The following is a 57671-nucleotide window of genomic DNA, read 5'->3' as shown; positions in this document are numbered from 1 at the left end:
ATCGATTGTGTAAGCGCCGCAACCTGTTTTGATTTCAGATCGTAGCTTTTCTGCAGGTTGCTGATTTTCGACATCTGGTTGGCTACTTCAATATAACCATTTAGAATAGCTTTTTCATAGTCAAAAACGGCCTGTAATTGTTTTGCATTTGCAGAAGAGTATTCCGCCTTAATGGCATTTCTATTAATCAGCGGTCCGGCAAGATCTCCCGCCAGAGAGTAGATTAGCGATTCTGGTGTTCTCAATAAATAAGAAGGATTAAATGCCTGGTAACCAATTGCAGCAGAAATTCCTAATGACGGGTAAAACTGTGCCTTGGCAACTTTAACATCTAATTTAGCGGCTGCAAGCTCGTATTCTGCCTGTTTAATATCCGGACGATTAGCCAACAATTGGGCTGGTAACCCTGTGTGTACAGTTGCGGGTACCAGATCGGTAAAGCTAGATTTATCTCTGATAATAGGCTGAGGGAAACGGCCTAGCAGAAAATTAATTTTATTCTCGTTTTCAACAATATCCTGCTGAATATCGAATTCCAAACTTTTTGAGCTTAATACCTCTGCTTCAAATTTACGTACGGCGAGTTCGTTAACCCTTGTAGCCTGTTTCTGGATTTTCATTAACTCCAGCGCATTGCTTTGGAGTTCGATGTTTTTTTTCACTGTTTCCAGCTGGTTATCAGATGCCAATAACTCATAATATGAATTTGCGACTTCAGCAATTAAATTAGTGATTACAAAATTCTTACCTTCTACCGTTGACAGGTAGTGGTTAATGGCTGCTTTTTTAGAATTGCGCAGTTTATGCCAGATATCTGCTTCCCAATTGGCCTGTAGACCAAAATGATAATCAGGCAATACTTCAGGAACACCTTTGCCCGGTGTAATTTCTGTAGAAGCATCACCTGCACCTGAACTGGTATAACGGCCAACTTTATCTAACCCTGCCCCAATGCCATAGGTTACATTAGGCAAAAGATCACCTTTTCTGGCCTTTATTTCGTTTTTTGCTATTTCAATATCCTGAAGCGTGATATTCAGTTCCTGGTTATTCTTCAGCGCGGTATCGATCAGGTTGATCAGGTTAGGATCGGTAAAAAAGCTGCGCCACTGTATACTGGCAGAACTTACCGTATCCTGCGAGCCATTAAAGCTCACAGGTGTATTTTTATTTTCGGCTCGTTGGGCTACTTCTGGCAGCTTACAGGCAGTATATGTTGCGCATATAAGCACTAAACCAAGGCCTTTATAAATATTATTCTTAAACATTATCTTCTACTTCTTCAGTTAATGGATGTTCTTCTTCAATTTTGATCAGCTTGTGTTTTGCTGCTATTGATCCGAATATGTAATACAATCCAGGGATTACAACTACTCCGAAAATGGTTCCGAAAAGCATGCCGCCTGCAGCTGCAGATCCGATGGTGCGGTTACCGATTTTACCTGGTCCACTTGCAATCATTAATGGGATCAAACCTGCAATAAAGGCAAAAGAGGTCATTAAAATCGGACGGAAACGTACACTTGCACCTTCCATTGCCGCTTTTAGTACCGTTGCCCCCTGAGCCTGCCGTTGTGCGGCAAATTCCACAATCAGCACCGCATTTTTACCCAATAACCCGATCAACATTACCATGGCCACCTGTGCATAAATGTTGTTTTCCAGTCCCAATAATTTGAGGAAGAGGAATGCACCAAAAATACCTGCCGGTAAAGAGAGGATTACCGAAAGTGGTAAAATGAAACTTTCATATTGTGCTGCTAAAACAAGGTACACGAAACCTAAACAGATCAGGAAAATGTAAATGGCCTCGTTGCCTCTTGATACTTCATCTTTAGAAATACCCGCCCAATCGATACCAAATCCCCTTGGCAAAGTTTTCTTAGCTACTTCGGTAATGGCTTTAATGGCCTCACCTGAACTATAACCTGGAGCAGATTGTCCACTGATCTCTGAAGCATTATACATGTTGTGTCTGGTAATTTCAGATAAACCATACACTTTACGCATTTTAATGAAGGCTGAGAAAGGCACCATCTCATCGCGGTCGTTTTTAACCGACAGTTTTAAGATATCTTCCGGCAAAGCCCTGTATTGAGGCAATGCCTGCACGATTACTTTATACTGGTGGTCATATTTAATAAAACTGGTTTCGTAATTACTACCTACAAAGGTGGATAGTGTGTTCATCGCATTATCAATGCTCACGCCTTTTTGTTGCGCAATATCATTGTCAACATCTAACATATATTGAGGGAAACTCGCACTGTAAAAAGTAAATACTGATGAAAGTTCTTTACGTTTATTCAGCTCTTTTACAAAATCGTTGGCAACGGTTTCCATTTTTTTGTAATCGCCGCTACCCGCTTTATCCAGTAAACGAAGCTCGAAACCTCCCGCAGCACCATAACCGGGGACAGCTGGCGGCTGGAAAAATTCGATAGTTGCACCTGGAATAGATTTCGATTTCTCTTCAAGTTCTTCAATAATTTCTACTGCCGAATGTTTGCGATCGCTCCAATCTTTCAGGTTAATTAAGCAGGTACCCGAGTTCGATCCTGTACCTTCAGTAAGAATCTCATATCCTGCCAAGGATGAAACTGACTTTACGCCATCAATATCTTCGCACATTTTCTGCAGTTTCTCTGCGATCTGGTCGGTACGTTCTAATGTAGATCCCGGCGGCGTTTGGATAATGGCATACACCATCCCCTGATCTTCATTCGGGATAAAACCTGATGGTACACTTCCACTTAATCCCCAGATACCTAAACAAAACACCACCAGAATACCAAAGGTTAATATTCTGCGACTTACTACCTTGGTTAATACCAATTCGTATTTACCAGAAAGTTTGGCAAAACCATTGTTGAAACCATCCAGAAAACGGTCTATTATTGTTTTCTTTTTGGTTGAGCCGTGATTGTTCTTCAACATAATGGCGCACAACGCTGGCGTAAGTGTTAAGGCCACAATACCCGAAAGGATAATTGCCGTTGCCATGGTAATGGAGAACTGACGGTAGAAAATACCTACTGGCCCCGACATAAAAGCTACCGGAATAAATACCGATGCCATTAAAAAGGTAATGGCAATGATAGCGCCTCCAATCTCTTTCATGGCCTGCTGTGTAGCTTTGAGTACCGAAAGGTGCCTGTCGTGCTCCATCTTGGCATGCACCGCCTCAATTACCACAATGGCATCATCTACTACCACACCAATGGCGAGTACCAGTGCAAATAAGGTAATTAAGTTGAGCGTAATGCCGAAGAACTGCATAAACACAAAGGTTCCGATTAAGGATACGGGTACAGCAATAGCTGGAATAAGTGTTGAGCGCCAGTCGCCAAGAAACAGGAATACCACTAGACCTACCAAAATAAAAGCTTCGACAAGGGTGTGGATTACTTTTTCAATTGAAGCATCAAGGAATTTCGAAACATCGTAACTTACTTCATAATCTAATCCTTTAGGAAATGAAGCCGATTTGATCTCAGCCATTTTAGCCTTAACATCTTTGATAACCTGACTGGCGTTACTGCCGTAAGATTGTTTTAAAACGATCGCAGCAGATGCTTTACCATTTAAGGTAGAGTATAAATTGTAAGCAGAAGCACTAAAATCTACATCGGCGATATCTTTTAATCGAAGCAATTCTCCGTTTGGAGTTGCCCTTACCACGATATTTTCGTAGCCTTCTTTGGTACTAAAACGACCTGAATATTTTAACACATATTCAAAAGCCTGCGAACGCCTACCCGAACTCTCTCCTGTTTTACCTGGAGAGGCTTCCAAACTCTGTTCATCAAGCGACTTCATGACGTCATCTACAGAAATTTTATAAGCCTGCATACGGTCTGGTTTTAACCAGATCCGCATGGCATAATCCCTATCTCCCAAAATATCGGCAAAACCTACACCATCAACCCTTTTTAACTCCGAAAGCAAGTTGATATCGGCATAGTTGTACAGGAAGTTTTGATTCATTTTAGGGTCTTTACTGTACAAGTTGATATACATCAACATGTTCGACTCTTCACGTGTAATTTTAACCCCTTCGCGAACCACTAAAGGCGGAAGTTTATTGGTAACGGCCGCTACACGGTTCTGTACGTTAAGCGAGGCCTGATTGGGATCGGTACCCAGGTTAAATACTACCTGGATTGATGCTTCACCATCGTTACCTGCATCAGAAGCAATATATTTCATTCCCGGTACACCGTTAAGTGCACGCTCTAGCGGAATAACCACCGATTTAATCAACAATTCGTTGTTTGCCCCGGGATACTCTGCCGTAATATTTACTTTAGGAGGTGAAATAGACGGAAACTGTGTAACAGGTAAATAGCTAATGGCTAACACCCCCAAAAACACAATAACCAGCGATATTACGATAGAAAGGACTGGCCTTTGTATGAATTTACTAAACATAAATTAAGTATAGAGGGGTTTAGATTATTCTGTTTTCAATCTCAATTGTTTCAACACTTCCTGAGGTTGCTGGAATTTAAAGGCAATTTTATCATCATCCTTAACTTTCTGCACGCCTTCAAGCAAAATCTTATCATCAACAGAAATGCCATCACCCACGATGTATAAATCAGGAAGATCACCAGCAATGGTAATTACTCTCGAGTGGACTTTATTATTTTTATCAACCACAAAGACATAGGTTTTGTCTTGTATATCGTATGTGGCCTTTTGCGGAATAATGATGGCATTTTTTAAAGGAACAACCATATGTACCTTACCTGTTTCACCGTTTCGAAGTAAGTTATCGCTATTATTAAATCTTGCCCTGAAAGCGATGTTTCCGGTTTCGTTATCAAACTCACTTTCGATAACTTCTACTTTACCTTTTGCCTTTAGAAATTCGCCATTCGCTAGTAATAAGCTTACTTCCTGCTGGCTTTTTGCTTTGGCAGCACTCTGATAGTTTAAATATTCAGGTTCTGATACATTAAAATAAGCAAAGACCTGACTGTTATCTGAAAGACTGGTTAATAAAGCACCTTCATCAACCAAACTTCCTAATTTTAAAGGAATACGATCGATGGTACCATCAAAAGGTGCCCTGATTTCGGTGTTAGAAAGGTGGAATTTAGCCAAAGAGGTTTCGGCATTTGCCGATTGCAGTTTAGCTTTGGCCATAGCCAGTTCATTTTTAGAAACAATATTTTTATCTGAAAGTAATTTGGTGTTTTCCAATTCAATTTGAGCAGATTTGGTTTCGGCCTGTGCCTTTAACAATTCAGATTGTGCCGCTTTAGGCATAATCTTAAACAAAAGCTGTCCTGCTTTTACGTGTTGACCTTCATCTACGTAAATATTTTGGAGATAACCCTTTTCCTGGGCCCTAACTTCAATGTTGCGGACAGATTTAATCTGCGAAACATATTCTTTGGTAAAGGAAGTGTCCATTTTTAACGGTGTGGTTACCGCATAAGTAGCTACTTCTTCTTTTTCTTCTTTCTTCGAGGTGCAACCTGTTACGTAAAGGAAAGTACACAAGCCTAAGCATATGAGAACTCTTTTCATTTTTTTTGGAATGGTTTTAATCTGATTTATTTTTTTCTCTAATTAGTTTCCTTCGGTAGCCAAATTTATAATGAAAAGTGATCTACAACCGGTTTATAGATACTTGTTGATTTCAATAAATTATGGTTACACAATGATTTAATTCGAAAGCGAAATAAATACAGTTTTATGAAGTTATAATGAAGTTGAACTTCAGGTTTCCATTCTGAAAATCATGATTCACTACGTAAAGAGGTGATTTATAATTACTAATAACATATTTAGAAAACTTTTTTTACTAGGAAAGCATTTAATGATTCGTTTTAGATGAAGAAATCAGCATTTTTCCTATAAAAACGCTAGTGTTTGTTGTAATTGAATATTTCCGGTATATTGAAGAAAAAGGTTTTATGATTGTTAAGCTACAGATCGGATTTATGATGAGTTTATTTTGGCTTACACGCTGGCTTGAAAACCAGCGCGTAAGCGGAGAACTTTTGTGGAGCCGGGCCTATAAAACCTCATCATGTTCCATTAAAAAATCTCCTGTTTTAATTCCGCTTTATAGCATTTCTGCCTTTAACAAGCCAGTGTTGGCAAATTTGAAAAATTGTAGTTAAAACATTACGGCCAGCATATCTTGAAAAATAATCACTTCATAATAAAACACTTATCAATAAACATTGTATTATTTTAAACTATAATTATACTGCACCATAGTCAAGCATTAACTTTGCAAAAAACAACATAATGAACAGTAACCAATCAAAAGCGCTAGAACTTGTTGTAGGCATCATAAAAGATACCATTGGCGATATTAAAATTGAAAAAACTTCTGCAAACACCGTTATCCTAAAAGACGGTAATGCCACTATACAGTTAACACAAGAGGAAGGTGAAAGTGCAGATAAGGAAACGGTTGTAATCCTGGACCCGAAAGACATTATTTACAGCGAAGACCTTCTTCCGGAGCTAAATGACCTTACTTCGGTTACGGTAATTATAAACGGTTTAGATATAGAAACACAACTTGTTTTTCAAACGGTAAGAGATTATTTTGATCAGATCAGCAACAGTTACGAATTTTTGAAAATCTTTGAAAAAGACGTGATCAGAATAAAAAGCGGATTTAAATTTGGAAGTCATGCTTTTGTACTCAATGTACTGAATGAAAAAGACCAGATTTCTATCAGTGCAGAATTTGCCGCATCATTTGATGCAGGGGTTAGAAAAACAGTTGAAACAGATATTATCAAAGTCCAAAAAGCCATTAATAAAATGGTTAAAGAAGACGGAGCAATTTAATTGTCCGCTTTTTTTAAATAAAATTAAAGAATTTCGATAGCCCTGTGCCAAAAAGCATGGGGCTATGTAAACCCGGTTGTTTTATATGTCCATCAGGATAGGCGTGTTTGTCGATAAATAGCGGGCGAGGTCTTTTTTAAGGGTATCGAAAAGCGGCAAAATAGTGCTGTAAAATTACTTAACCGTTCTGTCCGAGCGCAATGTGAATATTCGTTTCCTGTGCATAAGCGTGGGCTTGTAGCTGTGTGGGGTTTGAAGAGGTGTAATGCACCTTTACATTATCCGATCGAATTGCCTGATAGCTTTTAGCCATTTTAACCTAAACACTAACAGATATTATCCCTATAACAGGATTTTGACTGCTGATGTAATATGCAACCAATTTGCTTCCGTTTTCATATTTACCAATCCTGTCTTTTGCTTTTTGAGCAATTTCATAGTGTTTTGGCGCTTGACCTTTTAATACTAATTTGTCTAATTCTGTTGGTGTGTATGGCCATGGATTTAGCGGGTTTTTTATTTCGATATGAAGCTGCCATCCATTTACTTTCTTATTAGGAAATACATTTTTATTGTATATACGCTTGTCCAGCTGTTCACTTCCTTTTTTCACATGGCTATCAACGCTTCCTTGTGCTGCAGAATCTACATGTTTTACTTCAAGAGCTGTTGTGTCATTAATCATTGCATCTGGTTCTACATCTGTATCTCGACCCATTAAAATTGAAGCACCATCATGTCCTGATGTTATAGCAGACATATGGGCTGCTTTTAATTCGGTATAAATTCTTTCGGCAGAAACAATTGCGGTATCCGCCCAGTGATTTAAACGTGTTGATCTTAAGAGTGCATCCGTTTCAGACATTGAACCTTTACTTTTATCTCTATCGTTTTTCGTTTTAAAATGCTGGCTTGAATCTGCCTGATTTGGTTTGTATTTGTTATAGATATCACTAGAAACAGCATCTCTCAGCCAATTGATATTATTGGTTTCTTCTTTAAAATCATCAAACTTTTTTTCTGCATCATGAAGTTGTGCCTTAACTCCTTTTCGTTGGATCGTTTTTTTTGGAGCAAATGTATTTTTTGGTTTTTGAGAATTACCTGCAATTTTCATTTTCAAAGCCCTGCTTCCCATTACATCCGCCTCATGTTCTAATCCTTTGTCATCATTTACGTTTACTTCGCCTTTTAGCTGCAAGGTAGGCTTTACCCTCCCCTGTTTTTGCTGTACCACGTGCCAGGCTTCGTGTGGCAGGTGTTTTTCCTGTCCGGGCGCAATGTAAATATTCGTTCCCTGTGCATAAGCGTGCGCCTGTAGCTGTGCAGGCTGATTTGAATTATAGTGTACATTTACATCGTCCATTGATAAACCAGAAAGATTTTCGATACCGTTTTTCAGGTCATCGGGTAACTTGCCACCAGTACCTTTTTTCTGAACAGGATGTGCCTGCTGCTGAACATAGTCATCAGCTCCATTTTGCAGTTTCCGTTGTGCAACTGACTGAGGCCGTTTATCTTCGAATTTAAAAATAGCTTTATTAGGGCTTTTTTTGGGTAAATTAGAGGGAATAGATTCGTTTTTATGCTCCCGGGCATTATCGTTATAGATATTCATCATCTAAATTTTATTTGTAATGAACACGGTTTTATTTTCCTTTTTAAATTCCCGCTTAATCCCGGCTAGCAGCTCTTGCTGGTTTACCCGGGTATCATTTCTACTAATGGCCGATAAGGCACAATGGCGCAATACGTTGATAATTGCCCCACCTGCCAATTGATACTCTTCTGCAATAGTTTCCAGGTTGATACTTTCATCAAGTTTGCAAACACCCGAAAAAGCTTTTTGCCAAAGTTGATAACGTTCATGAACAGCGGGCATGGTAAAGTGAATAGCAGATTGAAACCTACGCGAAAAAGCTTCATCCATATTGGCCTTGAGGTTGGTAGCCAGAATTACTACGCCCGGAAAATCTTCGATTCGTTGTAAAAGGTAGGCCGTTTGTTGATTGGCATGCCTGTCGTTAGCCGAATCAGCCTGGGTACGCTTTCCGAACAGGGCATCAGCTTCATCAAAAAACAGGATCCAATTTTGGTGCTGTGCTACATCAAATATTTTCGATAGGTTCTTTTCTGTTTCTCCGATAAATTTGGAAACGATCATGGACAGATCGATTTTATACACATCACGTCCGGTTGTTTTACCGATTAAAGTAGCCATTAAGGTTTTGCCTGTACCTGGAGGTCCATAAAATAGGGCCCTGTAACCTGGTTTCAGTTTTTTGGATAATCCCCAATCTTCCATCAGCGTGTGGCCATGCGCTAACCAGGCGGTAATTTCATTAATCTGTTTAAACACCAAATGATCGAGCACCACATCTTCCCACTCCATTGTTGTACTTATTTTTTGAGCGGGAAATGAAGGACTATTTTCGGCCATCAGTTTCTCTCCTGTAAGGAAATAATTAAACCAGCTTCTGCTTAAACTTAATTGTCCGCTTAACCGTGGCAAATGACTTTCTGTTTCGGCAAGGGTGAGCACATCTTCCTTATAAAGAATATGTTCTTTGCCGAGCAGCTCCATGAGCTGATAGCGCAATTCCGGGTGCTTAACGGTAACTAAAAAACAAAGTGTTTCACCGGTAGGTAAAAAACCATTATAATCTTTAGTGATTAATCCTCCGAATTCGGTAAAACCTCGGTCGTGCATTTGGTTCTTAGTAAAAAACACATCCAGCATTTCCGGACGCAGGTGTGGTGCCATGCTAAGTGCGATCGCAAGTCTTGCATAGATATCCAGTTTCCATTTTTCAATCATATCCGCATAAGGGCTGTCATTAAGTGACAGATCGGGCAAAGGAATTTCCATCCAGTCTTTTTCGTGCTCCTCTTGCAAAAAATAAGTGGCCATACATTGGGCAATAACTGCCTCTAACCAATCAAGTTCTTGCCTAAGTGCCGTTAAAGCATTGCTATTCTCCATATTGGTTAAATAGTTTTTCTACATCATCAAGGTTTGCATCCGCCCATTTAAAATAAAGCAGAGCGGTATTTGGGTTCAGTTCGTTTGGAGCAAGGAGATCGAGTATATTACCCTGTGAGTAGGCACCCTGATCATTAACATAGTGATGATCATAATGAAAATCGTATTCGTAAAAGCCCAATGCCCAATCATTGTACCCACGCCATTGGGCAATGAGCTCTGACACTAAAGTTTCGACCTTTTCTTCTCTTACTACCAGTTTTTTAGCTTTATAAAAAGATGGTTTCCGTTTTTCTTCGCGGTGATAAAACTCAATATCTTTAGATTGAATGGTCTTTGACGAATGATGACCAAAGAGATCAACCAAACCAAAATTTTCTTCATCTGTTGCAATTTCTAGTTCGGCTAAATTGCCACCTGAAACAGCCAGTGTCCAATCGGCGGTTGTGGCAACATCGGTAACTACATAAACTTCCCTGAACGAATAATAAGTTTGTGTAAGCCTGATAATTAAAGCTTGCTGGATTTCATTCCAATTGAGCATCCGTGTTGATTCGGGCTCACTTGCCTTAAAAATGAAACTGCCTTTTTCAGCAAATGCAAGAATCTGTTTACTGAATTCAAATTCACCAGCTAAAGGGGCACGACCACTTCCACGACCAGAATAGGGTTTTGTTACACCATCGCTAAAGCTCCATCCTGAGGGATTTAGCTTATTATTATAGCCAATTTCTATATCCTGGACTTCGATAACGTTATTTCGAAAAATGTTCCCCAATACGATCATTTGTCCATTTCTGATCTGAAAAAAATCTCCGGGTAAAACTGCCTGGCCTAATAGCGCCACAGGGATAAAACCGCTGCTACGCCTATAAAAATTCTGGTAAAAATTCCTGTACACATTTTCCATATCGAATTAACGGATATAACCCACCGTTTCGGGAAAAAAAACGGGGGATTAGCATTTAAATTTAATACATTAAGATGATAAAGCTGCTGCATTGGCTGCCGCCAAACCAGATTGAAGCGATTTAAGTTTCACTTGTGCGGTATTGAGGGTCGCTTTTGCCGTATTTAATTGTTTAGCAGTGGTAAAATTAGCTTTTTCTGCTAAAGCATAATTCGTTTTGGCATCGGTATAGGCCTGGTAAAAAAGTTGCTGAAGAGAAGCTGGTCCATCCGCGATAGCGTATCCGGTAAGCATTTCGGTAAAGCCTATAGATTGCGTGTACTCCAGCCCCATTGTTGTTTCGGCCTCCATTTCGATAGCATGCGCCACAAAGGCACTCTGTAAAGCCACCAGTGTTAAGGCTACAGCATTGTTGGCATCTGTACCTGCAATAGTAATCATGCTCACCAACTCATCAGAAATTAATGGATTTAGTGCTTTCTTTCTTATAATAAGATTGGCCAGTTTATTGATTACTTCCGCACTGTAAATCAGTTTCCCAATCACCGTATTAATTTTTGTGGTCAGAAATTTGGTCATGACATTAGCCTCAATCATTTCATTAAAAGCAATTTTAGAGTTGCTTTCGAGGTCGGTAGCACTCTGCACCAGCTCATCAATCAGGATTTTATTATTATAGGCCTGTGTTTTATTGTTAGTGGCAGTAGCTAAAAAACCTTGTAAATCATTAGATTTTGTGGTTAATGCATTAACAATAGACTGATATTGTGCAACATTACCCTGTGCATCTAATATCTGAATGTTCAACGCATCGAGTTCGTTTTTTTTACGTTCGGTAACCCCATATTTTCTATATCGTTCTAGAATAGGGGCAGTTATATTTTTTGCTAATGTTGGCGTTTTCATAATGTTAATAATTTATTGATCCGTTAATACTTAAAATATGCTGTTTTGTCCATTTCAGACAGGGCATTTACAAAATCGCCGGCATTTTCTGCTGATGCTGTTGAACAAGCAAGCACTACAGGCAGGTACTCATCGCCCCCGATTAATCTGTTACCAAAATTATCAGTGGCATCAGGACCAATAAAAGCAATCCAGGCCGTTGTATCTTCAGTTGTTTTATCCTGGTCTTTTCTTGCTACGATATAACTATCTGCAAATACCTGTTCGGCTATAGGTAAATTAAACAGGAAGCCCGATTTGGCAACTCCTTCTTCTGCTATAGAATGTGTCATTTCATCTTTCCGTGCTGTTAGTTCATGGAATTTTCTAACATTTTCACCATGGCTTTTTTGCAGTTCCTTTAACTGTGAAGTAAGCGTTTTTTGGTTTGTAGTTAACAATTTTTGTTTTTCTACATCTTCATCACTAACAATTGCATCTTTTTTAGTGGTAGCTGTAAGTTGTTCATTCAGCTCGCTCAGTTCGGTTTCCAGTAAGCCAATTTTAAGTTGGTTCGTATAATTTTCTTCTTCCAAACTGGCAATTACCGGATCGAGTGCAATGGTAATATCTTCCAGCAGCGGAAGTTCACTTTTAACCAAAAAGTTAAGCGATTCGACGGTGAGCAGACGATCGGAGGCATTTGTACTCGCTGGTAGAAACATACAACGGTATTCTAACTGCAGATTTGAATTTTCATCCGTTTCGAAAGTCATTACATGTGTAAAATCTACAGTAGCATTATCATCTGTTCTGCCAATTGAGTTTTTAAGCTGGTCGTTCTTAGCCGATAATGCAAGACGACGTTCGTTATCAGTCAGTTTTTTATCATCATAAGCCACAACCTTAATTGTTTTGCCGGCAACAGGCTGCAATGCGGTTGTTAGGGTAAATACCTGAGATGGTGCCGACAAATAATCGTCATAACAATTTGTTTTTCTTTTGTAATCATCAGTAAAAATGGCCATTACAAATACCACATAATTTTCGCCTAGTTCAATTGGTTTATGATCTGAATCCGTTACAGTCGGTTTATCCCCATCCTTAATGTTATAGTACACATCAACCGTTTGACTTACGGGCGAAGTGCTTACTGGTTCTACATTGATAATTTCACTATTGCCCAATAACAGGATATTTTCTGCATTGGAAATAGAAAAAGTTTGTTTTTTATCATCCTTAACCACTATGATGTAATACTTTTCTACCGGATACATCGGGTTTTCACCTGTCTTACCGCTTGGAAACGGGCTTTCAATCAGGTCAAAATTTACCGTAAAACTAAGCGGGTTATCTGTACTGGTTTTTACATGAAGGTTCAGGTTTAATTCCTTGTTGGTAAGCGCATAGGCAGATTTGGTAGCGTTGTAGGAAATGTTGATCATTTCTAATGCGCCTTCATCCAGTTTTTCGGTCGACCTTACCGCAGCCACGTTGGTGCTATCTGTTACGATATTCTGGGTAGCAGTATTAAAATCGGCGGTTGTAATTTTCAGTACCGAGCTCATCAGGCCGCTAGTGGCTTTGGCCATATCAAGTACAGTTGATGCAGAAACTTCGGCTGTAAGTGTAGAAGCTTCCATGGCCGTTTGAGAAGTTACTTCTGCATCATAAGCCGTTTCGTTTATTAGCTTACTCGCCTCTTTTGCCAGCATATAAATACTGCTGTCAAAATCTGCGGCATTTAAAATGCTGTAGATACTCCCCATATCACCAGCCAGGCGAACAATAGCATTGGTTGCAATCTGTACATTGGATGCAGCCACTGCAATATTGGTTGTAGATTGCTTAACAAACTGACCGGCCTGGGTAGCTGTACCTAAAAGATTTACCAGAACATTATTATCTTTAATGGCCTGGTTTTGTGTGGCCGTTTTAGATTTGTATGCATCTGTTGCTGCAGCGAGATTCTGTTCTGCAGCAATGGTAGCGCCCTCTGCATGGTAAAGGGTAAACATCGCAGCATTTACCTGCGAATTAAGGTCTTGTTCTTCAATATCCAGACTCTGCAGAGAGTTTACGATAGCTGAATGTAAGTTTTCATTGTAAGAATTCATAATTTCTATCTTAGTTCGTTAAATTGATTTAATGTTGATGTAGGTTCGAAATCATTAGCATTAGCTACTATCCAGTTGGTAAACCAGTTGATTTACGTTTATTTTTTTCATATTAGTAAGCCCAGTTTACGTGCAACGGTTTATCCATCCATGGATGTTTAATGATCGAAAATGAAAACGGCGACTTGTGAATTAAAAGATCGTACGGCCGTTTCTCTACGATTAGCTCCCAGCGGTCTTCTCTTTCGGTAAGTAATCCATCCCTTACCAACCAATTGCCTCTAAAACCATCTATTGAAGAGCTACCAATGGCTGGCCAATGACTAATTACAGCACTTATTAATCCTTCTATGAGTTGTTTATTTTCTGTTGAGATAGTGATTCCCTCCATTACCGGTTGTGTTAACGGTATGCCACATAAGATTTTATTGAGCGGCAAAAATGATTCTTCAGTATGTTCTTGTCCGGTTACCATATATTGCAGGTAATGTGCAGCCTGTAGCTGGCTTTCAGCAGTAATAAATTTACGATCGTTTATAAGGCCCAGCCTTTCGAAAAGTATGGCGATGTAACTGTTAATGATTACCAATCCGGCGTTTCTGACACTTATCCCTCCTTTCAGGTTGTCGGTTTTTTCTTTCATCATTATGGGTTTTACAAGTTTTATTTTAGGATTTTCATTATTGGATGCTGTGGTAGAACGATCCTGGGCAATCAGCGACTCGAATGTCAATTGTAATAGTGGTGGTAGTGCGCGCTTGTGTGTATTCATATGGCTTATAAATACTGCTTTAGGAATCGCCCTCTTGCCACACAACTCCCAGATCAGTTCGTTCCAGATGCTTTCGGCAGCAATTAATTTCCAGTTGCCTGAAATCCAGGCTTTTGTTACTTTCTTAAACAAGAGGAACTGCAACCCGCTGCCAGTTACACCGCTAAATGAAATGGTGCCTGATACGCGATAAAACTGACTTAAAACATCAAATGAAGGTTGGCGGTTAGGATGTAAACAGCCTATGATGAGCAGTAATTCATCAAAACTGACTGCTTTTTGAAGCCAAAGCCACTGGTGATCTGTTATGATCTCTTTTCTTACAAATTCAAGTAATTTCTTAGGCTCCTGTTGCATTTCAGCTAACCAGATTTCGTTTTGTCCTAATTGGTTAAACCGGGGCATTTCCTGCAAAGTATTCCAGCTTACCTCCAGAGGTAGCATGAATGAGGTTAGGCTTTTACCACTTATTGATGCTGGAAATATTGCTGCTAAAATTTCTGCATCGGGCATAGCCATCAGCGCTTCTTTGAGGGCTTTTGGATATAGCCTAATATAATTATGAAGTATATTTTTTAAGGTTTCAAAGCTTTTCCGGTCTTTAATCCCTTCCTTTACCTGCAAATGGCATAGGTATACGAGTTGTTCGAGGTGTTTTTTAAATTGCAGCACCGGCATCCGCGAAACTTCTTTCTTAAAAACAGCTGTTAATAGATGGTAAAGCGAAGTATGGCGCAATGTTTTTAACGTAGCAGGCACCTCTGCTACCAATAACTGATCTAACAGTGCCATGGAAGATAACTGTTTATTCTTTGCCAAAACCGTAATTAAAACCTCAAGGAAGGCCGTTTCAGTGAAGGATGTATTCTCCTGACGGAGGATAAACATTAAACCTTCATACCATAACTGATTGCGTTCAGTTTGCTGCTTTACGCTGCCCATTAACCGGTTTAGGAAAATGATGCTTTCTGTTAAAATTACCGGTTTACTATATTTGAAAGCCGTAAAAACGACTTTTAGGCTGTGGCTGGATAAATCGTTAATTAAAGGCAGCCAAAAATCACTTTTACTCCCGAAAGAACTGATGAGTGTTTTAAAACGCACAGCATCTTCTTTGGCTAAAGCACTAACCAGATCATTAAATGTTGCGGCTTTTCCGGATGTATGCCTTAAATTTTGGTCAAGAAAAAGGGTTTCTAATAAGTACCAATGGTCGACATCTTCAATTACCTGCCTGGTTTTGTTTTTTTGCTGGTCTCTATTTTCCTTCGACAGCAGTTGCAGGGTAAGGATAAAATCAGACTGCAGACTTAAACTCCTGGTTAACTTTGCCACGGCCAACTCTATCAGTTCGAACAGCTGATCGTACTGCATGTTATAATGCGCAGCCATTTGCACAATGCTGCTTTTCATAAATTGGATCCGGTTAAATACTGTTCCGCGTTCGGTTAAGAGGTAGTTAAGCACCCAAAACCATACATTTTTCTTAAAATCTGTCGTGCTGGCAGCCTGAACTACCGTTTCTTTCTGCTGAATTTTAGTCAGTTCGTTCGAAAACAGAATGATCTGCCCACCAACATTGGGTTCTATGGCTTCAATGATTTTGATCATATTCTGCTCATTAAACTGCCAGGCCATCCTCCGCCTTACCTGCTCCGAGCTAAAGCCCGATTCTTTTAACATATCCAACAGCTCATCCCTATTCTGTTGCAGCTGCTGTGTTAACATCTGATTTACAGAACCATCAGCAGCATGGTGATTCCATGGTAGCGCCCCATTCCATAAAAAATACCAGATCAGTTGTATGTGTGAGCTCTTTTCATCCAGAATTTCGATCTGCTTACCACGTTGATGCGAATAAAGAATCATTTCTACCAGTTTTTCATTCAGCTGCTGGCGAATTTTAATAGGAAGTTCGGTTTCTAACTGATCGAAATGGATTACGCCTAAATCGAGTTCGAGCGATTGAATTTTCCAGGTTTGTCCAGACGGGCAAAATTTATTGAAAACGGCGGCCATTTCTTGCTGCAGATGAAAACCGCCCCAATTGCTTAAACGCTCCTGCAGCGCTACTCCTTGTGCTTTGCTATCAAACATAGTATCCCATGTAAGTCTCGAAATCAGGTTATGGCTATTTTGAGGCATCTGCTTGGGTATAAATGAGGTTAATTACTTTCATCAGGCTGCTGGCATTGGCAGTTACGCTTTTATTCAAAGGATTTGCAGGATAAATCAATCCATTGTGCCAATCGGCATAAGCGATAATCAATATTTCCAGTAAAATGGTATTTAAAAAGAGGCAGCGGTAAGAAACATGAGCGGGCATGGTTTCTGTTAAAAACAAACTTAAGCGCTCCTGAAATGCTTCGGAATTCATTTGTGGAATAAACGACGGAAAGATCAAAATTACCTGATCCATGCTTGTGGGAACAGTAACATAGGGTGATAGCAATCCGGTTTCGATCAGTATTAAGCCTTTACGTTCCAAAATCATCCACATGGCCAGCTTTAGTGCTATTGCTGATGCAGTTTCTTCAGCATGATTTTCCATAAAATCACAATAAAGCGGCTTTAAACCAAAGAGGAGGCTTAACTTCAGCTCTACGGCAGAATAATGGATAAAATCAATGGTATCAAGTGCTTCCACATCATCTGTTGCGGCAGAATTAAAGATAAAATCGTTCATATAACCGCCCATCATCCTGATATTAAAATCTTTAGGAACATCAGTAAAATGATCAGCTACTTTTTTAGCGCCGATGTAGTTGTAGGCTTTTACCCTGAAATAAGTAAGTAATCCTAAATTTTGCAGGTAAAGACTTTTAAAAATTACCTGATCTTTTAAACTTTCTCCGGCGTAATAAGAACCGTCAATAATGGTATTGATCAACAATGGTGATTCGCCATGGCGGGCCAGCAAATGATCCAACATGCTATTCCTCCTCAACAGGTTGGTGGCATCATCTTCTACCATATCCATCAGCCCTTTAATATAAGGGTTGTAGGGATCTTTTTGATAAGCCAACCAGCTCGAGTACTCCATGTCCTGCTCAGTTTCTGCAGCAATGCTAAAATTATAGAGCTCATTATCTTTTAACAGTGGCCTGATATGTGGAACAGAATAAAGCGATTGATAAAAATAAGTTGGCGAAAAAACAAGATAAGGCACCGGATATTCGGATGGAATTTCATCCAAACGGTTCTTGGTATCATAAAAAAAAGCTTGGTCGGAAGGTGTTCCGCTTTGTGCATTTTTAAAGGAAAACAAGGTACCTATATTGGCCAATTGCGAAAACTGGTTAGCTAAAACCTGATCGAAAAGTGTTAAGTAGCCCTTAAGCTGCCTTGATTGGGCTACCTGAAAATCAGTAGCATGATCAACAGTAGTATCTGCGCCCACAGCATAAATTTCGGGAAAAGTATTTTGAATGGAATAATAAGAATTAATATCCCTGAAACTTCCGCCAGGCATCGTAATCCTCAGGTTTGGTCTTGCGCCAAAAACCGGCCCCGGACCGGGTGTTTGCGGGCTGCTATTAACCGCTAACATGAGCATATTTGTTGCGCTAAACAACTTCCTGCCTTTACAATAAATCTCCAGACCATTATCTAAGGAGCTAGACCAGTTAATAGCTAACAAATGATCACTTCCGGTATGGATTTCTTGTGCTAAAGGTTGCTGATCGAATGTTAGCCCACTTACACCAATTATACCTGACACACTTAGGATCAGTTGTTGCAATTCGATCAGTTGTAACTGGTCTTTCTTTTCACCAAGCGCTGCAGTAGGAATCCAACCGTGTTGCAACAGCGGTCCGTTAAAAATCTCATCAATAAGTATGTCATCCGTTTCTTTCGAATCGTAACCCAGGGGTACCACTTTTGGAAATATGGCTTGCTGTACGCATTGCTGCAATTCAGCCAATATTTTTTTAAGTTGTGTTTCATCAGCAATTTCTATTTTGCCTGCAACGGTGTGAAAATCTTCAATTAAACAAAGCGGTTGCAAAAACATTTCACCTAAGTTTCTCCATTTGTTAAGGTAAATGAAGGCTGCATGGCATAATTTTTCCTTTTCAACTGCTGTATTGGCCTGCAGATAAACCTGATAAGCATAATTGCCGCCAGGAACAGGGACAATCAAAGCGTTAGTTACCCCGCTTACGCCATCAATCAGGCATTTTCGGTAATCGGTGATGCTTACCGGTGAGGTGGTTAAAATTTCATTGGGCAGGTAAAACTGATCTTTTACTTCAAGCTTTCCATCTGCATTGGTTAAAATATCGACAACCGGAAAATCGTTGCAATAACCCAGTTCAGTAAGGGCATAACATACCTGTTCGAGAATAGTTACCCCAGGATCAACATTATTGAGATTAGTCCATTCATGTCCGCTGTGTAACTGGATGTATGCAAGCCCTTCTGCCTTAAGCGCAGCATAATCCTGATTGAGTGGCAGTGGCTGATCGATGATAAAGTTCTGCTCACTCATACCGCTAAAGGATTAAGGCTGATCTGATGAACCAGATTAGAAATAAACAAAGCCGATTTTGTTATCAGGCCAACACAGGTTTGCAAACTCGCAGTTACTGGTGTTTCGGTAAGTTCGGAATTGTACATCCAGGTTTTAAAGGCTACACTTTCTACCGCAGCTACACCATTTATGTTTTTAATAAACGACGCCACCTGTACATCGGTAATCTCCTGATAAATCTCTACCTGGTTACTGGTACTTTTAATCCATGGGGAAAGGTAAATATTCAATGCCTGGGTTAAAGTTTGCTGAACAGCCGAAAATTCACAGCCCTGCTGAATGGTAATTACGGCATAAACGGTTATGGACTGAAAATCGGGATTAGATACTTTTATCGCAGAAAAAGCCGATGTTTTTTGCTGTAAATACAGTTGTATATTTTCTTCTTCACTCACGCTTACCATCGGAAAAAACGCATGTGGCGCCATCCAGCTATCAACCGCCTGTACCACATAAATGTTGGTACACTTTAACACCGGATTATAAATCACTGCAGCGTCGTAGATGTCATTAAATTCCTGTTTAATCAATCTTACGTAATCTGATATACTTGTGGCCCTGTTTTTTGTTTTAATCCGGTTGCTCACCCTCCAGTTCATGGCTGTGGCATTTTCGGCTGCATTCCCCCCAAAAGAAGGAAATGGCTGTTGCACCGCACTGATTTTCGGTAAAGGACCTTTGGTTTTGGTAATCGTATTTGCCGCTATGGCCGGAATATTAACGGCATCGTTTGGGGCAGTATTTAAACGCTGTACACTAATGCCATTGGTGCTTAATAAAACGGTGGCGGCTACACGACTAATATCATTGGCTACAATGGCGATCCAATAACATTTTGGAAGCATGAGCACACTTGTTAACGTAATGTTTGCTGGTATGTTTAAGGTTACAATACCTGAAGAGGTAAGATTATCGGTTCCATCAGTGAGCACAATAAGCGGCGCCCAGCCTTCTGTACCCAGGTAATAATAGCTAACCGCTGTTGTAACAGGGTTTCCCATTACATATTTCCGTGCCAGTTCTACATAAATATTAAAATTGCTGGCTGGGTATAAATTATCGATAGCAAGGTATAAATAACCATCGTAGCTGTATGAAGCATATAAGGGAATACCAGAATGACTGTTTGTAGCATCTCCTAAGGTATATTTCTGGGCGGGCGGCTGATTCTGGTTATCGTACACCCCATAATTGGCAAAAGGCGTATATAAAAAAGCCTGAATAGGGTAATCCTTAATCGTTGCCGTAGTCTTGCTTTCATTGTCAAATACATATTCAACAGCGGCGGTATAAGTTGCGTTAAAGCTTTTTAATTTGGGTGTAAAAGGCAATTGTGCTGCAGCAACAAAGGACACGTTTTCATTATTGTACAATATTTGTGAATTGTAAATAGCAACGGCTGATACGACATTAGGGTAAACAGCCGGACCAAAACCATATGCTGGCCCTTTAAGTTCCATTTTGATGAAGCCGCCAGTACTGGCCTCTGTAAATTTCATGGGTTGGTTTTGCAGGTAAGGGTTGCAAGCAGAAAGTGGAATACCGGTAGATTCATAACTGCTCAAAGAATCCATTTCTCCATTATCTATCACAAAAAGCAGATTTGTAGACGCTGTAGTAATTGGCTGATCTGGCACTGGGGCAGCAGTTGAGGCCGTAACAGGCGTTACCGTGTCTATTGGCGTGTTAGTCACAGCGGGCAAGGTATTAAACGACGTTGATTTCCAATTCTTTTCTTCCAGCAACTGAAAATCCACCACAAAACATTTGTTATTATAGGGTTCACTTAGTGCTGGAAACGGCACCGGATCAGGTTGTTTCCTTCCAAATATTTTTTCCCAAAATGAAGGTTCAGGTGTTGCAACTATATGAAGCTTTTTTCCGAGGTAAAGGTTATAAGCCTGATAGTAGCATGAAAAATCTGGTGGTAACGCGGACCAGTTTAATGCTAGTTTTAAGGAATCAACCGGTTTGCTAAAAATTTCATCACTCCCCATAATAAAATTACTGCCATATGCTGGGGTTGGGCCAAACAACGGAAAAGCCACTTTGGTACTCAACGCACCGTAGTCGTTATAGAGCTGAAAGGTTTCCATACCGGTAACATTTACTTCTATTTTCAAGGTCTGCAGTTTGGGTGGTGCCACGGTTGCAGGCGTAACCTGGTTAAATACCAGCTTAAACATTGGCCAGTCACTTACAACACCATCCGGATTGATCAGGAAACGTTCAATCGCAGGGTCAGTACTTTGCAGTACAATTGTAATGATAATAGGTTGTGCAGGATTCGTTTCATCCGACGTAAAATCGGCACTTACCTCAAACCAGTCTTTTAATGTACTGAGGTAACATTTTGCGCTACGCAGCATATTCATATCTGGCGTTCCTGTGTAAGTAAAAGATAGTTTTAGCTGCCTTGTACCTTCTCTAAGCAATAACATGGGTGAAGCAAATGCTATGCCCAGTGCTTGTTGTATGCCGGGATTGGGTTGATGATTTCCTAAAGTATCCCATGATAGAACTGCACCTGCAGGATCCTTTTGCACCATACCAGGATTAGCTATTGTTTGTAACTGAAGATATGAAAGTTGGTTTTGCGCCGGTGCCCTTGATAAGGTATAAGCCATAGGGATAGCTGCCGGATTTAAAATTACATCATCGGTGCTGGCAAATACAATGGAATTCTTTTGTGCATCGGTACCAGCATCAAACAAGGTTCCTTTTGGCAGATTGACCACAGCCGTTTCGATAGCCAAACTAGCCGTCAAATAAGCCCTGTCTGCTCGTGCTTTACGCTCCGTTTGTTTTAAAATATCGCGGTAATAAAACCTTAAGTGTTTATCACTGATATGGTTAAGCTGGGTTTGTTGTACGTTTAAAAGATGAACAAAGGTACGCAGCAAAGTAGTATCAGGAAAACTGCCTTTTAACTTCGATAAGCGATCGTACTCGATATTGGCCTGCTTAACAATTACCTGCAAAAAATTAAATAGCGCATCTCCAATATAGGTTACTGCCTTAAAAATAGATACTATGGCATTATCTTTTATAACCGGTAATAAACCCATTAATTTCCAATAAGGGCCTTTAAATGTTCCTTCTCTCCATATCCGGTATTCGTAGGTATCTAATTTCCAGATAACAGATGGATCGGTAGGAACTAAACCTACCAGCATAGCGCTGCTGAATAAAGCTTGCCGCAAATCGATAATAGCCTGTAATGCATCAGCAAAAGTGGTCCTGATCTGTTCTACTACATAAGTTTTAAGCGAATATTTAGCTGGCGACTGTTGCATATAATGCGTCCAGTTTTGAATCTTGATGAAGATACTGGTCAGTTGATCGAAAAGCTGGTTAAAAGTTGCGGCTAAATCATTTTGTTGTTCTAGTTTATGGCAGGTATGCAGGTAAAGATTGTATAATTTAGTAAAATTGGTTCCGGCAATGGTGGCCATTAAAAAAACAGGGTCTTTCAGAATGAAAGGTTCCCAGTTACCATGTACTGCATTATGATGATCGTAGAAATTAATCAGCGTAGCAAATTCAGAAAGAAAGCGGAGCCAATCTTGCTCCGTCCGTCCATCAATTAATGAAGCGCCCGGTTGCAGGGCTTCAGCAACTGAATTTAAGATGCTATTCGCGTTAACTAATTTCATGCTTTAAATTAAATTGGTTCCCTCGTTAATGTAAAACGGGAAAACATAATTGTGCCGGGTATTGGTCTGGTTATACATGTAGGTAAGCAAAATCTCTACTACACCTCCCCTAATATCCCTGAACTGTACATCTACATCGGTTACCGTAATACGGGGTTCATTATACATTAAGGCATAAGTAATGGCTTCCTTTATTTCCCCTTTCAGGGTTTCGTCCATTTTTTTAAAAAGAAACTGTTGCAGACCACCGCCAAAGCCACCTTCCATACAGCGTTCACCATTTCTGGTCTGCAAGATGATATCAATTGATTCGTTAATGTTTTCTTCGTAAGCACTTAGGTTCAACTGGTGGTTACCAACCGAAAAAGTAACCGGAAAGGCCCATCCTGAACCGAGAAAATGATGGTCTACTTTGTTTGTCTCTTTTGTCATCTCATTAACCGCCTATCATTACATTAAATGCACCGAGCATAATTGTTCCGCCATGCGCGGTGGAGTCGCCCATTCTTGCTGCCGGCATTCCGCCGATCATTACCGTTGCTGAACCTTTTATAATGCTATCTGGCGGACCTACACAAACCAGCATATCGCCCACCCTGGCGGCTGGTAATTTGCCAATTAATACGGTAGGTTCGCCAGGTCCTATAACCGGTCCGCCAACATGTGGTATAGGCACAGGTGCAGGCGTTACCATTGGACATTCGTGAAAGTCAGTTAATCTGGCTGCTGGTGGCATATTTCTTCCGTTTTAAAATTAATTAATCATAATCATTGCACTTTTCAGGCTCATTTCCATCCCGCTCTTAATTTCCGTGGTCATTGATCCTTCAGCAGAAAACTGGCTGTCGGCCACCTGTTTAATGTTCAAACCACTTACCGTAACATCTCCTGTTGGGGCTTTTACAGTTACACCCTGTGCACCTGCGATATTCACTTTTTGATCTGCTTGTATATTAATATCTGTAGCACTTTTGATGGTAATTCCGTTTGCAGACATGACGATGCTATTGTTATGTTCATCCTGAATGGTTATTTTTTTATCCTGATCGCTAAAAATCATTGTGTTTTTATCCGGCGTAGCAATGGTTAACACCTTATTTTCATCATCAAACTCGATATTGATGTTAGATTTGGAAACAATTGCCTTTATGGAGTTTTTCTCGTTAGGATTAAGGCCTTTGTAAGGCTTATTTTTTGGACTACTGTACATGCTACCCAATATCACCGGACTTCGTGGATCTTCATTTAAAAAACCAAGCACCACTTCATCACCTACTTCGGGCAGAAAAAAGGCACCTGCACCATCGGTTGAATAAAAGTTGGCTAATCTTGCCCAAATGCCCTGACCACTTTGGTCGAATAAAGGCACATCAACCAGAATGCGGTACTGCGAATCTGGATCATCATACATTTTTTTAACAGTTCCATTAAATATACCCCTAACGCCAGGCAACATGCCAGAGGCTACAGGTGCCATTACATCAGGTTCTTCGATAAACCATTGAGGTGAAAGGCCTACTGAAACTTCAGTAATCCAGTTTCCGTCAGAAAGGTCATGGATAACACCGGAAATGAGATAATCGCCGTTAAACCTACCGCCAAGGCCATTCAAGGTCATAAATTTACCGGGATCAACCAGGTTAGTACCCTGAAATTTAGCTTCGCCCTGTATTTTGGCATATTCACTTTTTAACATCTGCGCTTTAGCCCAGCTATTAAGTTCTTCTGTCTCCATTGGTGCGGTGGTTTGCAGGGCATATTCAGGCAGGCCAACAACTTCAGCTAGCGTTTTGGAGGAGATATTTCCTGGTCCGGCATAGTTGTTCGGCGCTTCAGCACTGGCTACCTGCTGTTGTTTATAATCCCAGGTACTTGATTTTACACGCGCTAACTGCGTTATGGCATTCATATCTGCTCTGAATTCCATTAACCCGCTACCATAGCCAATGGTTATTACCGGATTAGGGTTTGCACCTGGTGCTTTTACGGCGACTGTACCGTTAAGTGTGGTAACAACCAAGCCGTTCATTTCTGCCAGCGAAAGCATAAAATCCCAGTCGCTTACATAAAACTGTACCTGCTCGGGCCAAACTGTAGTTGTTCCGCTCACGTCAGGCGTTAAAGCAGAATAACTGCTGATGATGGAACTGATTACATCACTATCTTTTTTTTGTGCAAAGGTGAGGCTCTTTCTGCCTACGGTCATTTTTATTGCTTCATCTTTACATTCTACTTCCAGCGCTGAACCAACAAGGTCATTAATAAGGATAGATTGGCGAGTAATAATACCTCTAAAGATCACTGTGTTTGAAGAATCGTAACCGGCTTCAATACTGATGATATTGCCGGGTACAAAAACAGAAGAAGAGCTGGCCTCGAAAGTTCCGGTATTTGCTTGTCCATCTAAAATGGTAATTATTGCGGTAGAAACGCGGTTTATTCTTTTTTCTACCCGTACCGAAAGTACATTTACTTCGCCGGGAACGGTATTGCCCGCAACTTTAACGGTATAGGTGGCTAAACTGCCACTAGGGATATTGGATGATGATGCCATTATATTTTTGGAATGATGGGTGGAAAAATCAGTTTCTCTACCCCTTTTAAGTTTCTAAATTTATTAAGTCCGTTGTAGCGGGCTACCTGAGTATAATATTTTTCATTATGCCATACTCTTTTGCACAGTTCAGGCAATGTTTCTCCTTCTACCACGGTTACCAGATGACTGATATCAGGCGATTCGTCCTGATCCTGGATTTTTACCGTTTGTGGGGCAATATACTGCCCGAAACCCAACGAAATTTTGGCCCGCAAGGGGCTTCCGTCAGGCCGGAATAACGTATAAGAAATATCAAAAGAATTTAATACCCCGTTAAAAACGAGATCTTTACCCCATTGCACCTTAACAAAATTTGGTCGGTGAATGGTTCCGTTATACGTAAAAATAATATTCTCTAAAGTGCTGATCTCTTTCGCCATATCAACCCGTTTAGGGTCAACAATTCCGGTACAGTCAATTACCACATCAAAGTTCAATTTATCGCTTGGCGTACTTTTGTAACGTTGCGATGGCGAACTGGAATCGGGCGCCTGCTGCTGGTTATATTCAATACTCCGTTGCCATTTAATTGACTCGGGATTGAGCATCATCAGGTACGGCGGACCGGGAAAACGTTTGGTAAACTGTTCATCCGTATAACCAGTAATTTTCATTGGTTCCAGACTTCCCATAACTAACGTGTATTAGTCCCTCTTTTGGTGCGTTCGCTGATCATTTTCTTGCATTCAGCAAGTAATTGTTTTTTTAATTGTTTAACATCTTCTGCACTAATTCCAGCTTGCTGGTTTGCTTCGCTGGTTGATATCTGTGTTTTAATAATAAGTTCTCTTATTTCTACAGGCATAATGATTAATCAAATAGGTTTGAAGTGTAAGTCCCGTTATCCGTAATCTCGAAATAGGTATAAGCCAGTTCAATAGATTCAATTACAAGCGCATTTTCCTGCGATTTCAAGTCAGATACCGAATATTTTATCGGATAGGCTCTATGAAAAGTCCACATTACCAGCATTTCTCCATTGGCATCTAACAGGCTAACCGAAATGTCGTTTGTCTGAATGGTAATACCAAGCCCGCCATCCATGCTGCTCACACACCAATCAACAAGGCCTGATCCTTCCGGAACAAGTGCTCTTTTAAGTACCAGGTTTTGGCTTGATGAAGTAGTGGGAAGCCGGTATTTAAACCGGTTTTCCCCGCCCGAGACTACTTCTTCAATGCCTAACTCCTTAGAAATTCCTGATACCTCCTGGAAGGCAGCGTTCTCCCCTTTTAAGGAAACCATGAAATAAAACCCTACCGGATAAGTATTACTTGCCATTCGTAATGGTTAACTGTTCGTGCGCAATCTCCAGTGTATCAATAGCAACTTCATTTCCTTCTGATTTTAAGTCGGTACTGCTGATTTTTGTCGGCCATGCATTATCCAGTTGCCATTGCATGGTTACATTACCTGCCTCATCAAGCAGTTTGATCAACACTGTACGTCTTTTAATCAGGTTCATTTTAATCTCCGCGTGCCAATCCCAGAAAACGTTATCGTTAACAAAGATTCCACGTTTCATGGTTACGTTACCGTATTTTACCAAACCTGGCATTTTCTCTGTAGAAAAAAGCGGACTGTTGCTTTTGCGGTATTCGATTACCTGATTTTCGACATCCATTCCGGATACTTCCTGAAATCCAACGCCTTTTAATTCGGTACCAAGGTCTACCTCAAACCTAAATTTTGGTAAGGGCCATGTTGCGCCTTGTGCGCTTCCATCATCTGCCATAATATTATCTTTTTAAATTAATGTATAAATCTGTTAACTAGAAACCGGCATTTCCTGTTGGAAAGTAAGCACAATAAACTCTGCAGGGCGTACCACGGCTACACGCACGGTTACGTTCATAAATCCATTCAGGATATCATCAGAAGTCATGGTAGTGCCTAAACCACAATCGACCGAAAAAGCATCTGCAGCTGTAGCGCCCATCAATCCACCCTCTTTCCAAATGGTGTTCAGGAAACTGCTGATCATCGCTTTAACAGCTTCCCAGGTATTTTTTACATTGGGTTGGAAGACGTAAGAATGTGCGGCCAGTTTACATGATTGTTCAATCATAATCATGGTTCTTCTTACCGAAATATACCTCCAGTCCTGGCTGTTACCATCTAATGTTCTGGCGCCCCATACCAAAATACCGATGCCGTTAAAAAAACGGATGGCATTGATGGATTTACCTGAAACAGGATCGATGTTGAGGCTGCCTTGCTGACTTTCTGATAAATTGATGGGTAAAGATACCACGGCGGTAATGGAAGTATTGGCGGGAGCCTGCCATACACCTTCCTGGTTATCAATAGTAGTCATTACACCTGCCATACCCGCGCTTGCCGGAAGAATATTGGCCAATGCAAGTACATTTTTAATAATTGTGGCATATACCTTACTCGCATTGATTAATGCATTATTGTATTGCGTTACCGTTAATGGTGCTCCCGGAGGGTTTTCAATATTATGAAGAATGGTTGCTGCCGTTGGGTTGGGGTTTGATGGCGGATTTAAAAGTGGTTCCAACTGTTTAACATCCCCGCCAAAAAGATTGGTGTAATTGATATCAGTACTTTGCATAATGGTGGTACCGATAAAAGGATAATAAGCAGCACCATAGCTTAAGCCTTGTTCTCCGGTATGCTCCCTGAAGGTATCAATATCAGCAGAATAGGTTATCGGATCCGGGTTTCGGCCGCCAATAATATCGAAAACAGATACCGCGGTTTGCATATCCTGGCTTTGCGCCAGCATACTTTCCATCAGGGTACCATTATCATCTACCGACAATAAAGTGGCCTCCGGACAGATATACATAGTAGGTTCCTGCTCGTTAAGCAAAAGTTGAAGACCACTTTGAAGCTGTGATAAAGAAACATTAGGATTAATAATCTGCTGCCCTACACCCATCGGCTTTGCAGATGCAGGTCCATAAGTACCTACCGATACGATATACGCTTCTCCACCACCATTTTGATAAAACAGCTCAATACTGTTGTACATGTAATAAATGGTATTGGGATCGGGCAAAATGGAATAGTATGCGCCATTAATGATCATGTAATCACGATCAGTAGGCTCACTTTTTTGTTGTACCAAATAATATTCAGGACTATATTGTACCGCGGGACTTGCTGGTGGTGCCGGGTTAGGATAACAATAGATAGACTGGAACTCGGCAAATGACGTAATTTTATACGGCACATTGGTATACGATTTGCCATTGTATTCGGCCTGGGGCGTATAGCCGATAAATGCCGGAACCGCAGTAGCCACCGTGACTACGCTATTGGGAAAGGCATTTTGCTCATTGATGTAAACACCGGGAGACTTAATGTTTGATGCAATCATAACTTATTTTTAGCGGTTATTGGTTTATATATAAACATACATGGGTGAAGAAAGCTGTTCAGCCGCGTTACGGGTCACCTTACCTATCCACTGGGGTATGGGTGTTGGCAGGCCCCTAATAATTATTTGCGGCTGCACCGGCTTATTATCGGTTAATGCCGGACGGTTAATCAGGTCGAATTTGTATACAGGTACCTCGCTTAATGGAATGAGCTTGCTGCCCGAAGAGAACAACAAAGCGTTTTGACCGCTTTCCATCACTACACTTTCCGGTCCTTCAAAATCAACAGATTCTTTTCCTGAAATGGCAAGATTATACAGCTGCAACGTATTTCTATTGATGATAAAATATTGCCATTGCGTTGCCCTTGCCATCAATTTAATATCAAAACTCACTGTTCCCATGTCCTTATTAAATTTTAAAATATCAGCAAAACGCAAGGTTGCCTTTCCTAAACAGTTCGTACCAGGATTGCCGGAGAGCTGCTGATTAAGCTGTACATTCTGATCAGTTATAGTGGTATTACTGCTATCGTATAGGAGTTGCCCTACCCAATTGGATGGTAGTTCGGTAAAAAAATTAAAGTCGGGGTTATTTGTTCTCATTTCAAAACAAAAAGCATCCTGCCCGGTAGCTTGTTCTATATAAGTTAACAGTTCTTTTAACGGTTGCGAAGCATTAGCATACAAACCTATACCATTTACCTGTCTCCTGATAAGAAGACGGAACCTTTTCATCAATTGTTCGGTAGCACGATCGGCATTAAGCTCCAGGCAGCGGCAAATGCTTTTCTGGAAATAACTGTGGTAAACATCCAGCTGAAAGAGGCGTTGATATTTTTCGATCATTGTGTTACCTGATTATCCATTACCGAAACCGCCCCTACAAACCCATCTGCCTCAAATCCCTGAATGGTGATTAACCGCATCTTATAAATAACAGAGGGTTGGTATTTCGCCCCCATAGCCGACCACAGGTTGTTCATTTCCTGATAGTTGAGTTTTTCTATATCAAACTCTAATTTATTAAGTCCCTTTGGCATACATGAAGAAGAATTTGCAGATAACACTGCATTAACCTGAAAAAAAAGGATTACCGCATTCAAGAATTTTAGTGTTTCGCTGTAATCGTCAAAATTGGAGCTTATCAAAACATCCAGGTTAAATCTTTCAGCAGGATTCACATTTGCATAACTTCCATTACTAAGCTGATGGTTACGCACGTTAAATGGTTTAGTGGTTTCCTTTTCCACATTGATCAGCGAGATTACAATTTTATTTTGGTTTACGACAGGTATACTTCCATTGCTATCGATCAGCGTATTCTTGATCACTTTTGATTCATCCAGACCAAACCGATTCCTTAGAAATTGATCCAGGGTATCACAAGTAAATTGGAGCGCCTCGTTAATCATACCAGTAGTTTAGATTGAATCAGTTTGTTTGCAATGGATAATTGTATTGGGGTAATGATATAAAATTAGACATCTTGTATTTAAAAACAGAAATAACGATGTATACTTTTCATATACATTAAATGTTGATCGGAAATAATGCGTAGACAAATCGTAGACGAGATTTGGTTAGCAAGATATCATGCTTGGGAGGTAATTAATTGTCGGCAATTACGCTATACGTAAAAATTCCCGCAAGCTACTTTCATTTCAAATTAAGTGCAACGCAGTCTAGTGCCAGAAGGCTTTGCGAAGCAAAATCTGCCTGGATAGATCTCTCGCCCGAAAGTTCTGGACTGCGCTTCATTAAAGATGACGAAACGATTTAGCACATTACATAAACAACAGTTTTAGAGCTAATAAACTCAGGCCATACTCAATTTATTTTGATCTACTGCCCTTAGGTGTGCAGCAAGATCCTGGTCTCTCGCCAATGACATTTTCTTTTTAAGCCTATACTTATGTGTGCGGACACTTTCCTGATTAATACCCAATAAATTCCTAATATCATCATTACTCATATTCATTTTAAGGTAACAGCAATATTTAAGGTCAATTGAGGTTAATGCAGGATAAGCTTTGGTAAGTTGTAGTATAAAACCAGGATTAATTTCTTCGAAATACAGTTTGAAATCGTCCCAGAGTTTATAATCGTTAGCAGATATCTTAATCGTGTTAACGATAGAAATCAATTCCGTTCTGGTCCGGTCATCCACATTTGGATAGAGCTCGCCAATGCGCTCTTTAATTTTTAAAAGCACATCTACTTTCTGGTCGAGTTCCATCACATAACGGCTTAAGTTTCGGTTATGATCGGCAGTAGCAATGGCCGTATCCGCCAAGCCCATCACTTTTGGCAGCGCTACCTGTTCTTTTTTCATCAATAAAATTGAATTAATCCTCGAACTCAGGTAAAACGTTTCATGAAGGTGCTCCTCCTGACAGCTAAATACAATGTGATTAAGAGGCCAATTTAGCGTTTCATTTTCACTCCTTCTTGTTATGCACAATATGGGGATTAACGACTGTACAGTTAATGTCCCTATTTCGTTGAGCATGTGTTGATTATTAGAGAAAGATAAAATAACCAGATCTGGTTTCATTGAACCGAGTATACTGGCTAAACCCGTGGCCATAGTTGCTGAAACAATATGATAGGTAAAAGTTACAGATTGTTTTAATTTATCCAGCAAAATTAAAAAACTGGCTGTATCGTCGTATCCTACAACTATTACTTTTTCCTTTAGCATGTTATTGTTTGGTTGATGATGAAACCAGCACACTTTCATTATCACAACTTCTGGTTGTATCAAATATCTACAAAAGAAATAGAAAGAAGTAAGGGATAAGAGCTGTATTTTCACCTTTTACAAAAAGGTGAATTACGCAAACGCCTGCTGAAATGTGTGACCTATATAAAACAAAATATAATTTAGCAAACAAGGAGAATTTTATTCAACTTTATTGTATACCTTGATGAACCTAATCAAATATACCTTTAGGACCATTTTTCGAAGAATTTTGACTGCTGGACATCAACGTCAGGTTTGCCATGTTATTATAGGCCGCTGATGCAGAGGCTTTACTGATATGACCATCCTCTTCGGGTGCAGCCGTGCTAAAAATATACTCTTTCCAGTTTTTATTGTGGTCTATACTCACAAAAGGTTCTTTACCTACCCGGTCTTTCTTACGTGGATAGAATTTTCCGTCTTTACATTTGTAAACTTGAACTTTATCCGTTTTACGCTTTTTTGAAATGGTTTTTGACAGTAAATTATCAACTGTTTCATCAGTAAAAGCTGGCCGACTTTTACTATTCCATAATTTGCGCTGAAACGCTTCCCTTAATTCTTCCCTTTTTACATTGGAACGGTATGTAGCATCACTTATACGGCCATCTCTTGCAACCATCCCATCAATTCCTCCATAGAGTTTCTTTTGCCGATCGGTCATTTTGTTAAATGCTGACCTTTTGCTGAGCCGCTCACCAATACTTTTTTCTTCCTCCATGCGCTGGACAATCTTACCAGCAGTTGAGCTATTTATCCGGAGGCTATTGTTAACGGCATGCTGTAACTTTAGCTGCGCAATAGCCGTTGGTCTGTTATTCGCAAAATTTGAAAGGGGCCTAATATTGCTTGCTGATTTAGGTCCAGAATCAGCAGGGGCAGCTGTTTTGTTTTCAGGTGTTTGGTTGGCGTAGCTATTCATGGAGAGGGACAATAGTTTATTAGATTGCAATAGCAATTTAAAATTTTATAAGGATATAATCAAATATTTTTATCAATCGAACCCAACTATGCTAATTTAATTTTGCTTTATTAGCGATTACTACATCAGTTCCGCAAACAGCCGATACCATTTGAGCGGCTTCTATACCCTATCTTTTTTCATACTTTAGACTATGATGTAATCATAACTTTCCGTAGTAATCTATATCCCCGGAAATTTACCATTTACGGCCTGCCTTTACCTCCTTTTAGCATGCTATTTATAATACGGTAATATACCTGCTACGCTTTCAGCGCCAGAACTTAGTTTTAATTATGATCTTGTTGGTACAGCACCAATACTATTACAGGATTTTCATAAATACATTTGAAAGCAATTGCTGTTGCAAATTACGAGCATTGGGTTACAGCAGGTTTACTGTATAAGTTAAGTTAATCCTTAACATTTATGAAACATATAAATTACATTAAAACATTATTCTTGCTTGCACAAAACCAGGCATTTTTTGTTTATTATCAGATTAAAACGCTATAACATGGAAAAAGAGATACAATCTGAAAGAGACATCCAATGCGAATTCCTTAATATTTTTAAATTTATCTGGGCTGCATGTGGCATAGCCCCTTTAGGCGAAACGCCAAACACTTCTGAGCCTGAAAGTGCAAATTCTTAATTAAGGATTGACAATCCAAAACTTGTTAAGCAACGTATATATAATCAATATCCAACTAGTCAATTGGATTGTTTAGCATTAACATTAACTATACAACTATGCCTAACCCCCTATTATCTTTCCATTCTGCCTTGCAATAATACGTTTAATCATTAAATTTGCGGGCCGAACAGACAGTTGCTATTTAAAATAATGTGTGTTCTAATTTAAAAGAATAAAATGGAAGAAAACGATTTTGTTTCGATCTGGCTGGAAGAAACCGGAAATCCTGCAATTGAGCAACTAGCGCAGCTAAACCTTAATGTTGCCCATAAAACCACCTCAATACTTAATGCAAATGGTTCTACAGAAACCGACCTTGCTTCCATATTGGATATTAATCCTGATGAAATTAAAAGATGGCTAAACGGCAGGCACGTTTTCAGTATTAAAACCATTAGCGAAATTAATGCCGCATTGACTGAAATTGCTATAAATACCAAGTTGCAAGCGACAGCTGAACCCATAGCTTAACATAGCCGGGTCGGCCAGGTAAAAACGTAAAGGAAGTATTGGAATTTCTTTACTTCTCTACTGTGGTTTCGCTAAAGTTTACCGTTTTAACCTTTGTCACATTCTTTTTCTCTAAGGCTTTTCCTGCGTAAATGGGTTTATTGGTTCCCCATACAACATTACTATTCATTAGGCTGATGTAACCTGTATTTTCAAAATAAAATCCCGCAACTTTACTTTTAACCAGCCCTTCAACATTGCTTGGCCTGCGATCATATACGCCGCCAGCTTCCGCTGTTGTTTTATCAAGATAAACACTTACCTGGTCAAAATAGATTTCGGAAATTTTATCCGGACTTTCGCCACTGATGTATACACCGCTTTCGCCGGTACACCTGATATTGCTAAAATAAATATTTTTAACCGCACCTACCTTACCTTTGGTCTGGCCCTTTGGTAAACGCCAACCAGCGTCCTTATTATTGCTGGTTGCCCTTGGATAGGCTGTAATATAAATCGGCTCTGCCTTGCCCCACCATACATCTGAGAAAAGTTTCGATTCTATAAACAGGTTAGAGAAAATTACATTCTCTACGGTCCCTTCATCACGGTTTTGGATTCCAATACCGCGGTTGCTCTTTCTGATATTGCAATTATTGATGAGTACATTGCTGATGCGGTCCATATTTTCAGAACCTATTTTAATGGCGCATGAGCTAGACGTCATGGTACAGTTACTGATTACAATATTTTCGCAGGCCCCATATTCTTCAAACTCACGTCTGTTTTTTAAGCAGATACAGTCATCACCCGATTCGATAAAACAATTGGTAATCCGCACATTTTTACTGTGATCCAGGTCAATGCCATCACTATTGCGGATTTTTATGCTGTTTAGCAACGTCATATTCGATATCGAAACATCATTACAACCTACCAAATGAACCGTCCAGTAAGCAGAATTTTGAAACGTTACTCCATCTATATTCAGTTTATTACATCCAATTAGCGTAAGCAAATGTGGTCTTGGATCTACCATATTAAAAGGTTTTAAAACATAAGAGTCGCTCAACTCCTCTCCCATAAACGAAATCCCATTTCCATCAATTACCCCTGTTCCGGTAATACTTACCTGTTCAAGCTTTTCTCCGCCAATCCAAATGGTACCTTCACCCTTATTTTCTCTAAAAGCACTTTTTGTATATAATTTTTCATCAGGGCTGGCCAGGAGTTTTGCACCACCTTCTACCCGTAAATCAACAAAAGACTTTAAATGGAAAGGACCTGCCAGAAATACGCTCCCAGCGGGTATAATGACCTGTCCACCACCTGCGGCCGAACAGGCATCAATGGCATGCTGAATAGCAGCAGCATCATTTGTTTTGCCATCGCCAACTGCACCATAGTTCTTAATATTGTATAATTTATTTTGGGCCATCCCGCTGAAAGAAATCAGCAGTGCAAAAAAAAGTAAAATTCTATTCTTCATTTTCAAATCGTTACAAATAATTCATTTGGTTTAAGTAAACCTCTACCAAAAAACGGTATAAAGTGCTGCAAGAATACCACAGATGATCACTGAGGCAATGGTAAATGCCGGCGTAACTTTAAACATGCTGCTGTCAATTTCAAGTCCCTGTGGATTATCTTTACTTTTCGGATCAGTTAACGTGACCAAAACCATCAACCCTATGATAATCATAAATACCCACGACATTCTGTTTAAAAAAGGAATTGGTTCGATAGCGCCACCGGTTAAAGTAGGCAGAAATTTAAAAAATGTAGATAATGGGATGGTTAACAAAGAAGCGGTAAGTGCCGCGCGTGAAGTGGTCCTTTTCCAGAAGAATCCTAGTAAAAAGATAGCAAAAACACCCGGCGAAATAAAACCGACATATTCCTGAATAAACTGATAAACCTGATCGAAACTGCGCAATGCAGGCGCAATAACGATCGCAATTAGAGAGGCAACCACTACAGACCAGCGACCAACTGAAACCAATCGTGTTTCTGAAGCTTCTGGTTTGATAAACTTTTTATAAATATCTAACGTAAAGATGGTGGCAATGCTATTACATTTTCCGGCTAGTGAGGCTACAATAGCAGCGGTAAGCGCAGCAAAAGCCAATCCTTTTATTCCTGCTGGCAATAAATTCATGAGAACCGGGTAAGCATGATCGGGTTTAACCGTTCCGGCTGCATCAAGCATTTCGGAATGGAAATAACCACGTTGATAAAGGACGTAGGCCGCAATCCCCGGGATGACGACAATTACCGGAATAAGTAATTTCAAAAACGCGGCAAATATTAGTCCATTACGTCCGGTTTTCAAATCCGCACCTAGAGCCCTTTGCACAATATATTGGTTACAACCCCAGTAATTTAAATTATTGATCCACAAACCACCTACTAGTACGGCAATGCCAGGTAATTCGTTGTAAAATTTATCTCCTTTTGCAAATATCATATGAAAATGATCAGCTGCTTCACTGCGTAACAAAGGAAGGGAAGCCAAAACACTTGGTGCATCTAATTTCTCTGCCACAAGTTTAAGTGCCATGTAACAGGTAATCAGTCCACCGGCCACTAAAACAAAAACCTGTATCACATCCGTATAACCAATTACTTTCATACCGCCAAGGGTTATAATGGCAGAAAAAATAGCCAGAAAAATGATGCATATGTTAAATGGAATGCCCGTAATCGTTTCAATGGCGATGGCCCCGAGAAAGAAAATAGAAGTTAAGTTTACAAATACATAAACCAGTAACCAAAAAACAGCCATTAAAGTACTTACCGTATTATTATAACGGTTAGACAAAAACTGTGGCATGGTGTAAATTTTATTCTTAATGTAAATAGGCAAAAAGAATATGGCTACAATAATGAGCGTGGCAGCAGCCATCCATTCGTAACTGGCAATAGCAAGGCCCATAGCAAAACCCGAACCCGACATACCAATAAAATGTTCTGCAGATATGTTAGAAGCAATGATGGAAGCACCAATTGCCCACCAGGTAAGCGAACCTTCTGCCAGAAAATAATCTTTAGTATCCGTACGTTTTTTTTTCTTGCTCCGGTAAACCCAATATCCATATGCCGAGACAATTACAAAATACATTAAAAAAATAACATAATCGAATGCAGACAAGTGATTCATAAGGATTTTTTACATTTGGTTTTTTTAAAAGTCAGAAAAAATCCCAATGTTGATGGTTTAATTTGATTATTTAATTACGTAAACGTTTTCGCGTGCATGTAAGCGATAATTTAGGTTTATGCGGTTAACAGCCTGTAGATTCGCGTTTGGTGAGAACCGATTTCAGTATAATATTCTGTTCATCATCCAGTTGTTTATTGTTAAGGATTTTGAACAGACATTTTGCCGCTTCACGCCCAATTTCGAAGGCTGGCTGTGAAATTGTGGTAAGCGAAGGGCTTAAGAGTTTGGCTGTGCTTAGATTAGAAAAACTGAGTATTTTAACCTCATTCGGAATCTGTAAACCCATTTCCCTGCAAGCACAATAAGCTGGGATGATAAACTCCTCAATAGAAGAAAAAAGTGCATCTGGTTTGTATTTCCCTAGTAGTTCTTTTATCTGCTGCAGATTAAATTCCTCATTATCCTGATATTTAACAATCAGTTGCTCGGAAACGGCTATACCATGTGCTTTTAGTGCATCGCAATAACCGGCAAACCTGGCTTTACCCGCCGGAAGGTTTTCTAGCCCGAATAAATAGGCTATTTTAGTACAGCCACACTCAATTAAATGTTCGGTGGCCTCAAAAGCAATTTCATAATCATCGGTAGTTACTTTAACCGCATCGAGATCTTCGTACACCCGATCGAAAAAGACCAGGGGAATTTTCTTGACCAGATTCGCATAATATTCACTATTGTATTCACTACTTGATACAGAAGTAAGAATACCATCTACCCGCCCGTTTAACAAACTGTTGGTAAATGCTTTTTCTGCTTCAATATTTTCATGTGTTTGATAAATGAGTACATGGTAACCATATTGCCTGGCAATTTCTTCGATTCCCATGATGGATAAGGAGAAAAAATTATTGGCTACGCAGGGTATCACTACGGCTATCGTTTTGGTTTTGTTGCTGCGAAGGTTACTTGCTGCCGGATTTGGGGTATAATTCAGTTCCTTGGCCAAGTTCCACACCCTGTTTTTGGTTTTTAAACTGATTTCATAACTATCATTGAGCGCCTTAGAAACAGTTGCAATAGAAATATTTAATTCCTGCGCCAACCGCTTAATATTAACTGCTTCCCCCATGTTCTTCATTTTGTTTTGTTAGTTTTTAAGGTTGTGAAGACCTTACCCCAAAAATTGTGATGGCAGACCTCTTCCCTTTTTTCCATCAGCAGCGCTTTCTAAAATAGCAGACTCAACGATTATCCGATATAACCGTTGAAGTGGATGTTTTAAATAAGTTAGCCGATTGACCACCAAATATCATTTCCTGATGGAATAGATATCTGACAGCGAACGAAAATATAAAATAATCGCAACATCAGCTTTCTTTTTTTCGGTTAGTTACTTCACATGCACGCAAACATAAAACTGTCATCAAAAAGTTTAAAAAATCTCAACTAATTAAATTTAAGCACTTTAATTCATTTTTTTCAATTCAAAATAAGATTTTACGTAATCGTTTAAGTAAATAAAATTGGTAAAACATAAAATTTTAAGCTTTCAAAAACTCAACTTTAACCCAATAACCAACAAAAATTTTCATACCAATCAATTTCTAGCCTTATGAGAGACCAAAGTTCATCAGCAAAGGATAATCAAAATCCGTTGCAAAATCTTGATCAATGGGAAGAAGATATCTTAACCCGTTACCCAGATCCCAAAAACATTAATGCTGATAAAAAAGAAGAACAGTTCAGAAATTATGATGAGACAGAAAAGGATAGTGTAAAAGAATTTTACAGGTTAAACCACACCTACCAAACATACGATTTTGTAAAGCAGAAAAAGGCTGAATACTTAAAGTTCGACAAACAAGAGATGCCCATCTGGAGTGCATTCGATTTTTTAAATAAATTAGTAGATGATTCTGATCCTGACACCGATTTAGACCAGATGCAGCACCTGTTGCAAACATCTGAGGCCATCAGAAACGACGGCCACCCCGATTGGATGGTATTGGTAGGCTTAATCCACGACATGGGTAAAGTACTTTGTTTATTCGGCGAACCACAATGGGCTGTTGTGGGCGATACCTTCCCGGTAGGTTGTGCATATTCTGATAAAATTGTTTATCCGGAATTTTTCAGTCAGAATCCAGATTATAACCATGAAATTTATCAAACCAAATTAGGGCTTTATACTCAAAATTGCGGGCTAGATCATGTAGATATGTCTTGGGGCCATGATGAGTATGTGTACCACATGATGAAACCCTACCTGCCAGAACCAGGACTATACATGCTCCGTTACCATTCTTTTTATTCGCAGCACAGGGAAAATGCATACGACCACCTGATGAACGAAAAAGACCATGAAATGTTCAAGTGGGTTAACCTGTTCAATCCCTATGATTTATATTCTAAAAACCCCAACCAGAAAAGCTGGGCAGAACTAGAACCTTATTATAAAGCGCTGGTGGCTAAATATTTACCAGCCACTATTAAATTTTAAACTCTATCTCCAAACATTGATAACCAAATAACAATTTATGAATCTAATTTTACAAAAATCATGAGATTTAAAAGTACACGCTTAAAGTATAGTGGCCTATTTATGCTGCTTTTACTTATCAGCCAGGTGTTCAACAATGCCTACGCCCAAACTGAACGGAAAATTACCGGAAATTTAGTGGACGATGCCAAGCTGCCTATTGTAGGTGCTTCGGTTACTGTTAAGGGAACTACAAAGGTTACCTCAACTGGTGCCGGCGGAGCTTTCAGTATCTCCGCAAAAACAGGAGATAAAATTGTCTTCAGTTTTTTAGGCTATCAAACAAAAGAGCTTACCGTAACCAATGCATCCACTTACCAGGTCGTGATTAACGAGGCGGCTTCATCACTTACAGATGTTGTCGTAGTAGGTTACGGAAAAAGCTCAAGAAAGGCATTAACCAGTTCCATCTCTACAGTTAAAGGCGATGATCTGAATAAAGGTGCCATTAGTGATGTTGGCCAGATGTTACAAGGTAAAGTACCAGGATTGAACATCACCAGAAGTGGAGACCCAAACAGGAACGCAGCGATTATTATGCGTGGTGCATCTACTCTGCGTGATGGTGCACAATCGCCGCTTTTTGTAATTGATGGTGTTGTTGGTGCAGATATTTCGATTCTGGCACCAGATGATATTGCTTCAATTGATGTGTTAAAAGATGCTGCTGCTGCTTCAATTTATGGTAACAGGGCGGCGAATGGTGTAATTATGGTAACTACCAAAAAAGGTGTTACCGGGCAAACGCAAATCTCTTACAATGGTTATTTTGGTATAGAAAACGTATCTAACCGATATGATATGATGGATGCTGACCAACTAAAAGCATTCCTTGCAAAAAACAATTATGCTTTAACTCCAGCAAATGATAAAGGCGCTAATACCAACTGGCAAGATGAGGTACAGCGCAGTAATGCCTTATCTCAAAATCATAACATTTCATTGAGTGGTGGAACTGAAAAAACGACCTACAATGCCAGTTTAAATTATTTTAAACAAGATGGTATTATTAAATCCAGTGATTTGGATAGATTTATCGGTCGCATTGGTCTTGAGCAAAAAGCATTAAACGATAAGTTAAAGATTGGATTAAACATTAGTAATTCGGTTACCAATTCAAATCTGGTACCTTACCGCAACACGGTATTATCACAAATGCTCACTTATCTACCAACAGCGCCGGTAAAAAATCCGGATGGATCTTATTTCGATAACTTAATCCAGAGCAGTTACTATAATCCGGTTTCGATGATTGATAATGGTAAAGAAAACGTAAAGAGTAAAAATATTCTAGGAAACTTAACCGTTAACTTAAAATTACCGTTCGGCTTCTCTTACGATGTTTCAGCATCATACCAAAATACCCAAAATATTTATGGCGCATTTTATAACAGCATTTATACTTCCAGATATAATAATGTGAGGAATACTCCTGAGCCACCTGCAACACCTACCTTCGCAACCTTAACGGGTAAAGATGGTTTGGCTATAAGAAATGCTTACCAAAACACGAATAAAATCGTAGAAACTTACTTAACATGGAATAAGAAATTTGGCGATCACGATATCAACGCAGTAGTTGGTTATTCTTATCAACAATCGTTAAACAACGATGGTTTTCAAACCAGTTCTACCAACTTTCCTATTAATCAGGTAGGTTACAATAATTTAAGTTTGGGAAATCCTTACGCCATAACTGATTTCAGGGTTGATTATAACCCAGGTACAACTTATCAGGAAATTTTACTGATTTCTGATTTTGCCAGGGTAAATTATAATTACAAAAACAAATACCTTGTACAAGGATCGATCAGAAGAGATGGGTCAAACGTATTCGGTACTAACGAAAAATGGGGTTACTTTCCGTCAATAGGTGCTGCATGGAACATTGATCAGGAAAATTTCTTCAAAAACATCAGCCTGATTAAAACCTTAAAGTTGAGAGGTAGTTACGGTATTGCAGGTAACTCGCTTGGTTTTGCCCCGTTGACTACTAAACTAATCTACGGTCAGGTTGGACAATTTTATTACAACGGTGCACCAAGAGAAGGTGCATACGGCGCGATTCAAAATGAAAACCCGGATTTAAGATGGGAAAAAACAGCTACAACCAATATCGGTTTAGATTTCGGCATGTTGAACGGCAGATTATCAGGATCTGTGGACGTGTACGACAAAAAAACCACTGACCTTATTTTATCATTTGGTGTAGACCCCAACTTATATCCTGCAGGTACTTATACGGCAAATGTGGGTAGTTTAAGCAACAAAGGTATTGAGTTTGTTTTAAACGGTACGCCGGTACTTACCGATAACTTTAGCTGGACTACAGGTTTTAACTTGGCTCATAATAAGAACAAAATCATTTCGCTATCAGATGATCCTAGATTTAATATTGAAGACCGGTTAAGCGTTTCTCCTGATGGAGCCGGACAAAGTGGTGCGACAGTACAAATACTTAGTCCTGGCAAAGCAATTGGAACTTTCTACACTTTTAAATATGCGGGTAAAAATGCAAATGGGGTGTCACAGTATTATGATGCAGCTGGCAACCTTACAACCACTCCAACTAATAAAACAGACTACTATGTTCTTGGAGATGCACAGCCAAAAGTATTGCTAGGATGGTCAAATAACATCAGATACAAAAACTTTGATTTAAGTGTGTTCATGAGAGCTACTTTAGGCCTTAAGATTATGAACGTTACCCGTGCAGATTTGTTCCGCCCCAGTACTGCACAATTTACCAATATACCGGTAGAGGTAGAAAATGAATCAACAACTGACTTTAATGCCCCTAAATACTCAAGCAGGTTTTTGGAAAATGGCAGCTATCTACGTTTAGATAATGCTACACTTGGCTATACTTTCAAAAAAGGACTTATTCCTGGTGTAAATTCTCTTCGGTTATACACTACAGCGAACAACCTTTTTGTAATTACCGGTTATAAAGGAATAGACCCGGAAATTAACCAGGGCGGTACTGCTCCAGGTGTAGATACCAATAACTTTTATCCTAAAACCAGAACATTTTTATTCGGGTTAAACGTATCATTTAATTAAAAATTAAGAAGATGAAAAATCTTATCAAATATATCGCGGGAACAGCTTTATCGCTAGGCGTATTGACTTCCTGCCATAAACTGGATTTGAAAGTGGAAACACAATTAACTCCGGAAACATTCCCACAAACCGAGCAACATTATATTCAACTTACCGGCCAGGTTTACGTTCAGTTGCGTCAAAACTGGAGTACGGATTATTTTTTCATGCAGTCATTAAGTACTGATGAAGCCATCATGCCTGCCCGTGGTGGTAACTGGTACGATGGTGGCGTATTTGAAAACCACCATAAGCATACCTGGACGAAAGATAACGGACATGTGGGTAGTGGCTGGGGCTGGCTTTCGGGAACAATCAGTAAGGCAAATCAAAGTTTGTTCTTATTGAAAGATGCACCTGAATCTCCTGCAAAAACAGCTGCAGTAGCCGAACTAAGGGCTACAAGAGCATTGGCGTTTTTCCTAATGATGGATTTATGGGGAAACATACCTGTTGTAACCAGTTTTGGCCAAACCACTCCACCAGAAACCAAAACAAGAGCAGAAGTATTCAATTTTATTGAAGCTGAACTTAAGGAAGTATTACCAAACCTAAGTAGCGCAACAGGTGCTGCAACTTATGGTCGCCCTAATAAATACACCGCTTATGCTATTTTGGCAAAAATGTATATCAATGCCGAAGTTTATATTGGTACCGCTAAATACAACGAGGCGGTAGCTGCTTGCGATGCTATTATTGCTGCACCAGGTTCACCTTACAGCTTAGAAAGCGATTATAGAAAAATGTTTTTTATTGATAACGGACCTCAGATTAAAGAATTCATTTTCGCCATTCCTTTCGACCCAGGTTTTAGCAATGGTACCATGATTTATTCCCGTTACTCATTACCCCGCTCTTTACAGCAAAAATATAGCTTAAAGTTTACGCCAAGTGCACCAATGAGCACCATGCCAGAATACTACGCTAATTTTAATGATCCTAATGATAAAAGAAATGCACAATGGATTAAAGGATTACAGACTTATTACGATGGTAAACCAGTTACTGTAGCCACTACAAAAAAAGGTTATGATCAGTTTTACGCCGGTTCGGACGGTTCAGCTCCCATTACTTATCAGGTTGATATCACGCCAACGGTTACACTTAGAGATGCAGCAAGACCTTTTGATGCAGGAAACGATGAAATTGCCTGGAATATGGGATACAGAAATAATAAATTTTACTGCGATAGTACCTCATCCAGCAGAAATCAAAATAATGATGTGCCCGTTTTTAGGTATTCAGATATCCTCTTGATGAAAGCGGAAGCAATCCTTCGTGGAGCTACACCTACGCAAGGCCAAACCGCTTTATCATTAGTCAATCAATTAAGAGCAGTTCGCACGACTTCACCAGCCTGGACTTCCGTTACGCTGGAAGATTTATACAAAGAGCGTTGCAGAGAGTTCTCCTGGGAATGCTGGCACCGTAACGACATGATCCGTTTTGGCAAGTATGAAGGCACATGGGGCTTTAAAACAGATGCACAGCTTTTCCATCGGTTAATGCCTATTCCGGCCTCGGCGCTAATTCTCAATCCAAAATTGAAACAAAACCCAGGCTACAATTAAATTTAGCTTTAAAAAAATAAAATTTCTCCAGACCGATCGTCTGGAGAAATTTCTATTTTAACACTTCATTATCTTTCTTTGCAACTATATTTAAAACGATGATCAAACGACTACTTTTCTTTATTCCGCTTCTCTCTATCGGTACGCTTTATGCCCAAGTCATTACTAAAAACCAAACTGAAGCTGTTGCTGCCAGTAAAACTTTGGTCAAAGATCCTGGTGCATTACAGTTTCTTGCGTTAGGAGATTGGGGCCGAAATGGCGCTGATCACCAGAAACCAGTTGCCAAACAAATGGGCATTACCGCCGCTGATGTTAAAGCTCAGTTTATCATTTCTACCGGCGATAACTTCTACCCTAGTGGTGTAATCAGTCCGCAGGATCCATCATTTAAGTACTCTTTTGAAGATATATACACCGACTTTTCTTTACAGTGGGATTGGTATGTGGTATTAGGAAACCATGATTATAAATCCAATCCTGATGCGCAGGTAGCCTATTCGAAAATAAGCAGAAGATGGAAAATGCCCGCCCGTTATTATTCAAAAAAGTTTGCCATTAACGGCGATGTAAATAATCAGGTATTGATAGCCTTTATTGATACAAATCCGCTGATCCCAGAGTTTAATAAAAACGCAGAATACGGACCAAACGTTAAGGGACAAGACACCACTGGCCAGAAAAAGTGGCTGGTTAAAACCCTTGCAGATCAGGATCCTTCAATTAAATGGAAAATTGTTGTAGGTCATCACCCTATGTTTACAGGTGGTAGCCGTACAGATGGATATGATACCAAAGCAATCAGAAGCACATTAAAACCCATACTAGATAAATATGGTGTTGATGTTTATTTAACGGGTCACGAACACAGTTTACAATATCTTAAGCCAGCAGGTAAAACCCATCATTTTATTTCCGGAAGTGCATCAGAAAAAACACCTGTTAAGCTGATACCAGAAGCACAAATGGTTGCATCAGAATATGGCTTTATGCTATTTTCGGTAAACAAAGACCAGTTACGCGTACAGGTAATTAATGAGGAAGGTGAGGTTATTTATAATACTTTAATCAAGAAGTAAGCCTTTAATGATAGCTATTGAAACAAAAAATATTGACGAAAAGGTAGAAAAGCCCAAAAGATTAATTTCGCTGGATGCTTTACGCGGTTTCGACATGTTCTGGATCGTAAGTGGGGAGGGAATATTCCACGGCCTTGCCACCGGAATCATGAACAGGCATGCTTTAAAAAGAAACCCGGTTGACTGGACCATTGCTACAAATGATAGCTTATCTTTCTTTGAAAAATTTTTTATCGGGATAAGCAATCAACTGCATCATTCTCCATGGAATGGTTTTACTTTTTATGATCTGATCTTTCCTTTGTTCATATTTATCTCCGGAGTATCCATGCCTTACTCCTATCAGAAATACTTTGCTGAAAGAGAGAAAAACAAACATTCATCATTAAAAATATATTTTCCGCTACTCAAAAGAACCCTCATTCTCATCATTTTAGGCTTCATCGTCAACGGACTATTAAAATGGAACGGATATGAAAATACTCGTTTTGCCAGTGTATTGGGCCGGATAGCTTTATCCACTTTTTTTGCGGCCATTATCTATTTAAATTGTTCGTTTCGGGGAATGATTTTTTGGTTTGCAGCAATCCTAATCGGATATGATTTGTTGATGGTATTTGTGCCTGTCCCGCATTTCGGACCCGGAGTTTTTACGCCAGAAGGAAATCTGTCGGCTTATTTTGACAGACTATTTCTACCAGGTAAACTTCATCGAACCATTTACGATCCTGAAGGACTATTAAGTACCATACCCGCCATATGTTCGGCAATGCTTGGCATTTTTGCGGGAGCTTTTATCAAATCAACCAGTTTTAACTTTACAACAAACCAGAAAGTAGTTGCTTTAATCAGCAGCGGATTGCTGAGCATTGGACTTGGTTTGTTATGGAACTTCATTTTTCCGATTAATAAAACCATGTGGACCAGCTCGTTCGTTTTATTTGCCGGAGGCTGGAGCATAATATTGTTCACCTTATTTTACTATATTATCGATGTCCGCTCATTTTCCAGCTGGAGTATCCCGTTTGTATGGATGGGCACAAACAGTATTCTTATTTATGTTTGTGCACACGGACTTTTCAACTTCGAATCATCATCCACTTTCTTGTTTGGTGGTTTAATAAACCTCATCCCTCCCCTATGGCATGAAGCCGCTTTATGGACGGGAGTATTATTGATTCAACTGTTTTTATTAAAGTTCTTCTACGATAAAAGGTGGTTCCTAAAAATTTGATATGAAATTAAAATTATACTTTTCAGTTGCACTCGTTTCCCTGTTCTTTAACAGGGCACTTGCTCAGGATTTTTTAAATACTTCAAACCAACTCATAGAACGGGTATTACCCAAACACGGAAAGTCATTTTCAACAGAAAAACTTTCTGATGTTAAGGGAAAAGATGTTTTCGAGATAGAATCCAAAAACAACCAAATCATTCTTCGCGGAAACAATGGAGTTGCATTAGCATCTGCTTTTTATCACTACTTAACAGAATATGCGCATTGCCAAATCACCTGGAATGGCACTAACCTGAATGTTCCGCAAACGTTACCCAAGCTTGAAAAAAAAGTGAGGAAAGAAACACCTTATGAATATCGGTATTATCTTAATTATTGTACGTTTAATTACAGCATGAGCTGGTGGGATTGGGCGCGTTGGGAAAAGGAAATAGACTGGATGGCATTACATGGTATTAACATGCCTCTTGCCATTACCGGCGAAGAATATACCTGGTACCTGCTGTATAAAGAAATGGGCTTTTCGGATGATGAACTTAAAGGTTTTTTTACCGGCCCGGCTTATTTCTCGTGGTTTTGGATGGGTAATATTGATGGCTGGGGTGGCCCGCTTCCGGTAAGCTGGATGAAAAGCCATTTCGAATTACAAAAGAAAATTTTGAACCGTGAAAGAGCCTTAGGCATGAAACCCGTACTTCCGGCATTTACAGGCCATGTACCCGCGGCCTTTAAAAATAAATTTCCGAACGCTAAACTTAAAGCCACCAACTGGACAAATGGTTTTGCAGATACTTATATACTTGATTCGGAAGATCCAATGTTTGCCGAGATCGGAAAGAAGTTTTTACAAAAGCAAACTGAAATGCTTGGTACAGACCATTTATATTCTGCTGATACCTTTAATGAAAACGAGCCACCATCTTCGGAACCTGAATTTTTGAGTAAGTTAAGCGCCAGAATTTATGATGGCATGTCGCAAGCTGATCCTAAAGCGGTTTGGGTAATGCAAGGCTGGTTATTTTACAGCGATAGAAAATTCTGGAAAGAGGCACAAACTGAAGCTTTGTTAAAGGCGGTTCCAAACGATAAGATGATTTTATTGGATTTAGCTACAGAAATTGAACCTGTTTGGAAACGTACCGAAGGTTTTTATGGAAAGCCATGGATTTGGAATATGCTGAACAACTTTGGTGGAAACACCAATTTATTTGGAAGAATGGATGTGGTAGCGACAGCACCTGCACAGGCTTTAAAAGATCCGAAAAGCGGTAAAATGAATGGTATTGGTTTAACTATGGAAGGCATAGAACAGAATCCGGTCATGTACGAGTTGATGATGGAAAATGTTTGGCGTTCTACACCAATAGACCTGGAAACCTGGTTACCTCAATACGTTTTTAACCGTTACGGTAAAAAAAATGCAAACTCGTTAAAAGCCTGGAAAACACTTAGAAAAACCGTTTATAGTGTACCTGCTGATAAATACGTTAGAGATGGTGCCGAGTCTATCATACAAGGTCGGCCAACATTAGATTCTATGACTCGCTGGGCCAGAACTACATTAAATTATAATGAACGCGATTTATTACCCGCCTGGGATGAACTCATTAACGCAGCAGCAGATTGCAGGCAAAGTGATGGTTACCAATATGACCTTATTGATGTGACCAGACAAGTACTGGCCAATTATGCGCTTCCATTACAAAGAAAAGCTGTAGAAGCCTATCGAAATAAAAACCTAAAAGCTTTCCAAACGGCAAGCAAAGCGTTTATCACTTTGATCGGAGACATGGACAAATTATTGGCTACGCGAAAAGATTTCATGCTTGGTCCTTGGGTAAATGATGCCCGTAAACAGGGAAACAATGAACAGGAAAAAGCTTTGTATGAAATGAATGCAAAGGATTTAATTACTTTATGGGGTGATGCCAAAAATCCTTTAAATGAGTATGCGTGCAGGCAATGGAGCGGACTGATGAATGATTTTTATAAACCAAGATGGGAAATGTTTTTTAGCCGACTGGAACAGTCTATTTCAAATAAAACTGAGCTCGACATCACTAAATTTAACGATGAAGTAAGCAAATGGGAATGGAAATGGGTAAATCAAAGAAAAGATTATGCCTTAACTCCAGTAGGAAATCCGGTTAATACGGCAACTGATTTGCATAAAAAATATCGTAAAATTATTGGCGAAGCCCATCAGCCTAAGAAACCATAAAAAAAGCTATAATAACCATATTGAAGTTTAATAAATAAATTCCATAACCATATAAAAAACAAAATGCAAAAAAACGCAAATAACAAACTGTTTCTTAGGGTTTTATTATTAGCATTTTGTTTTTATAATGGATTAATCATTCATGCTTATGCACAAAGCAACACATTTATCAAATACGTGCAGCCATTTTCAGGCACATCCGCCAGTACCACACTCGCCAGTCAGCATATAGAAGATAAAACAGAAAGGCTGGCTAATACCATACCCGCGGTGTCGCCACCTTTTAGCATGACCCAGTGGACCCCACAAACCCAGCTTTCTGAAAAAAAATGCCTGGCCCCCTATTACTATAACAATAAGAAATTTTATGGCATCAGGGCCAGTCACTGGATCAGCGGTTCGTGTACACAAGATTATGGCAGCTTTACCATTATGCCAATCTCTGGAAAACTGAAAACCAGCGCTACAGATTATGCTGCAGATTATACTCATGCTGGTGAGGTTGCCACCCCCTCTTATTATAAAACCAGTTTACCAGGCTATAACCTCCTTACTGAGGCTACCGCAACGTTGCGTTGTGGCCTGATCAAAGTTACAGCATTAAAGGCAGATAGTGTTTACTTATTAATTACCCCAAATAGCGACCAGGCCAAAGGCTATATCAAAATTGACCGCCAAAAAGGTGAAATTTCCGGTTACAATCCTGTCCATCGCATTTATCAGGGATGGGGACAGCCTGCTGGCTTTAGCGGCTATTTTTTTATCCGCATAAGCAAAGTTTTTACAAAAAGTGGCGTATTTAACGGTGCCAGTGTTTCCGCAGATCAATCCATCAAAAACCGGAAAGATGTAGGTACATATCTGGGTTTTAAGCTACAAAAAGGAGAAAGCATTAGTATTTATGCCGGTACTTCCTTCACCAGTATAGCAGCAGCAAAACTTAACCTCGAAACCGAAATCAACGGCGCTGTTTTAACAGCGATTGTGTCTAAAACAAATCAGCTTTGGGAGCGGTCGCTTGGGCAGATTAAGGTTAATGACCCTGGCGAAAAAAATAAGCGGATTTTCTACACTGCACTTTACCATGCGCAACAGCACCCACGGTTATTTAATGATGTAGATGGTGGATACCCTCAGTTTGCAGGCAATTACATCAAAAAAAAATTAAAAAAGGGCAATTATTATGATGATTTTTCGATGTGGGATATTTACCGGGCCCAATTGCCACTTGTAGAACTCTTAAAACCCGATCTGGCCAACGATTTTGCAAATTCATTGGTTCTGAAAGGACAACAAGGTGGTTGGCTTCCTATTTTTCCCTGCTGGAATAATTATACTGCAGCCATGATTGGCGACCATGCTACTGCTTTTTTAGCCTCGGCTTATAACAAAGGTATTCGCGATTACGATGTAAAGGAAGCCTATAGATTGATGCGCCAAAATGCATTTCAAATGCCCGATTCGGCTCAGTACCTCAACGGTAAAGGTCGCCGGGGCATTGATAGTTACCTTAAATATGGTTATATCCCGATGGAGGATAGTATTCCTGATGCTTTTCATAAAAGAGAACAAGTGAGCAGAACCCTTGAGTATGCCTACGATGATTATGCTTTAGCCACTGTAGCGAAAGACCTGGGTAAAGAGTCGGATTATAAGCAACTGATGAAAAGGGCTTTAAACTATAAAAATGTATTCGATCAACAGGAAGGAATGGTTAGGGGCAGGTTTGCAGATAGCAGCTGGTACACACCTTTTTATCCTGATCACCGCGAACTCTATATTACGGAAGGAACCCCAAGGCAATACACCTTTTACGTTCCACACGATATCCCCGGACTGATTAAGCTGATGGGTGGCGAAAAAAAACTCGAGAACGAACTCGATTCGCTATTTGCTAAAAAGGAGTACTGGCATGGTAATGAACCTGGTCATCAGATTCCTTTTCTGTATAATTATACCTATTCGCCATGGAAAACGCAACTGCAGGTATCGCGCATTCTGGCAGAAGAATACAGTGAAGGTGCCGGCGGTTTAAGTGGTAATGATGATGCCGGGCAAATGTCAGCCTGGTATGTATTCGCTGCGCTGGGTTTTTATCCGGTAGATCCCGTTTCGGGAAATTACCAACTTACCAGTCCCTTATTTAAACAGGCGGTAATATCTTTTCACAATGGCAAAAAATTAACCATAACAACCATCAGAAGAAGTAAAAAATCTATTTACAGTTCTAAAGTCACTTTAAATGGAAAAAGTTTAACCAAAAATCAAGTTACACATCAATCTTTGGTTCATGGCGGAGAATTGATCTTCTACTTGCAAGATGAGCCGATTAAGCCGTAGATAAAAGATTAATCTTAATAGAACCTCACTTATTTATACGCTAATAAAGCAACACTATATTAAACTTTAAATAAGATCAGGATCATTAGTAGGACACTAAGTATCAGGATAAAAATGATCATGCTTACAGGAAAGTTACTTTTACCCGGCCCATCGCCGTTTTTATCTGATGTATCTGATTTTTTCTTTCCAAGATTCATTGTTAGTGCCATATCAGCTAGGTTCGACTGTATATATGCCAAAAAGATTAATACAGCAGAAAGTTTATCTTCTCCATTACCAAAGCTGTCAATATTTAACAAACAAACAACAACCTGATAACCTTAAGGAAACACGGCTTACCTAATTTACAAATACGCTTGTTTACCGTCAGAAAATGGGTAAACATTAATGTTTTAGTAAAACATCAGGTTATGAAACATCAGGTCCGAACAATTCCAGGAAAACTGGTAGATTTTGATTACAACAGATACAGGTTACCCACTTTTGTAATGCAGTTTAAACCCTCCGTCTATCAGGATGGCGATTGCTTTTATGCCGTATTATCTTTTGAAGAGGAGCATGACGTTTCGGGCCTCGGTACCTCACCTGAAGATGCATTGATAGACTGGAACGACAAGGTATGCGAAATGCTTGCCCTATCAGGCCCTTTAAGAACATCCTTTAGTACTAAATGAAAATAAATTGCTACAAAAGCGGCATTTAATCATTAACTACATCTCTGCTGATGAATCTCAATATATCTACCGGGCTGGCATTTCATCAAGATTATGGCGATCAGCCGAACTTTCTTGGTAATTGCCATTTCGAAATCAAAAGGCCATGCGATTGTACGATTATCCAGCTTCATCAATTCTATTTATTATTAAGAAAGGGAAATAAAGTTTTACCTGTTGATCTGCCCTTGAAAATTTTCAATGCAGCGTTCCTGGCTTTCTGCTACAACGGCAAAAAACTGGTCGGTATTTCGGCCATTAAAAGGCCAACGCCATCTTACCTACAAGAAGTATATAATAAAGCTGGGATTATTACTGAAATATATAAACCATTTTTAGAGATCGGTTATTCATTCACTCAAGAATCAGTTCGTAAAAACGGAATTGGTACCACATTAAAACAGCTGTTGCTTAAAAAAATTAATCATCATCGTGGTATTATCTTTTCTACTACGGCTACTGTTAGCAGTCAGCGATTTCTGATAGCCAATGGTTTCCAGGCAAAAGGCAATCCTTATCAGGGCGTCTTTGATAATAACATCATTTATTTTGAACGCACTCAGTAATGTTAATTTACCATTCATTTGCTGATTTAAGCTCCTAACTACTATTTTAGAATAGATCCCTTACTGGTCTACTTTTCAGATTACAATGATGAATACCACGGTCACTGCGACATCATGATTACAATTGTTTAGTGACGATCAAAAAGTAACCGTCAAAACCATCGCCCCATTCAGCTTGTTTATTGGATATCAACCCAAAAATTTAACACTGAATTTCATTAATTCTTTGTAGATGAATTAAAGTTGTGCTAACCATTTTTTTGTCTTTCTGATCGTCATGATGATAAGCTAAGTGATAGGATTGACCAATTAAAACATTAACCTTAAATCTATGAAAGGAATATCTCCTTGGGCCATTAATGCAATGGACCGGTTCAGGGGCAACTATACTGAACATGATCAAACAACTATCCAAAAATTAAACTTTAAGATCATAGATACAGGCGATTCTTTATGGATAAAGCTTGAAAAGAAAAATTGTGAACCTATATTTTTCCGTACCTGTTTTTCTCCCGGTGGAAACTTAGAAAACCTGAAAATCAGGCAGTCAGCAGATCAGATTCATTTTACGGCATCCACCACCATGGGCGAGTTCAAAATCAAGATTTCTATTGAGGAGGATGATTTTGCCATTTTGAAATACAGCTGCACATTAAAGCTTCGGGAAGCGACAACAATTCCATTCTGGCCGAGGGATATCCTAACCATCGGCAGTCTTTCAAGTCCTCAAAAGGATATGGGGGATATCCGGCATAGTCAGGTAGGAAACCGTACTGGCCTTTTGTACGTGGATTTTCCTGAACGCTCTTTAAGAATGTTATATTTCCAGAATCTGACCAGTTTATGTCCGTATGCGGAGCAAACGGGAACTTCCCTAGGGGATGTAGTTGGTGGAGAGGTTCCGGAAGTTGGGCTTGCACTTCCACCCTCACCTACCCAGGAACTGGCTAAGGGAACCGAAATTCAGCTCAGCGATGCATTGGTCTGCTTTAAAGAATACAAAAAAAGTAAGGATAATCTCAGCAGGGATTATCTTGATATGCTCGCCTCCATTTACACCAGAATTGAAAAACCTGAAACAAGTTATAAAAACTGGCCCGAAATATTGGAGAAAGGCATGAAAGACCTGATTGAAAGCCCGGGGTGCTGGTCGCAACTTGATGGACATCGCTATTTCAATGCCTATGTTAGCGATTATGAAACGCCACCCGAAATTATGGTCCAACTGGCTGTTCTTTTGCCACTGCAGGATTATGTAGAATGGAGTGGCAAAAGCCTTGATGTAATAAAAACCATAAAAGAAGGTCTGCCATCGTTTTATAATCAAAAATTAAAGACCTTAATGCGCTGGCACCCCGCTGCAGAGTCGAAATTGAAAGGAGATGAAGAACAGAAAATACCTATGGTTATGGATTCCTGGTACCTTCATCACCCCATGCTCAACCTTTCCAGATTGGCCCTAAAAGGCGATAAGGTTGCCAAAGATTTATTTCTTGATTCACTTGGTTTTGTGATCAAAGTTGCAAAAAAATTCCATTACGATTGGCCCGTTTTTTATAAAATGGATACGCTGGAAATTATCAAGGCAGAGACCAAGCCCGGCGAAGGTGGAGAAAAAGACGTGCCCGGACTCTATGCACATGTCATGTTACAGGCCTTTGAGCTTACCAAAAACAACAAATATCTCCTGGAAGCAGAAAAGGCTGCAAATAAACTGGTCAAAATCGGATTCAAACTTATGTACCAGGCCAATAACACAGCCTTTTCCGCAGGCGCCCTATTAAGGCTATACAAGCTAACAGGCAAAAAAAAATATCTCGAACTTAGTTATACCTGTCTCGCTTCAATCTTCCAGAATGTGCAGCTATGGGATTGTAACTATGGATTTGGAAAACATTTTCCAACCTTTTTTTCGCTTTTTCCGCTTATAGACGCACCATACACAGCGGCTTACGAAGAGCAGGAAGTTTTTTGCGCATTTCATGATTACCTCGACCATGCCGCTGGTGTTGAAATCCCCGACAGTGTTAGATTATTATGTGCTGAGTATACCCGGTTTTTGATTAACAGGGCGGCTTACTATTACCCACCGATGCTTCCTCCTGAAATGCTTTCAGATGAGGTAAAAATGGGCGAAGTAGATCGGAAACTTTGGATTGCACTGGAAGACCTGCATGACGGAACGGAACAGAGCGCCACCGTTGGCCAGGAAGTATACGGAGCGGGCAATGCCTTTGGTATATTGCCTCGCCAATACATTAGAATTAATGGCGAATCTTTTTTAATATTTTGCGATGCGCCCATACATGGCATCAGAAAAAGCAAAGGTAAAATTACATTTTCACTGCAGGGCCACCAGAGCACATTGGCAAGATTAAGGATTACCGCCAACGGAACACAGAAAATAAACCCAAAGCTAAAATTTACCATCTCTCCCGGAAAATTAGAAACGGTAAAGAATGGAATGCAAGATTTAGAATGTTTTGTACAAGCCGATCAGCGAATCATTATTTCCTGGGAAAAGAGCCATTAGCACAGGCAAAAACTGAAAAAAATTCAGCATTAGCACTGAAAATTTTTCATAAAAAGTGAAAATTTTTCAGTAAAAACAGTTGAAATTCACTCAGAAATGCATTGGCACAGCGCTTGATAAACTTGAAATGTAACCTTTGGAAAAAGGTTAAAGCGTTAAATTAATTGATTTATAGTCCATTTATTATTAAAACATTAAAAGGAGAAAAACTATGACATTGGTTAAATTCAATCCAGAAAAAAAGAACAGTTCATTATTGCCAGGCTTTAATGACATCTTTGAATCCGTATTAGGTGATACCTTTTTTACTGATCGTCGCTTAAGCAGCGTACCAGCAGTTAACATTTCTGAAACGAATGAAGAGTACCACATCGAACTGGCTGCGCCTGGATTAAAAAAAGACGATTTCAAAGTATCCATTGAAAAGGATATGCTGACCATTTCTACCGCTCAGCATACCGAAAACAATAACGAAGGCAAAACCTATAACAGAAGGGAATATAGTTACTCAGCATTTACCAGAGCATTTACCCTTCCGGAGAGTGCAGACGTTGAGCGTATCCAGGCCGCTTATACAGATGGCATACTTCATCTTAACATTCCAAAAAAGGAAGAAGCCAAAGCGGTCACCAGACAGATCGAAATACAATAATTCCAAAGTGCCGCTAAATGCGGCACTTTTTATTTGATCATGTACCCAAATCCATTAAAAAATACGACAGTTTAGCTATGGAAACCCGTTTCATCATCAACATCAGCCTTCAGGGACCAGCTGGAAAAATCACATACGGTAAATTTTCTCTTGGCAATGATAAAAAAGAAGCCAGCGAAATTTTCTCCCAGTTAAAAGGTAGTGCAGAAGAAACACCAGGATGTTCATTAAAAATAGAATTTGTGGAAGAAATGATGGAACTGCCCATTCTTACTGGCGCCATAAATTGTAACCTGGAGGAGCTAAAAGAAAATATTGCCATTATTTCAAAAGAAATATTCCGAATTGCTCATTTAGAGAATGGAAATATAGATGGGGAATACGGGTTGAGTCTGTAAAGGGAAGTTAAATTTTACTCACGCTGAACCCGTATCAGGGTCGTTCTTACAGGATAGATCTCTATGTTATACTACGTTTCAGTCGAGATGATGATTTCTGCATGAACACTCCAAATGGTAGAACATAGCATCTGGAAATTTTTCGGCAATATCATCACCCTGAACTGGTTTCAGGATCTTTCTTGAAGGACAGATCTCTCCGTTACACTACGTTTCAGTCGAGATGACGATTTCTACATGAAAATTCCAAATGGTAGAACTTAGCATCTGGAAATCTTCGGCAATACCGTCAACCTAACTCGCATCAGGTACCTCCTTACAGGATAGATCTCTCCGTTACACTACGTTTCAGTCGAGATGACGATTTCTACATGAAAATTCCAAATGGTAGAACATAGCATCTAGAAATTTTTCGGCAATATCATCACCCTGAACTGGTTTCAGGGTCTCTCTTGCAGGACAAATCTTTCTCTTAAACTACGTTTTAGTTGAGATGACGATGCTTACATGAAAAATCAAATGGTAGAGCTTAGCATCTGTAAATTTTCGGCAATATCGTCAACCCTGACCCTAAATTTTACCCTCAAATTTCTTGATTGCATCTGTGCTCACCGGAGTAAAAAAATTAACCAGATTCCCATCAGGGTCACGGAACAACAGAGAACGGTTCCCCCAAGGCATGGTTGTTGGCTTTTGTACTAAAAAGTCGCCCAGAAAATCAGATTGTTCTTCGTAAATCCTGTCCACATTATCTGTAATAAATTCAATAATTGCGGTGCGGTTTTGAGCTGCCATGGCGACCTCTGCTCCTCCAAAAAACTGCAATGTTCTTGTACTTCCAATAGCAAGTGTTGCATTTTTCGTTTGGATCTCTGCAAAGTCTTCCGTATAACAGATACCCTTCAGTTGAGTGATCTGCTCATAAAATTCCATTAATTTACTTACATCATTGGTAATAATTCTGATTGAAACGAGATTCATAATTTGTCTTTTAATTTATTTTAGACAAATTTCAGAAAGCTAAATGACAGCTATTTGTCAGGGGTATAATTTTTTTGTTTTTGTTCCAGATAAGAAGCAAGTGTAATCTGATGCGGCGAGAATGTTTCATCGCTCATCGTCAATGAATGGATTCGATCCAGCCGGAACATTCTAAAATCATTTCTTAAGCGGCAAAAAGCAATCACCAACCAACTTTCTTCCAAACTGTAATAAAAGGCGAACGGTTCTATTTCTCTTTCTATTATTTTTTTTTGATTGCCACTTTCATAACTGATCTTCAACACTTTAAAATCTGTTAGTGCTGTCTGGATTTGCGTAAGTGAGTTGCTAGAGTTTTGCGTCGCAAATGCCGGGCTTATTGCTATACGCTTTGATAAAAGCGCTACTTTTTCTTTTGTACCTACCCGTAAAACCGCCTTAATCTTATCGAGGGCTGTATTATATTCTTTGATTAAAGAGGTATCTCTTGTTTTATGGATGAGATGCTCAATGGTGATCAAGGTATTTGCTTCACGCTCGGTAAACATCACGGGCGGTAACTTGTAACCTTCCATTAAGCTGTATCCCTTTCCTTCTTCCGTGTAAACAGGGATGCCTGCAAGTTCCAGCGTTTTTAAGTCCCTGTAAATGGTGCGTACACTTACTGAAAATTTAGCGGCTAGTTCACTCGCTGTTACCAGTTTTTTTCCTTGCAAGCTTGTCAATATTGCAGTTAACCTCGATATTCTGGTAGCATCGTAAAATTTCATCTCTAAAGCTTATGTTGCGAAATTAAGAAAACTCCAGTAGAATTATGGTTATCATACTGCTTAGAGAAGCTTTTGATCTATTAAAATACTTCACCCTGAATTTGCTACAGTGTCTTTCACGCAGGATGGATTTCACCTCTGCGTGTTACTTCTGTCGAGATGACGATTTTTACGTTGAGTCTTTCCAGTGTTAGAAGTTAGTAGCTAAAAATCTATCAAGAATGCGTCATCCTGATCCGATAGCTCCTATGTTTACAAATGTTTAATTTAGTAAGCATAAAGTGAAAAGGATCGAGAGTAGACCGATGGCAAAATAACTCATGAA

General features: G+C 39.6%; 43 protein-coding genes (1 of these 43 running past the window's edge). 15 read left to right on the top strand and 28 right to left on the bottom strand.

All coding sequences use genetic code 11. The annotated features are described in order from the left end of the window. The 3 genes in view from BLR60_RS12785 to BLR60_RS12775 are tightly spaced (at most 24 nt apart) and all read right to left on the bottom strand, a layout consistent with a single transcriptional unit that may run on beyond the window. Window positions 1-1268, bottom strand: the 5' portion of a protein-coding gene (locus tag BLR60_RS12785; RefSeq protein ID WP_090500410.1) for a TolC family protein. It extends 166 nt beyond the left edge of the window; only the first 1268 of its 1434 coding nucleotides appear in the window; its start codon is at window positions 1266-1268; its stop codon lies beyond the left edge, outside the window. Continuing rightward, window positions 1261-4431 carry an efflux RND transporter permease subunit gene (locus BLR60_RS12780; RefSeq protein WP_090500408.1) on the bottom strand — a complete coding sequence of 1057 codons (3171 nt, stop codon included), beginning with the start codon at window positions 4429-4431 and terminating at the stop codon, window positions 1261-1263. Before BLR60_RS12780 ends, BLR60_RS12785 begins: the two co-directional genes overlap by 8 nt. Window positions 4432-4455: 24 nt before the next feature. Then, the gene (locus BLR60_RS12775; RefSeq protein WP_090500405.1) at window positions 4456-5538 is read right to left on the bottom strand and encodes an efflux RND transporter periplasmic adaptor subunit; all 1083 of its coding nucleotides are present in this window, start codon (window positions 5536-5538) and stop codon (window positions 4456-4458) included. A 729-nt stretch (window positions 5539-6267) separates the two neighbouring features. On the opposite strand from BLR60_RS12775, the gene BLR60_RS12765 reads away from it, so the two are divergent. Continuing rightward, complete coding sequence (locus BLR60_RS12765; protein WP_090500402.1) at window positions 6268-6822, top strand: hypothetical protein; 555 nt, start codon at window positions 6268-6270, stop codon at window positions 6820-6822. A gap of 319 nt (window positions 6823-7141) precedes the next feature. Here BLR60_RS12765 and BLR60_RS12760 read toward each other — a convergent pair whose 3' ends face one another. The 20 genes from BLR60_RS12760 to BLR60_RS12670 form a co-directional block, all read right to left on the bottom strand. Further along, on the bottom strand, window positions 7142-8443 hold the full coding sequence (locus BLR60_RS12760; protein ID WP_090500400.1) for an eCIS core domain-containing protein: 1302 nt from the start codon (window positions 8441-8443) through the stop codon (window positions 7142-7144). Beyond that, entirely contained in the window at window positions 8444-9805 is a 1362-nt protein-coding gene (locus BLR60_RS12755; protein WP_090500398.1) for an ATP-binding protein, read from the bottom strand. It abuts the gene before it with no gap. After that, window positions 9795-10715 (bottom strand): hypothetical protein, encoded by a 921-nt coding sequence (locus BLR60_RS12750; RefSeq protein WP_090500396.1) that lies wholly within the window; start codon window positions 10713-10715, stop codon window positions 9795-9797. The genes BLR60_RS12755 and BLR60_RS12750 overlap by 11 nt, the downstream gene beginning before the upstream one ends. Before the next feature lie 69 nt (window positions 10716-10784). Continuing rightward, window positions 10785-11621 (bottom strand): hypothetical protein, encoded by an 837-nt coding sequence (locus BLR60_RS12745; protein ID WP_090500393.1) that lies wholly within the window; start codon window positions 11619-11621, stop codon window positions 10785-10787. A 23-nt stretch (window positions 11622-11644) separates the two neighbouring features. After that, on the bottom strand, window positions 11645-13717 hold the full coding sequence (locus BLR60_RS12740; RefSeq protein ID WP_090500391.1) for a hypothetical protein: 2073 nt from the start codon (window positions 13715-13717) through the stop codon (window positions 11645-11647). 112 nt (window positions 13718-13829) lie between these two features. Then, the gene (locus BLR60_RS12735; RefSeq protein WP_090500389.1) at window positions 13830-16634 is read right to left on the bottom strand and encodes a contractile injection system tape measure protein; all 2805 of its coding nucleotides are present in this window, start codon (window positions 16632-16634) and stop codon (window positions 13830-13832) included. Then, window positions 16621-18981 (bottom strand): hypothetical protein, encoded by a 2361-nt coding sequence (locus BLR60_RS12730; protein WP_090500387.1) that lies wholly within the window; start codon window positions 18979-18981, stop codon window positions 16621-16623. The genes BLR60_RS12735 and BLR60_RS12730 overlap by 14 nt, the downstream gene beginning before the upstream one ends. Then, window positions 18978-22679 carry a hypothetical protein gene (locus tag BLR60_RS12725; RefSeq protein WP_090500385.1) on the bottom strand — a complete coding sequence of 1234 codons (3702 nt, stop codon included), beginning with the start codon at window positions 22677-22679 and terminating at the stop codon, window positions 18978-18980. Before BLR60_RS12725 ends, BLR60_RS12730 begins: the two co-directional genes overlap by 4 nt. A gap of 3 nt (window positions 22680-22682) precedes the next feature. Beyond that, window positions 22683-23111, bottom strand: coding sequence for a GPW/gp25 family protein (locus BLR60_RS12720; RefSeq protein WP_090500383.1), 429 nt, complete (start codon window positions 23109-23111; stop codon window positions 22683-22685). Window positions 23112-23115: 4 nt separating this feature from the next. Then, the gene (locus tag BLR60_RS12715) at window positions 23116-23415 is read right to left on the bottom strand and encodes a PAAR domain-containing protein (protein WP_090500381.1); all 300 of its coding nucleotides are present in this window, start codon (window positions 23413-23415) and stop codon (window positions 23116-23118) included. Between the two features lie 18 nt (window positions 23416-23433). Next, window positions 23434-25233 carry a type VI secretion system tip protein VgrG gene (vgrG, locus tag BLR60_RS12710; protein WP_090500379.1) on the bottom strand — a complete coding sequence of 600 codons (1800 nt, stop codon included), beginning with the start codon at window positions 25231-25233 and terminating at the stop codon, window positions 23434-23436. Beyond that, a complete protein-coding gene (locus BLR60_RS12705) occupies window positions 25233-25907 on the bottom strand; it encodes a CIS tube protein (RefSeq protein WP_090500377.1) in 675 nt (224 codons plus the stop codon). The genes vgrG and BLR60_RS12705 overlap by 1 nt, the downstream gene beginning before the upstream one ends. A 2-nt stretch (window positions 25908-25909) precedes the next feature. Beyond that, window positions 25910-26080: a DUF5908 family protein gene (locus BLR60_RS24850; RefSeq protein WP_167354729.1), complete on the bottom strand. Its 171-nt coding sequence runs from the start codon at window positions 26078-26080 to the stop codon at window positions 25910-25912. 5 nt (window positions 26081-26085) lie between these two features. Further along, window positions 26086-26556: a phage tail protein gene (locus tag BLR60_RS12700; protein WP_090500375.1), complete on the bottom strand. Its 471-nt coding sequence runs from the start codon at window positions 26554-26556 to the stop codon at window positions 26086-26088. Further along, the gene (locus BLR60_RS12695; RefSeq protein WP_025146707.1) at window positions 26546-27010 is read right to left on the bottom strand and encodes a phage tail protein; all 465 of its coding nucleotides are present in this window, start codon (window positions 27008-27010) and stop codon (window positions 26546-26548) included. Before BLR60_RS12695 ends, BLR60_RS12700 begins: the two co-directional genes overlap by 11 nt. Before the next feature lie 33 nt (window positions 27011-27043). Then, window positions 27044-28624, bottom strand: coding sequence for a phage tail sheath family protein (locus BLR60_RS12690; RefSeq protein ID WP_167354728.1), 1581 nt, complete (start codon window positions 28622-28624; stop codon window positions 27044-27046). 24 nt (window positions 28625-28648) lie between these two features. Then, window positions 28649-29473, bottom strand: a complete 825-nt coding sequence (locus BLR60_RS12685) for a hypothetical protein (RefSeq protein ID WP_090500374.1) — start codon at window positions 29471-29473, stop codon at window positions 28649-28651. Beyond that, window positions 29470-30039 carry a Pvc16 family protein gene (locus tag BLR60_RS12680; RefSeq protein ID WP_090500372.1) on the bottom strand — a complete coding sequence of 190 codons (570 nt, stop codon included), beginning with the start codon at window positions 30037-30039 and terminating at the stop codon, window positions 29470-29472. The genes BLR60_RS12685 and BLR60_RS12680 overlap by 4 nt, the downstream gene beginning before the upstream one ends. A gap of 404 nt (window positions 30040-30443) precedes the next feature. Next, the gene (locus tag BLR60_RS12675; protein ID WP_143009075.1) at window positions 30444-31328 is read right to left on the bottom strand and encodes a helix-turn-helix transcriptional regulator; all 885 of its coding nucleotides are present in this window, start codon (window positions 31326-31328) and stop codon (window positions 30444-30446) included. A gap of 232 nt (window positions 31329-31560) precedes the next feature. After that, complete coding sequence (locus BLR60_RS12670; protein WP_090500368.1) at window positions 31561-32292, bottom strand: hypothetical protein; 732 nt, start codon at window positions 32290-32292, stop codon at window positions 31561-31563. 556 nt (window positions 32293-32848) lie between these two features. Here BLR60_RS12670 and BLR60_RS24845 point away from each other — a divergent pair. Continuing rightward, complete coding sequence (locus tag BLR60_RS24845) at window positions 32849-32986, top strand: hypothetical protein (RefSeq protein ID WP_167354727.1); 138 nt, start codon at window positions 32849-32851, stop codon at window positions 32984-32986. Window positions 32987-33205: 219 nt separating this feature from the next. Continuing rightward, window positions 33206-33499: a hypothetical protein gene (locus BLR60_RS12665; RefSeq protein WP_090500366.1), complete on the top strand. Its 294-nt coding sequence runs from the start codon at window positions 33206-33208 to the stop codon at window positions 33497-33499. Between the two features lie 49 nt (window positions 33500-33548). On the opposite strand, the gene BLR60_RS12660 is transcribed toward BLR60_RS12665, so the two are convergent. From BLR60_RS12660 to BLR60_RS12650, 3 genes are all read right to left on the bottom strand, one after another. Next, entirely contained in the window at window positions 33549-34967 is a 1419-nt protein-coding gene (locus BLR60_RS12660) for a glycoside hydrolase family 28 protein (RefSeq protein WP_090500364.1), read from the bottom strand. A gap of 42 nt (window positions 34968-35009) precedes the next feature. After that, entirely contained in the window at window positions 35010-36638 is a 1629-nt protein-coding gene (locus BLR60_RS12655) for a sodium/sugar symporter (protein WP_090500362.1), read from the bottom strand. Window positions 36639-36762: 124 nt separating this feature from the next. Next, window positions 36763-37779, bottom strand: a complete 1017-nt coding sequence (locus BLR60_RS12650) for a LacI family DNA-binding transcriptional regulator (protein WP_244155654.1) — start codon at window positions 37777-37779, stop codon at window positions 36763-36765. A gap of 474 nt (window positions 37780-38253) precedes the next feature. Here BLR60_RS12650 and BLR60_RS12645 point away from each other — a divergent pair, with 474 nt between their 5' ends. The 12 genes from BLR60_RS12645 to BLR60_RS12585 all read left to right on the top strand — a co-directional run bounded on the left by BLR60_RS12645 (window position 38254) and on the right by BLR60_RS12585 (window position 55595). Then, window positions 38254-39141: an inositol oxygenase family protein gene (locus tag BLR60_RS12645; RefSeq protein WP_090500357.1), complete on the top strand. Its 888-nt coding sequence runs from the start codon at window positions 38254-38256 to the stop codon at window positions 39139-39141. Window positions 39142-39201: 60 nt separating this feature from the next. Next, the gene (locus BLR60_RS12640) at window positions 39202-42243 is read left to right on the top strand and encodes a SusC/RagA family TonB-linked outer membrane protein (RefSeq protein ID WP_208600632.1); all 3042 of its coding nucleotides are present in this window, start codon (window positions 39202-39204) and stop codon (window positions 42241-42243) included. A gap of 11 nt (window positions 42244-42254) precedes the next feature. Further along, window positions 42255-43853 carry a RagB/SusD family nutrient uptake outer membrane protein gene (locus BLR60_RS12635; RefSeq protein ID WP_090500353.1) on the top strand — a complete coding sequence of 533 codons (1599 nt, stop codon included), beginning with the start codon at window positions 42255-42257 and terminating at the stop codon, window positions 43851-43853. Between the two features lie 98 nt (window positions 43854-43951). After that, complete coding sequence (locus BLR60_RS12630; protein ID WP_090500351.1) at window positions 43952-44932, top strand: purple acid phosphatase family protein; 981 nt, start codon at window positions 43952-43954, stop codon at window positions 44930-44932. A gap of 7 nt (window positions 44933-44939) precedes the next feature. Continuing rightward, window positions 44940-46166, top strand: coding sequence for an acyltransferase family protein (locus BLR60_RS12625; RefSeq protein ID WP_090500349.1), 1227 nt, complete (start codon window positions 44940-44942; stop codon window positions 46164-46166). 1 nt (window position 46167) lies between these two features. Continuing rightward, complete coding sequence (locus BLR60_RS12620) at window positions 46168-48390, top strand: alpha-N-acetylglucosaminidase (RefSeq protein WP_090500347.1); 2223 nt, start codon at window positions 46168-46170, stop codon at window positions 48388-48390. A 63-nt stretch (window positions 48391-48453) separates the two neighbouring features. Next, complete coding sequence (locus BLR60_RS12615) at window positions 48454-50730, top strand: GH92 family glycosyl hydrolase (protein ID WP_090500345.1); 2277 nt, start codon at window positions 48454-48456, stop codon at window positions 50728-50730. Between the two features lie 413 nt (window positions 50731-51143). Beyond that, window positions 51144-51407, top strand: coding sequence for a hypothetical protein (locus tag BLR60_RS12605; protein WP_143009074.1), 264 nt, complete (start codon window positions 51144-51146; stop codon window positions 51405-51407). A gap of 50 nt (window positions 51408-51457) precedes the next feature. Then, the gene (locus tag BLR60_RS12600; RefSeq protein ID WP_090500339.1) at window positions 51458-52012 is read left to right on the top strand and encodes a hypothetical protein; all 555 of its coding nucleotides are present in this window, start codon (window positions 51458-51460) and stop codon (window positions 52010-52012) included. A 331-nt stretch (window positions 52013-52343) separates the two neighbouring features. Then, a complete protein-coding gene (locus BLR60_RS12595) occupies window positions 52344-54545 on the top strand; it encodes a hypothetical protein (RefSeq protein WP_090500337.1) in 2202 nt (733 codons plus the stop codon). 211 nt (window positions 54546-54756) lie between these two features. Further along, window positions 54757-55197, top strand: a complete 441-nt coding sequence (locus BLR60_RS12590) for an Hsp20/alpha crystallin family protein (protein WP_090500335.1) — start codon at window positions 54757-54759, stop codon at window positions 55195-55197. 17 nt (window positions 55198-55214) lie between these two features. Next, the gene (locus BLR60_RS12585; protein ID WP_090500333.1) at window positions 55215-55595 is read left to right on the top strand and encodes a hypothetical protein; all 381 of its coding nucleotides are present in this window, start codon (window positions 55215-55217) and stop codon (window positions 55593-55595) included. A gap of 570 nt (window positions 55596-56165) precedes the next feature. On the opposite strand, the gene BLR60_RS12580 is transcribed toward BLR60_RS12585, so the two are convergent. Further along, window positions 56166-56576 carry a VOC family protein gene (locus BLR60_RS12580; RefSeq protein ID WP_090500331.1) on the bottom strand — a complete coding sequence of 137 codons (411 nt, stop codon included), beginning with the start codon at window positions 56574-56576 and terminating at the stop codon, window positions 56166-56168. A gap of 50 nt (window positions 56577-56626) precedes the next feature. After that, a complete protein-coding gene (locus BLR60_RS12575) occupies window positions 56627-57346 on the bottom strand; it encodes a helix-turn-helix transcriptional regulator (protein ID WP_090500329.1) in 720 nt (239 codons plus the stop codon). Window positions 57347-57671: the final 325 nt, after the last annotated feature.

The sequence above is a fragment of the Pedobacter terrae genome (assembly GCF_900100705.1).
GTDB lineage: Bacteria > Bacteroidota > Bacteroidia > Sphingobacteriales > Sphingobacteriaceae > Pedobacter > Pedobacter terrae.
This window is presented reverse-complemented; position numbering and strand designations above follow the sequence as displayed.

Excerpts from the sequence above, each read along its gene's own strand:
- BLR60_RS12780 (WP_090500408.1), bottom strand. The coding sequence starts at position 4,431 with ATGTTTAGTAAATTCATACAAAGGCCAGTCCTTTCTATCGTAATATCG.
- BLR60_RS12775 (WP_090500405.1), bottom strand. The coding sequence starts at position 5,538 with ATGAAAAGAGTTCTCATATGCTTAGGCTTGTGTACTTTCCTTTACGTA.
- BLR60_RS12765 (WP_090500402.1), top strand. The coding sequence starts at position 6,268 with ATGAACAGTAACCAATCAAAAGCGCTAGAACTTGTTGTAGGCATCATA.
- BLR60_RS12760 (WP_090500400.1), bottom strand. The coding sequence starts at position 8,443 with ATGATGAATATCTATAACGATAATGCCCGGGAGCATAAAAACGAATCT.
- BLR60_RS12755 (WP_090500398.1), bottom strand. The coding sequence starts at position 9,805 with ATGGAGAATAGCAATGCTTTAACGGCACTTAGGCAAGAACTTGATTGG.
- BLR60_RS12750 (WP_090500396.1), bottom strand. The coding sequence starts at position 10,715 with ATGGAAAATGTGTACAGGAATTTTTACCAGAATTTTTATAGGCGTAGC.
- BLR60_RS12745 (WP_090500393.1), bottom strand. The coding sequence starts at position 11,621 with ATGAAAACGCCAACATTAGCAAAAAATATAACTGCCCCTATTCTAGAA.
- BLR60_RS12740 (WP_090500391.1), bottom strand. The coding sequence starts at position 13,717 with ATGAATTCTTACAATGAAAACTTACATTCAGCTATCGTAAACTCTCTG.
- BLR60_RS12735 (WP_090500389.1), bottom strand. The coding sequence starts at position 16,634 with ATGCCTCAAAATAGCCATAACCTGATTTCGAGACTTACATGGGATACT.
- BLR60_RS12730 (WP_090500387.1), bottom strand. The coding sequence starts at position 18,981 with ATGAGTGAGCAGAACTTTATCATCGATCAGCCACTGCCACTCAATCAG.
- BLR60_RS12725 (WP_090500385.1), bottom strand. The coding sequence starts at position 22,679 with ATGAAATTAGTTAACGCGAATAGCATCTTAAATTCAGTTGCTGAAGCC.
- BLR60_RS12720 (WP_090500383.1), bottom strand. The coding sequence starts at position 23,111 with ATGACAAAAGAGACAAACAAAGTAGACCATCATTTTCTCGGTTCAGGA.
- BLR60_RS12715 (WP_090500381.1), bottom strand. The coding sequence starts at position 23,415 with ATGCCACCAGCAGCCAGATTAACTGACTTTCACGAATGTCCAATGGTA.
- vgrG (WP_090500379.1), bottom strand. The coding sequence starts at position 25,233 with ATGGCATCATCATCCAATATCCCTAGTGGCAGTTTAGCCACCTATACC.
- BLR60_RS12705 (WP_090500377.1), bottom strand. The coding sequence starts at position 25,907 with ATGGGAAGTCTGGAACCAATGAAAATTACTGGTTATACGGATGAACAG.
- BLR60_RS24850 (WP_167354729.1), bottom strand. The coding sequence starts at position 26,080 with ATGCCTGTAGAAATAAGAGAACTTATTATTAAAACACAGATATCAACC.
- BLR60_RS12700 (WP_090500375.1), bottom strand. The coding sequence starts at position 26,556 with ATGGCAAGTAATACTTATCCGGTAGGGTTTTATTTCATGGTTTCCTTA.
- BLR60_RS12695 (WP_025146707.1), bottom strand. The coding sequence starts at position 27,010 with ATGGCAGATGATGGAAGCGCACAAGGCGCAACATGGCCCTTACCAAAA.
- BLR60_RS12690 (WP_167354728.1), bottom strand. The coding sequence starts at position 28,624 with ATGATTGCATCAAACATTAAGTCTCCCGGTGTTTACATCAATGAGCAA.
- BLR60_RS12685 (WP_090500374.1), bottom strand. The coding sequence starts at position 29,473 with ATGATCGAAAAATATCAACGCCTCTTTCAGCTGGATGTTTACCACAGT.
- BLR60_RS12680 (WP_090500372.1), bottom strand. The coding sequence starts at position 30,039 with ATGATTAACGAGGCGCTCCAATTTACTTGTGATACCCTGGATCAATTT.
- BLR60_RS12675 (WP_143009075.1), bottom strand. The coding sequence starts at position 31,328 with ATGCTAAAGGAAAAAGTAATAGTTGTAGGATACGACGATACAGCCAGT.
- BLR60_RS12670 (WP_090500368.1), bottom strand. The coding sequence starts at position 32,292 with ATGAATAGCTACGCCAACCAAACACCTGAAAACAAAACAGCTGCCCCT.
- BLR60_RS24845 (WP_167354727.1), top strand. The coding sequence starts at position 32,849 with ATGGAAAAAGAGATACAATCTGAAAGAGACATCCAATGCGAATTCCTT.
- BLR60_RS12665 (WP_090500366.1), top strand. The coding sequence starts at position 33,206 with ATGGAAGAAAACGATTTTGTTTCGATCTGGCTGGAAGAAACCGGAAAT.
- BLR60_RS12660 (WP_090500364.1), bottom strand. The coding sequence starts at position 34,967 with ATGAAGAATAGAATTTTACTTTTTTTTGCACTGCTGATTTCTTTCAGC.
- BLR60_RS12655 (WP_090500362.1), bottom strand. The coding sequence starts at position 36,638 with ATGAATCACTTGTCTGCATTCGATTATGTTATTTTTTTAATGTATTTT.
- BLR60_RS12650 (WP_244155654.1), bottom strand. The coding sequence starts at position 37,779 with ATGAAGAACATGGGGGAAGCAGTTAATATTAAGCGGTTGGCGCAGGAA.
- BLR60_RS12645 (WP_090500357.1), top strand. The coding sequence starts at position 38,254 with ATGAGAGACCAAAGTTCATCAGCAAAGGATAATCAAAATCCGTTGCAA.
- BLR60_RS12640 (WP_208600632.1), top strand. The coding sequence starts at position 39,202 with ATGAGATTTAAAAGTACACGCTTAAAGTATAGTGGCCTATTTATGCTG.
- BLR60_RS12635 (WP_090500353.1), top strand. The coding sequence starts at position 42,255 with ATGAAAAATCTTATCAAATATATCGCGGGAACAGCTTTATCGCTAGGC.
- BLR60_RS12630 (WP_090500351.1), top strand. The coding sequence starts at position 43,952 with ATGATCAAACGACTACTTTTCTTTATTCCGCTTCTCTCTATCGGTACG.
- BLR60_RS12625 (WP_090500349.1), top strand. The coding sequence starts at position 44,940 with ATGATAGCTATTGAAACAAAAAATATTGACGAAAAGGTAGAAAAGCCC.
- BLR60_RS12620 (WP_090500347.1), top strand. The coding sequence starts at position 46,168 with ATGAAATTAAAATTATACTTTTCAGTTGCACTCGTTTCCCTGTTCTTT.
- BLR60_RS12615 (WP_090500345.1), top strand. The coding sequence starts at position 48,454 with ATGCAAAAAAACGCAAATAACAAACTGTTTCTTAGGGTTTTATTATTA.
- BLR60_RS12605 (WP_143009074.1), top strand. The coding sequence starts at position 51,144 with ATGAAACATCAGGTCCGAACAATTCCAGGAAAACTGGTAGATTTTGAT.
- BLR60_RS12600 (WP_090500339.1), top strand. The coding sequence starts at position 51,458 with ATGAATCTCAATATATCTACCGGGCTGGCATTTCATCAAGATTATGGC.
- BLR60_RS12595 (WP_090500337.1), top strand. The coding sequence starts at position 52,344 with ATGAAAGGAATATCTCCTTGGGCCATTAATGCAATGGACCGGTTCAGG.
- BLR60_RS12590 (WP_090500335.1), top strand. The coding sequence starts at position 54,757 with ATGACATTGGTTAAATTCAATCCAGAAAAAAAGAACAGTTCATTATTG.
- BLR60_RS12585 (WP_090500333.1), top strand. The coding sequence starts at position 55,215 with ATGCGGCACTTTTTATTTGATCATGTACCCAAATCCATTAAAAAATAC.
- BLR60_RS12580 (WP_090500331.1), bottom strand. The coding sequence starts at position 56,576 with ATGAATCTCGTTTCAATCAGAATTATTACCAATGATGTAAGTAAATTA.
- BLR60_RS12575 (WP_090500329.1), bottom strand. The coding sequence starts at position 57,346 with ATGAAATTTTACGATGCTACCAGAATATCGAGGTTAACTGCAATATTG.